This window comes from Enterococcus dongliensis, assembly GCF_031927985.1.
GTDB classification, from domain to species: domain Bacteria; phylum Bacillota; class Bacilli; order Lactobacillales; family Enterococcaceae; genus Enterococcus_A; species Enterococcus_A dongliensis.
In genome coordinates, this window is sequence record NZ_JARPZC010000001.1 from 230,685 (window position 1) to 288,355 (window position 57,671).

Annotated in this window: 54 protein-coding genes and 1 other RNA gene (2 of these 55 cut by a window edge); 13 read left to right on the plus strand and 42 right to left on the minus strand. The window is 38.7% G+C overall.

Annotated elements, in window-relative coordinates; translation table 11 throughout:
* Positions 1–781 carry the 5' portion of a carbohydrate ABC transporter permease gene (locus P7D84_RS01120; RefSeq protein ID WP_311804743.1) on the minus strand. Its footprint begins 101 nt before the window's first position, so 781 of the gene's 882 nt are visible here — the first part of the coding sequence; it begins with the start codon at positions 779–781; its stop codon lies beyond the left edge, outside the window.
* 253 nt (positions 782–1,034) lie between these two features.
* On the opposite strand from P7D84_RS01120, the gene P7D84_RS01125 reads away from it, so the two are divergent.
* Both P7D84_RS01125 and P7D84_RS01130 read left to right on the plus strand, forming a co-directional pair.
* On the plus strand, positions 1,035–1,910 hold the full coding sequence (locus tag P7D84_RS01125) for a helix-turn-helix domain-containing protein (protein WP_311804744.1): 876 nt from the start codon (positions 1,035–1,037) through the stop codon (positions 1,908–1,910).
* Positions 1,911–2,020: 110 nt separating this feature from the next.
* A complete protein-coding gene (locus tag P7D84_RS01130; protein ID WP_137603928.1) occupies positions 2,021–3,136 on the plus strand; it encodes an oligosaccharide ABC transporter ATP-binding protein MsmX in 1,116 nt (371 codons plus the stop codon).
* Between the two features lie 415 nt (positions 3,137–3,551).
* On the opposite strand, the gene P7D84_RS01135 is transcribed toward P7D84_RS01130, so the two are convergent.
* The 8 genes from P7D84_RS01135 to P7D84_RS01170 all read right to left on the minus strand — a co-directional run bounded on the left by P7D84_RS01135 (position 3,552) and on the right by P7D84_RS01170 (position 11,153).
* Positions 3,552–4,694, minus strand: coding sequence for a glycoside hydrolase family 3 protein (locus P7D84_RS01135; protein ID WP_376716905.1), 1,143 nt, complete (start codon positions 4,692–4,694; stop codon positions 3,552–3,554).
* 197 nt (positions 4,695–4,891) lie between these two features.
* Positions 4,892–5,602, minus strand: a complete 711-nt coding sequence (locus tag P7D84_RS01140; RefSeq protein WP_311804746.1) for a helix-turn-helix domain-containing protein — start codon at positions 5,600–5,602, stop codon at positions 4,892–4,894.
* Positions 5,603–5,770: 168 nt separating this feature from the next.
* Positions 5,771–6,379 carry a hypothetical protein gene (locus P7D84_RS01145; RefSeq protein ID WP_311804747.1) on the minus strand — a complete coding sequence of 203 codons (609 nt, stop codon included), beginning with the start codon at positions 6,377–6,379 and terminating at the stop codon, positions 5,771–5,773.
* A gap of 97 nt (positions 6,380–6,476) precedes the next feature.
* Positions 6,477–7,418 carry an oxygen-dependent tRNA uridine(34) hydroxylase TrhO gene (gene trhO, locus P7D84_RS01150; RefSeq protein WP_311804791.1) on the minus strand — a complete coding sequence of 314 codons (942 nt, stop codon included), beginning with the start codon at positions 7,416–7,418 and terminating at the stop codon, positions 6,477–6,479.
* 252 nt (positions 7,419–7,670) lie between these two features.
* Entirely contained in the window at positions 7,671–8,783 is a 1,113-nt protein-coding gene (locus P7D84_RS01155) for a DUF3089 domain-containing protein (protein WP_137603932.1), read from the minus strand.
* Positions 8,784–8,948: 165 nt separating this feature from the next.
* A complete protein-coding gene (gene rsmA, locus P7D84_RS01160) occupies positions 8,949–9,824 on the minus strand; it encodes a 16S rRNA (adenine(1518)-N(6)/adenine(1519)-N(6))-dimethyltransferase RsmA (RefSeq protein WP_311804748.1) in 876 nt (291 codons plus the stop codon).
* Entirely contained in the window at positions 9,821–10,384 is a 564-nt protein-coding gene (rnmV, locus tag P7D84_RS01165; protein WP_311804749.1) for a ribonuclease M5, read from the minus strand. The genes rsmA and rnmV overlap by 4 nt, the downstream gene beginning before the upstream one ends.
* Positions 10,377–11,153 carry a TatD family hydrolase gene (locus tag P7D84_RS01170; protein WP_311804750.1) on the minus strand — a complete coding sequence of 259 codons (777 nt, stop codon included), beginning with the start codon at positions 11,151–11,153 and terminating at the stop codon, positions 10,377–10,379. Before P7D84_RS01170 ends, rnmV begins: the two co-directional genes overlap by 8 nt.
* Before the next feature lie 196 nt (positions 11,154–11,349).
* Between P7D84_RS01170 and P7D84_RS01175 the strand changes: the two genes are divergently transcribed.
* Positions 11,350–11,940 (plus strand): hypothetical protein, encoded by a 591-nt coding sequence (locus P7D84_RS01175; RefSeq protein WP_311804751.1) that lies wholly within the window; start codon positions 11,350–11,352, stop codon positions 11,938–11,940.
* A gap of 202 nt (positions 11,941–12,142) precedes the next feature.
* Positions 12,143–12,655: a type 1 glutamine amidotransferase domain-containing protein gene (locus P7D84_RS01180; RefSeq protein WP_311804752.1), complete on the plus strand. Its 513-nt coding sequence runs from the start codon at positions 12,143–12,145 to the stop codon at positions 12,653–12,655.
* Between the two features lie 378 nt (positions 12,656–13,033).
* On the opposite strand, the gene metG is transcribed toward P7D84_RS01180, so the two are convergent.
* The 10 genes from metG to P7D84_RS01230 all read right to left on the minus strand — a co-directional run bounded on the left by metG (position 13,034) and on the right by P7D84_RS01230 (position 23,896).
* On the minus strand, positions 13,034–15,043 hold the full coding sequence (gene metG, locus P7D84_RS01185; RefSeq protein WP_311804753.1) for a methionine--tRNA ligase: 2,010 nt from the start codon (positions 15,041–15,043) through the stop codon (positions 13,034–13,036).
* 208 nt (positions 15,044–15,251) lie between these two features.
* Positions 15,252–15,596 carry a DUF2200 domain-containing protein gene (locus P7D84_RS01190; protein ID WP_376716904.1) on the minus strand — a complete coding sequence of 115 codons (345 nt, stop codon included), beginning with the start codon at positions 15,594–15,596 and terminating at the stop codon, positions 15,252–15,254.
* Positions 15,597–15,654: 58 nt separating this feature from the next.
* On the minus strand, positions 15,655–16,824 hold the full coding sequence (locus P7D84_RS01195; RefSeq protein WP_137603940.1) for an NAD(P)-dependent malic enzyme: 1,170 nt from the start codon (positions 16,822–16,824) through the stop codon (positions 15,655–15,657).
* Position 16,825: 1 nt separating this feature from the next.
* On the minus strand, positions 16,826–18,187 hold the full coding sequence (fumC, locus tag P7D84_RS01200; protein ID WP_137603941.1) for a class II fumarate hydratase: 1,362 nt from the start codon (positions 18,185–18,187) through the stop codon (positions 16,826–16,828).
* A gap of 131 nt (positions 18,188–18,318) precedes the next feature.
* Positions 18,319–18,765: a D-aminoacyl-tRNA deacylase gene (dtd, locus tag P7D84_RS01205; RefSeq protein ID WP_311804754.1), complete on the minus strand. Its 447-nt coding sequence runs from the start codon at positions 18,763–18,765 to the stop codon at positions 18,319–18,321.
* 29 nt (positions 18,766–18,794) lie between these two features.
* Positions 18,795–21,002 carry a RelA/SpoT family protein gene (locus P7D84_RS01210; protein WP_137603943.1) on the minus strand — a complete coding sequence of 736 codons (2,208 nt, stop codon included), beginning with the start codon at positions 21,000–21,002 and terminating at the stop codon, positions 18,795–18,797.
* Between the two features lie 73 nt (positions 21,003–21,075).
* Positions 21,076–21,819 carry a 16S rRNA (uracil(1498)-N(3))-methyltransferase gene (locus P7D84_RS01215; RefSeq protein ID WP_311804755.1) on the minus strand — a complete coding sequence of 248 codons (744 nt, stop codon included), beginning with the start codon at positions 21,817–21,819 and terminating at the stop codon, positions 21,076–21,078.
* A 1-nt stretch (position 21,820) separates the two neighbouring features.
* Positions 21,821–22,768, minus strand: coding sequence for a 50S ribosomal protein L11 methyltransferase (gene prmA / locus P7D84_RS01220; RefSeq protein ID WP_311804756.1), 948 nt, complete (start codon positions 22,766–22,768; stop codon positions 21,821–21,823).
* Between the two features lie 22 nt (positions 22,769–22,790).
* On the minus strand, positions 22,791–23,267 hold the full coding sequence (locus P7D84_RS01225) for a DUF3013 family protein (RefSeq protein ID WP_311804757.1): 477 nt from the start codon (positions 23,265–23,267) through the stop codon (positions 22,791–22,793).
* On the minus strand, positions 23,267–23,896 hold the full coding sequence (locus tag P7D84_RS01230) for a DNA-3-methyladenine glycosylase (protein WP_311804758.1): 630 nt from the start codon (positions 23,894–23,896) through the stop codon (positions 23,267–23,269). Before P7D84_RS01230 ends, P7D84_RS01225 begins: the two co-directional genes overlap by 1 nt.
* A gap of 204 nt (positions 23,897–24,100) precedes the next feature.
* On the opposite strand from P7D84_RS01230, the gene P7D84_RS01235 reads away from it, so the two are divergent.
* On the plus strand, positions 24,101–25,378 hold the full coding sequence (locus P7D84_RS01235) for a replication-associated recombination protein A (RefSeq protein ID WP_311804759.1): 1,278 nt from the start codon (positions 24,101–24,103) through the stop codon (positions 25,376–25,378).
* A gap of 107 nt (positions 25,379–25,485) precedes the next feature.
* Here the strand turns inward: P7D84_RS01235 and P7D84_RS01240 are convergent, their stop codons facing one another.
* Together P7D84_RS01240 and P7D84_RS01245 are read right to left on the minus strand one after the other, a co-directional pair.
* Positions 25,486–27,879, minus strand: a complete 2,394-nt coding sequence (locus P7D84_RS01240; RefSeq protein ID WP_311804760.1) for a hypothetical protein — start codon at positions 27,877–27,879, stop codon at positions 25,486–25,488.
* Positions 27,782–29,020, minus strand: coding sequence for a hypothetical protein (locus tag P7D84_RS01245; protein WP_311804761.1), 1,239 nt, complete (start codon positions 29,018–29,020; stop codon positions 27,782–27,784). Before P7D84_RS01245 ends, P7D84_RS01240 begins: the two co-directional genes overlap by 98 nt.
* Before the next feature lie 111 nt (positions 29,021–29,131).
* Here P7D84_RS01245 and ssrS point away from each other — a divergent pair.
* From ssrS to P7D84_RS01265, 4 genes are all read left to right on the plus strand, one after another.
* Positions 29,132–29,325: non-coding RNA, 6S RNA (gene ssrS, locus P7D84_RS01250), on the plus strand.
* 65 nt (positions 29,326–29,390) lie between these two features.
* Positions 29,391–29,675, plus strand: coding sequence for a hypothetical protein (locus P7D84_RS01255; RefSeq protein ID WP_311804762.1), 285 nt, complete (start codon positions 29,391–29,393; stop codon positions 29,673–29,675).
* Positions 29,676–29,733: 58 nt separating this feature from the next.
* Positions 29,734–30,204, plus strand: a complete 471-nt coding sequence (locus P7D84_RS01260; protein WP_137603990.1) for a universal stress protein — start codon at positions 29,734–29,736, stop codon at positions 30,202–30,204.
* 201 nt (positions 30,205–30,405) lie between these two features.
* Entirely contained in the window at positions 30,406–31,080 is a 675-nt protein-coding gene (locus P7D84_RS01265) for an HAD family hydrolase (RefSeq protein WP_311804763.1), read from the plus strand.
* Between the two features lie 57 nt (positions 31,081–31,137).
* Here the strand turns inward: P7D84_RS01265 and P7D84_RS01270 are convergent, their stop codons facing one another.
* The 4 genes from P7D84_RS01270 to P7D84_RS01285 are packed head-to-tail and all read right to left on the minus strand — an operon-like array spanning position 31,138 to position 33,333.
* Positions 31,138–31,683 carry a cysteine hydrolase family protein gene (locus P7D84_RS01270; protein ID WP_137603952.1) on the minus strand — a complete coding sequence of 182 codons (546 nt, stop codon included), beginning with the start codon at positions 31,681–31,683 and terminating at the stop codon, positions 31,138–31,140.
* A 22-nt stretch (positions 31,684–31,705) separates the two neighbouring features.
* Entirely contained in the window at positions 31,706–32,398 is a 693-nt protein-coding gene (locus P7D84_RS01275; RefSeq protein ID WP_311804764.1) for a 5'-methylthioadenosine/adenosylhomocysteine nucleosidase, read from the minus strand.
* Between the two features lie 55 nt (positions 32,399–32,453).
* On the minus strand, positions 32,454–32,738 hold the full coding sequence (gene macP, locus P7D84_RS01280) for a cell wall synthase accessory phosphoprotein MacP (RefSeq protein ID WP_137603954.1): 285 nt from the start codon (positions 32,736–32,738) through the stop codon (positions 32,454–32,456).
* A 28-nt stretch (positions 32,739–32,766) separates the two neighbouring features.
* The gene (locus tag P7D84_RS01285; protein WP_311804765.1) at positions 32,767–33,333 is read right to left on the minus strand and encodes an NUDIX hydrolase; all 567 of its coding nucleotides are present in this window, start codon (positions 33,331–33,333) and stop codon (positions 32,767–32,769) included.
* Positions 33,334–33,641: 308 nt separating this feature from the next.
* Between P7D84_RS01285 and P7D84_RS01290 the strand changes: the two genes are divergently transcribed.
* Both P7D84_RS01290 and P7D84_RS01295 read left to right on the plus strand, forming a co-directional pair.
* Positions 33,642–34,295 (plus strand): 5-bromo-4-chloroindolyl phosphate hydrolysis family protein, encoded by a 654-nt coding sequence (locus P7D84_RS01290; RefSeq protein ID WP_311804766.1) that lies wholly within the window; start codon positions 33,642–33,644, stop codon positions 34,293–34,295.
* Positions 34,296–34,363: 68 nt separating this feature from the next.
* Entirely contained in the window at positions 34,364–35,554 is a 1,191-nt protein-coding gene (locus P7D84_RS01295) for a toxic anion resistance protein (protein ID WP_137603957.1), read from the plus strand.
* A gap of 54 nt (positions 35,555–35,608) precedes the next feature.
* On the opposite strand, the gene P7D84_RS01300 is transcribed toward P7D84_RS01295, so the two are convergent.
* From P7D84_RS01300 to P7D84_RS01335, 8 genes are all read right to left on the minus strand, one after another.
* On the minus strand, positions 35,609–36,472 hold the full coding sequence (locus P7D84_RS01300) for a GRP family sugar transporter (RefSeq protein ID WP_311804767.1): 864 nt from the start codon (positions 36,470–36,472) through the stop codon (positions 35,609–35,611).
* A gap of 75 nt (positions 36,473–36,547) precedes the next feature.
* Positions 36,548–37,567: a two-component system sensor histidine kinase SapS gene (sapS, locus tag P7D84_RS01305; protein WP_311804768.1), complete on the minus strand. Its 1,020-nt coding sequence runs from the start codon at positions 37,565–37,567 to the stop codon at positions 36,548–36,550.
* A gap of 13 nt (positions 37,568–37,580) precedes the next feature.
* The gene (sapR, locus tag P7D84_RS01310) at positions 37,581–38,252 is read right to left on the minus strand and encodes a two-component system response regulator SapR (RefSeq protein ID WP_137603960.1); all 672 of its coding nucleotides are present in this window, start codon (positions 38,250–38,252) and stop codon (positions 37,581–37,583) included.
* Positions 38,253–38,459: 207 nt separating this feature from the next.
* Positions 38,460–39,953 carry a phosphohexomutase domain-containing protein gene (locus P7D84_RS01315; protein ID WP_311804769.1) on the minus strand — a complete coding sequence of 498 codons (1,494 nt, stop codon included), beginning with the start codon at positions 39,951–39,953 and terminating at the stop codon, positions 38,460–38,462.
* A gap of 97 nt (positions 39,954–40,050) precedes the next feature.
* On the minus strand, positions 40,051–42,471 hold the full coding sequence (locus P7D84_RS01320; RefSeq protein WP_311804770.1) for an HAD-IC family P-type ATPase: 2,421 nt from the start codon (positions 42,469–42,471) through the stop codon (positions 40,051–40,053).
* A gap of 233 nt (positions 42,472–42,704) precedes the next feature.
* Entirely contained in the window at positions 42,705–43,649 is a 945-nt protein-coding gene (locus P7D84_RS01325; RefSeq protein WP_137603991.1) for a 3'-5' exoribonuclease YhaM family protein, read from the minus strand.
* Positions 43,649–46,273: an ATP-binding protein gene (locus tag P7D84_RS01330; protein ID WP_311804771.1), complete on the minus strand. Its 2,625-nt coding sequence runs from the start codon at positions 46,271–46,273 to the stop codon at positions 43,649–43,651. The genes P7D84_RS01325 and P7D84_RS01330 overlap by 1 nt, the downstream gene beginning before the upstream one ends.
* The gene (locus P7D84_RS01335; protein ID WP_311804772.1) at positions 46,263–47,444 is read right to left on the minus strand and encodes a metallophosphoesterase family protein; all 1,182 of its coding nucleotides are present in this window, start codon (positions 47,442–47,444) and stop codon (positions 46,263–46,265) included. Before P7D84_RS01335 ends, P7D84_RS01330 begins: the two co-directional genes overlap by 11 nt.
* A 274-nt stretch (positions 47,445–47,718) precedes the next feature.
* On the opposite strand from P7D84_RS01335, the gene P7D84_RS01340 reads away from it, so the two are divergent.
* The gene (locus tag P7D84_RS01340; RefSeq protein ID WP_137603965.1) at positions 47,719–47,904 is read left to right on the plus strand and encodes a hypothetical protein; all 186 of its coding nucleotides are present in this window, start codon (positions 47,719–47,721) and stop codon (positions 47,902–47,904) included.
* Between the two features lie 134 nt (positions 47,905–48,038).
* On the opposite strand, the gene P7D84_RS01345 is transcribed toward P7D84_RS01340, so the two are convergent.
* Together P7D84_RS01345 and P7D84_RS01350 are read right to left on the minus strand one after the other, a co-directional pair.
* Positions 48,039–48,380: a YlbF/YmcA family competence regulator gene (locus P7D84_RS01345; protein WP_137603966.1), complete on the minus strand. Its 342-nt coding sequence runs from the start codon at positions 48,378–48,380 to the stop codon at positions 48,039–48,041.
* Between the two features lie 66 nt (positions 48,381–48,446).
* On the minus strand, positions 48,447–50,648 hold the full coding sequence (locus P7D84_RS01350) for a PBP1A family penicillin-binding protein (protein WP_311804773.1): 2,202 nt from the start codon (positions 50,646–50,648) through the stop codon (positions 48,447–48,449).
* Positions 50,649–50,865: 217 nt separating this feature from the next.
* On the opposite strand from P7D84_RS01350, the gene P7D84_RS01355 reads away from it, so the two are divergent.
* Complete coding sequence (locus P7D84_RS01355) at positions 50,866–51,720, plus strand: RluA family pseudouridine synthase (protein ID WP_311804774.1); 855 nt, start codon at positions 50,866–50,868, stop codon at positions 51,718–51,720.
* 92 nt (positions 51,721–51,812) lie between these two features.
* On the opposite strand, the gene P7D84_RS01360 is transcribed toward P7D84_RS01355, so the two are convergent.
* From P7D84_RS01360 to apf, 7 genes are all read right to left on the minus strand, one after another.
* Positions 51,813–52,583 (minus strand): SDR family NAD(P)-dependent oxidoreductase, encoded by a 771-nt coding sequence (locus P7D84_RS01360; protein WP_311804775.1) that lies wholly within the window; start codon positions 52,581–52,583, stop codon positions 51,813–51,815.
* An 8-nt stretch (positions 52,584–52,591) separates the two neighbouring features.
* Positions 52,592–53,065: an S-ribosylhomocysteine lyase gene (locus tag P7D84_RS01365; protein WP_137603970.1), complete on the minus strand. Its 474-nt coding sequence runs from the start codon at positions 53,063–53,065 to the stop codon at positions 52,592–52,594.
* A 16-nt stretch (positions 53,066–53,081) separates the two neighbouring features.
* Entirely contained in the window at positions 53,082–53,936 is an 855-nt protein-coding gene (locus P7D84_RS01370) for a MetQ/NlpA family ABC transporter substrate-binding protein (RefSeq protein ID WP_311804776.1), read from the minus strand.
* A gap of 25 nt (positions 53,937–53,961) precedes the next feature.
* Positions 53,962–54,633 (minus strand): methionine ABC transporter permease, encoded by a 672-nt coding sequence (locus tag P7D84_RS01375; protein WP_311804777.1) that lies wholly within the window; start codon positions 54,631–54,633, stop codon positions 53,962–53,964.
* The gene (locus P7D84_RS01380) at positions 54,626–55,669 is read right to left on the minus strand and encodes a methionine ABC transporter ATP-binding protein (protein ID WP_311801360.1); all 1,044 of its coding nucleotides are present in this window, start codon (positions 55,667–55,669) and stop codon (positions 54,626–54,628) included. Before P7D84_RS01380 ends, P7D84_RS01375 begins: the two co-directional genes overlap by 8 nt.
* 8 nt (positions 55,670–55,677) lie before the next feature.
* Complete coding sequence (locus P7D84_RS01385) at positions 55,678–56,814, minus strand: 5-methyltetrahydropteroyltriglutamate--homocysteine S-methyltransferase (protein WP_311804778.1); 1,137 nt, start codon at positions 56,812–56,814, stop codon at positions 55,678–55,680.
* A gap of 461 nt (positions 56,815–57,275) precedes the next feature.
* Positions 57,276–57,671, minus strand: the 3' portion of a protein-coding gene (gene apf, locus P7D84_RS01390) for an aggregation-promoting factor (RefSeq protein WP_311804779.1). 201 nt of this gene lie beyond the right edge of the window; the window shows 396 of its 597 coding nt (coding positions 202–597); the start codon falls outside the window, past its right edge; the stop codon is at positions 57,276–57,278.

Here is a 57,671-nt window from a genome sequence, read left to right on the forward strand (position 1 = left end):
AAATAAAAGCATTTTGATACAAATAGTACATCATTGTAACAGAAGCATTATTTGGACCTCCACCTGTCAATAATTGAATGACCACGAATATTTTTAGAACAGCAATAATATTAATAACGACTAAATAGGCAGTTGTTGGTTTCATTAATGGAATTAAAATATATCGAATCCTCTGCCATCTCGTTGCACCATCTAATTGTGCTGCTTCAAAATAATCTTCAGGTAATCCAATCATCGTAGCTAAATAGAGAATAATTGCTTGTCCAACATTTCCCACAAAGGTGACAAAAATGATGACTGGCATAACTGTTTTGGTATTTCCTAAAAGATTAACTCCTTCAATTCCTATATTATCTAGAGCATAACTAATCAAACCATTTGATGGATTCAATAAGAAATTCCAAATAATACTCATAACTACCATTGAAACCATAACGGGTAAATAATAGCTTCCACGAATAAATGAAACGTATCTTGAATTTTTATCATAAACAGCTGTTGCTACGAATAAAGCAAAAATAATCGTTAAAATGACTATCGCTGCAACAAATAAAACCGTATTAAAAATAGATCGAATAAAAATAGGATCATTGAATAAGTTAGTAAAGTTAGCTAAACCAATAAAATATGAATCCATTCCATAGAATTCATAAAAGCTCATTTTGAATCCTTTAACAACTGGATAGATAATAAATACAATCATCAATAAAACTTGAGGGGCAATAAATAAATAGCCTGAATAAGGATTTTCAATGCCTAAGACCTTCTTCTTTTTGTTCACGTCAATAACTCCTCCTTAATTTTCTTAATTTGATTCCACATATTTTATTTAACTTCCTCCCCACTCTAAAGAAAACGCTTTCTGTATTCGTTTGCAAAATGAGTATACTACATATCTCAAAAAAAGGAAATATCTTTTTTTATTTTACAAATTAAGGAAATATCTTCTTTTTTATCGCGTAATCACCTATAATAGTATAAGAAACCCCTTACAAAACGACTTATTAAAGATTATTATTAAAATGAGAGGAAAGATGGCAATCATGAAAATAAACTACCAAGATATTAAAGCTTTGTATCCTTCTGCATCTATGCAAAGAATGAATACTGGCAATCAAAATAATATTTATCTTCCAACAAATGAAGGAATTATCACCTTACCTAAAAATAGTTTAACTGAGCGCGAAGAAAAGTTATTTTCACTTTTTATCAAACAACATTCTCTCAATCTTGATATAGAAAAGCATCCTTGGTATTCCTATTTGTTTGAGGGGAGAAAAATAGATAAGTCAGGAAATTTTAGAATTCTTCAAGTGAAGCTTAACTATACACAATTTCCTTTAAAACAACTCTGGCAAGACGAAATACAAACAATTTTTTTACATATGGTAGATTTCTTCTTTCTAAATGAAAATTTTGTAATTATTGTAGAAAAAGAATCTGATATTTATTTAGACAAAACGGAACTTGAAGGTGTATTTTTGGCACTTGATACAGATTTTGATGTTACTACTCAACTTTTTGTAGGTTCCTTTCAGATTGCCAACGAAGAGTTCAAAAATTTTTTTCTAGAAGAACAAAAAATTTTCTCAAGCTGCTCTTTGAATCAAAAATGTCAGGATATTACGACTGCTATTATAGATGTTTATTCAGATATCCCGATTAAAAAAAGTCGTTTACTTTCAAATCTATTCCACAAATGGATTAAGGAAAGTGAGCTACGTAAGATTATTCCTATTTTGTGGAGAAATTTAGGAAATATTAGTTTAACTTCTAAGGACTTATTTATGCATAGAAACACACTTCTGTATAAAATTGAAAAATTCTATACAGAAACAGGGATTAATTTAAAAGAAGCAGATAGTTTATTTCTTTGTCATTTACTTATCAGAAATTTTGACAACACTTAGCAAGATTCGGCATTTTATACAAAAATCGCCCATTTTCTTGTATAAGATTATGTTGAGCAAAAATAAACAAATCATGTATAGTTTGTTTGTAAACTTAAGGAGGAGAAACAATGGTTGAAATCGCTTTAAAAAATATCTATAAAAAATACGAGAATAATGAAAACTATTCTGTTACTGATTTTAATTTGAATATCAAAGATCACGAATTTATTGTTTTTGTGGGACCGTCTGGTTGTGGAAAATCAACAACCCTAAGAATGATTGCCGGTTTAGAGGACATATCAGAAGGAGAATTTTCGATTAATGGAAAGTTAATGAATGATGTTGCTCCTAAAGATCGAGATATCGCAATGGTATTCCAAAATTATGCACTTTATCCTCACATGACAGTCTTTGATAATATGGCTTTTGGACTTAAACTACGAAAATTTGATAAAAATGAAATTAAATCGAGAGTTGAAAACGCTGCTGATATACTAGGACTTACCGAATATTTGGGTAGAAAACCAGCAGCTCTATCTGGTGGTCAGAGACAGCGAGTTGCTTTGGGAAGAGCAATTGTTAGAGATGCTCAAGTATTCTTAATGGATGAACCCCTTTCAAATCTTGATGCAAAATTAAGAGTTGCAATGCGAGCCGAGATTGCAAAACTTCATCAACAGCTAAATACTACAACGATATATGTAACGCACGATCAAACAGAAGCTATGACAATGGCTGATCGGATTGTCATCATGAAAGATGGCTTCATACAGCAAATTGGTTCTCCACAAGAAGTCTACAATTCACCAGAAAATGTGTTTGTTGCAGGATTTATCGGCTCTCCAGCCATGAACTTTTTTAAAGTAACATTGTCTAATGGTACTATCACAAACGATCATGGTTTAAACTTAACCATTCCTGAGGGAAAAAATAAGGTTTTAGTGGAACGAGGATACGAAGGAAAAGAAGTCATTTTTGGTATCCGTCCTGAAGATATCCATACAGAGCAAATTGCGATAGATACCGCCCCTGAGTCTACTGTCAAAGCCGAAATCATTGTTTCTGAGCTACTCGGTGCGGAAACAATGCTCTATTCAAAAATAGGAAATACTGAGTTTATTTCTCGAGTAGATGCTAGAGACTTCCATAATCCGGGGGAAATCATTGAATTAGCTTTTGATATTAGTAATAGTCATTTCTTTGATTTAGAATCAGAAGAAGTCATTTCTTTAGCAAATAACTAGTAAAAGTAAATTTAAAAATGATAAAAGAAAGCTCTTTTTATTTATAATAGGTTAGAACAAATTTGATTAGTTACTGTGTTACCTGACAAAGTTAATCACAGTAACTTTTTTATTTGCAAATTTCAGTGAATTTATTAAGTATTAAAAAATTTGTCAGTAAAAAAAGCTGATTCACTTGTAAACGTGAGCACAATTGACTGTTTCAAAATTTTCAATTAATTGAAAATTAGATATATCTCAATAATAATTGTTGTTGATTGTTTTAGTATTGAGAAAGAATAATAGCATAAAATAATCGACTGGATTAATCCAGTCGATTATTTTAATATTTTCCATTAGAACAAGAAATAGATGAAATTTTCAATATTTTATTCTCACAATTCCTTAAATGAATAAGGCTACTGTTCGCTCCTGTTTATATCAAACCTAGTTTAGCTTTCCAAGTTAATAACCGTTTGACTGATTGATCCAATTGTTTTTCACTGTATTCTCCATTTTTGATTGCCATTAAAATATAAGGAATCTGTGTGCTGTAACTTGATGACAAGATCATATCATTTCCAGCTTGCAGAGCTTGCAACCCTGCTTCGTCTTGTGAAATAAAATCTGCTAATCCTGCCATATCCATATCATCTGTCATAATCACACCTGTAAAGCCTAGTTCATTACGAATCACGTCATGAATTGGTTTTGAAATTGAAGCCGGATAATTGCTATCAATCGCTGAGACAATATTGTGAGAGACCATGATACTGTCAGCGCCTGCTTTAATCCCTGCTTCAAAAGGCAAGAAATCATTTTTTCGTAATTCATCAAGCGAGCGATTATCTGTTACTATTTCCACATGAGAATCGCGATTATTGCCATACCCTGGGAAATGTTTCAATGTAGAGCCAAGTTTTTGCTTCTTCATTTCTTCAACACTAAGTTTAACGTATTGACTAGTTCCTGCTGCATCCATCCCAATTGTTCGATCATAGATAAAGGATTGTGGATCTGTTGATACATCTGCATCAGGGAACATTCCTAGTTGAATTCCCAATTCACCAAAAACTTGAGCCTTGCGCTCGATTTCTTGTAAGATACTATCCCAGCCATTTTCTTGATACAAGGCTTGAGGACTTTTGAATGCTGGGGAGACGATTTGATTCCGGCTCAATCGACTAACCGTTCCGCCTTCTTCATCAGATCCAATAAACATAGGTGTTTTACTAGCTGCTTGATAACTGGCAATCGCTTGTTTTACTTCTGCTTGACCTTTTCCTTCCATGTCACGATCAAAAAGTAAATAGCCGCCTAAATGATACTTTTGAATGTCTGCTATTTGGTTTTGTTCTGGGACACGGGCCATAAACAGTTGCCCGACTTTTTCTTCCAATGTCATTTTTTCCAATGTTTTATTGACCTTTTCTGTCACCGTTATATCTTTTTTTGGAGGTTTTGAAACTTTTTTTATTGAATCAGCTGATTGGCTTGATTCACTAGTCTCCCTTGTTTTTGAACCTGAATTTCCACAAGCAGCTAAAAATGTTACTGCAGATAAGATTATCAGACTCATCAAAATATTTTTTTTCACTTTTCTTGCTCCTTAAAAAATTGATTTTTCAACTTTTTATCCTTCCTTTACTAATGAATCCACCGATAAAACGACAGAATTGAGTAGGATACGATTTATTTTAGCATAGCTTATGGAGAGAAAGTATGGTTTTGCGTTTTTCAATAAAAAAGCGTTGAGAAAATTAATCTTTCTCAACACTAAGCATATTTATTAGAAATAGCGACATCTTTCCGAACACGATACCCTTTGCCCCAAATTGTTTGGATTGCCTCTTGATCGACTTCAAGAATCTCTAATTTAAGTTTGATATTTTTTATCAAAGAAGAAAGCTGAGCTAAACGAGATTGGGAGACATTCCCCCATAGGAGCAGACACAATTCATCACGAGAAACAATTTCTCCACATTGACTACGCAATTTTTCTAAAACTTGCAATTCAAGTGATGATAGATTGATCAATGTCAACGCTGAAAGACCTTGTTTCTCCACAATTTCAGAATTTTTTTCTGATATAACCGGCGTGAATTTTCTGCCTTGATATTGTGCAGATACTTCAGCCAATTGTTCGCGCAATGACTCTACCGAATCGCTATTTTGAATAGCCCCGCATAGTCCTTGTTCTTTTAGCATTGTCTGTTCATTTTCACTAAGAGAATGATCGACTTCTCGTAAAATACTTTGACCACGATTTCTTAGCTTTGGCAACATCCATTCCATTTCATAACTTGAGATCGTTTCACCAATGATAATAATTGGAAAGTAATCGACCATATCTGATATTCGGCCATCCATCTGTATCTCATTTAAAATACTCGTGGAACAAAAAACTTCATAATTCAAATATTGTAATTTATTAGTTATAATTTCTTCCGCTAAAATATTTTTTGTTAAAATTAAAATTCTAATCATCTATCCACCCTCATTTTCTATTTAATAATGATTATGAATAGAATATAACTTATTTTTCGGTAAATAAAAGGTCTTTTTTTAAATGATGTTAAATAAAATTATGAACATTCCAAACTTTTTCGTTTTTCTTAATTTAAAATAAAGAAAAACCGTGATTATTATCACGGTCTAGATGATTACTTTTTTTAATTTTTTTTGCTTCATCGCTTTATTAAAAATCGGCAAATGGAACTGCTTGTACAGAGCTCCTGCTACAAAATAAGCGATATTGAAATCAATCAAACTGTGGATCAATCCGCCAATTCCCATCAAGAGAAAAATCGTGTATAGATAACCTTGTGAATAGAAGGTCTCTGGCATATTTCCCATAAAATAAAAAGCTGAGACTACTAACATTTCAATCGCGGCATGAATGATTCCAATCACAAAATTGAAAACTTGGAACCGTCCATTTGCTAGAGTAAATTTCCCATTTTTTAAAACCAGTTCCGGATGTTTCTCTAAATATCTTGCCCCGATTACTGCAAAAATCAAATGTGAAAAAGCGCGTAAAGCAATAATCGGCGTCGTTGAGATAAAAAAGCCAAACGTTGTTCCTAAAACGACCGCGATTGCTACTAGCGGTGAGAAGAACATAGCAATGAATACAGGTACATGACTTGCTAAAGTAAATGAAGCTGGACCAATCACGATTTTTGGCATAACCATTGGAATCAAGATTCCCAAACCGATTAACAATGCCGAGATCGTCAAATTTCTAACAGAAGTGTTTTTCATGTTATCCTCCTTTATATGTCAAGACACTTAACTCGTTCCTTAGTTTAGTTTAAAAATCGTTATGTGTCAAGACAGATAAAAAGAAGTTTTTGAACATTTACTTAGTTAAAGAATCTAATTGCCGTTTCCATTCGTTTGCAGTCAATTGCTGTTTCTTTACGTAACGATTGTTTGGATGTTTTGCACAAACAAGTGAACACGCACCTAAATATTTTTTCTCATTTTCTACAGAAACAAGGATTTGTCGATTGCATTCTGGATTGCTGCAATTGATGTATCGTTCGCAAGGCGTGCCATCAAACCACTCTTTTCCGACTATGTGCTTATCTACTTGATTGATCTCTACGCCGATACGTTCATCAAAAACATACATTTTTCCATCCCAAAACTCGCCACGTGTTTTCTCATCTTTGCCGTATGCTGCGATGCCGCCATGCAGTTGTGCGACATCTTCAAATCCTTCACGTAACAACCAACCAGAGAATTTTTCACAACGAATCCCGCCAGTACAATAGGTTACAATCTTTTTATCCATAAACTGTTCCTTATTTTTACGAATCCAATCAGGCAATTCTCGAAAATTATGAATCTCAGGACGAACCGCCCCGCGAAAATGGCCCAGATCATATTCATAATCATTTCGAGCATCAATGACAATCGTATCTTCTGCTAATAAAGCTTCGCGAAATGCCTGTGGTTCCAAATATTTCCCGGTTATTTGTTGTGGATCAATATCTTCTGCTAAATGCAGCGCAACTAATTCTGCGCGTGGACGGACAAATAATTTTTTAAACGCATGACCGTCACTGTAGTCTATTTTAAAGTAAGTATCTTTGAAACGTTCGTCAGACAGCATCTGCTCCATATAACGATCCGTTGCTGCCTTTGTCCCTGAAAGAGTCCCATTGATGCCTTCTGAAGCAACCAATATACGTCCTTTGATTCCTAGATTGTGACAAAAAGTCCAGTGTTCTTTAGCAAATGCTTCTGGATCTTCCACTTGAGTATAGTTATAGTAAAGCAATACACGATAATCCATCATCTTTCTCCTCCAACTTCTATCGTTCTTATCTACTATAGGAGATGGGAACCTTTTTTTCGAACTTGATGCTTGTGGATTTTTTTACAAGAAAATCGTGAGATAAATATTTTTACTGCCTTTTTGTTCAATGAATAGATTCCCGTTGAATTAAGAGAAACTGTTCTTCGTTCTATTTTGGATAAGAGTTTAGATTAAAAATTCAAAGAAGCACAAAAAAGCTCAGACCAGTTGATTAGGTCTGAGCTTTTTTTATTGAACAGATTGATTTGTTGTTTGTTGTGGATGAGTCGCAAAATATTGCGCTTCTCGGTTTTCTGCATTTTGTTGTAGATTGTAATAATAGAAGCTAATGTCATTATTTAAGTATGAACCAGCTGGATAAAGTTTTCGAGTACTTTCAGGCATTTCATACTTGGCTTGATCCACTGTTGATGCGACGACTAGTCCTCTTGTACCATCAACTGTCGCATCAGCTAGATTCATGACTTTTGTGTAGTCGCCGGCTTCACTTCGGACATAAGAACCTAAGTTTTCTTCAGCTGTTGCTGGTGTACCATCAGTTTTCCAATTGATCGGATTAATAGCCAACGCTCCTTCATCCCAAGTTGGCAATTCTCCGGTAAAATCAGGCGCCACTGTGTTATAGGATACTACGACTCCGGTATCATCTGGTCCAGTTGCAAATGTCACTTGCGGATTATCGTTCATTTCTTGTTGTGTAACTGATTGACCTAGCACATAGGCTGCGATCATTCGATCACTGACACCAGGATTATTTTTGAAATAATCATACATGATTGCCTTGATCATGCGAGCACCTTGCGAGTGACCAACTAAGATGAAAGGTCGGTTGTTGTTTTCATGTTTGATATAATAATCAAAAGCCGCATAGACATCTGCCTTTGGTACCCCATCAACATATTCATTTTGTTCAGCCTTTGATTTGGAATACAACCAGTTTGCATCTAATTGTCGGTAATACGGGGCAAAGATATTGCCGCTTGTTTCAAAAGCAGAACCTTGACTAGCTAAAAATACTTGTGCGCCAGCACGCATTGAAGCATCATCGATCTTAGCAACAGGTGATGACTGTTTGTTCTTTTGTGCGTAAGCCGTAGGATACAACATAAAGACATCCGCTTGACTTGTTAGCTCAGTTGGCTTTGCGAGCCAATTGTCGCTATCACTGTAATCGCTCGCCTTGATAGCTTCACCGGCTTTTTCTGGTTCTTTTGCTTGTTTAATCGTCGTTTTACGCGTTTCTTGTTTCGGCGTCTCTTCTTTAGTCATCGTTGTGTAAGCGTAATAACCACCAACACCCAGTACGATCACTAGCAATAATCCAATGATAAATTTTTTCATTGTGTCCTCCAAAAAACAAATTTATGTACTCTATTATAGGTGAGTTATGTTTCTTTTGACAACTTTCGTGTGGATTTAATGAAAAAATAAAAAGAGCTGTTGCTCTTTTTATTCTAGCTATTTTTATAAATGATGCACCAATAAATACATACTTTTTGCTCTTGTTTACTGTTTATTGACTTCTAATGCATTTGACAAGCGAGCGAATTCTTCCAATGAGAGAGTCTCTCCGCGACGTTTAGGATCGATCTCAGCTTGTTGTAAACTGTTCTCTAACCAAAGTTTTGTCGCTTCATCTTTGCCATAACTATTTAACAGATTATTCCACAGTGTCTTGCGTCGTAAAATAAACGCCGCTTTCGTCAATTTGAAAAATTCTGTTTCATTTGTTACTTCAACTGCAGGGATTTTGCGCCGAACCAAACGTAAGATTGCAGAGTCCACATTGGGCTGCGGGATAAATACTGTTTTAGGTACGATAAAAGCCGTCGTTGCTTCCATATAATATTGGACAGCAATCGATAGTGAGCCGTAAGCCTTTGTCCCTGGTTTGGCGGAGATTCGATCTGCCACTTCTCGTTGCATCATAACCACCAGTTCATCGACAATCAAATCTGATGCTAAAATATGCATCATGATTGGTGTCGTAATGTAATAAGGCAAATTAGCGACGACTTTGATTGGACCGGACTGATCAAAATACTCGGTTTCTTTTTTCAAGTCAACCTGTAAAATATCTTTATGCACGACTTTAATATTGTCATACGGACTCAATGTGTCGGCTAAAACAGGGATCAACCGATCATCAATTTCAAAAGCCAAAACTTGATGAGCCGCACGAGCCAGGTGTTCTGTCAATGCACCGATCCCTGGTCCGACTTCAATCACATTCGTTTGTTCATCGATTTCAGCAGTAGCGACAATTTTTTTTAAAATATTGGGTTCTGTCAAAAAATTCTGACCCAGACTCTTTTTAAAGGAGAAGCCATGTTTTTGTAAAATCTCACGAGTTCTCGAAGGTGTTGCTATGTCTTTGTTCACAAGGTTTCCTCTACTTTCCTCATTGCCTCATGCAATTGTGTTTCAGTGATGCGAAACATCGCTAATCGTTTTTCTAACTGTTTAGCATTAGTATAACCAATCTTCAATTCTTCCCCTAAGCGTTCGCGGCGCTCACGGGCTTGAGCTCCCGCTATTAAACCATAATCCAACAATGTTTGTCTAGCTATTCTTGTGTCACTGCTAACAGCTGGCGTCACGACTTTGTGTAATGCATCTATGATGGCTTCATCACTAGCATGTTCCACGCCAAGACTTGCACCGCGTTTTTGCGGTGCTGCCATTCTTCTAGCTAAAAAGGCATGTTGCGCGTCAGGAATAGCTTCCATAATTGTTTTTCGGATTTTTTCTCCAGAAAAATCGGGATCTGTAAAGACGATCACTCCACGCGTTTCTTGTGCATGCTCGATTTGTTCTAAAATATTTTCATTGATCGCTGAACCACGAGTTTCGATCGTATCGACATCAAAGACTTCTTTTAACCGTTTCGTATCGTCTTTGCCTTCAACGACAATGATTTCTTCGATCTTTTCTTTAGGCATGAGCAGCAATCCTAAACAAACAGTGGGCATTTTTAGTTGTCTGTTCTGCGACCTCTTCTAGTGATAACCCTCGCAATTCCGCAATTTTTTCAACAACATAACGCGTATATCCTGGCTCGTTTCGTTTGCCACGATAAGGTGTCGGCGCTAAATACGGTGCATCAGTCTCGACTAATAATTTGTCTAGTGGAACAAGCGTTGCGGCTTCTTGAACATCTAGTGCTTTTTTAAACGTTACTACTCCAGAAAAAGAGACATGCATACCTAAGTCCAAAAAGCGTTTTGCCCATTCACCACTGCCGCTGAAACTGTGCATAATCCCGCCAATATCACGGATATCTTCTTCTCGCAAAATTTGATACGTATCCTCCAATGCCTCGCGTGTATGGATACTGATCGGCAGATTCAGTTCTTTAGCGATTGCAATCTGGCGTCTAAAAACATTAGCCTGAACTTCTTTAGGATCTTCCATCCAATGATAATCTAGACCAATCTCGCCTAATGCCACCACTTTAGGCAAGGTCAACTTCTTGATCAATCCTTTTTCAATTTCTTTTGTGTAATTTCCTGCTTCAGTTGGATGCCAACCAATGATTGAATAAATTCCTTCATATTGTTGATTTAACTCCAGGCTTTTTTCGATCGTCGGGGTATCAAACCCGACAACTGCCATCTCTGTTACGCCTAATTCACGGGCTCGTTCGACAGTTTCTGGTATCTCATTTTCAAACTGCTCCACGTTTAAATGCGTATGTGAATCAAAAATCATTTAAAAGCCTCCTAATTTTTTCTATCTCATTTTCGTCTAAAGGACTTTTCTCCAAAATCAATTTATTTTAACACAATCTGATAAAACTAACGAAACATCTAGTCATTTTCAATTGAAATCTTACAGGAACATCCGCCTCAAGACGGATGTTTCTACTAGTTGTTCTCTTTATACTAATTATCAAAGGAGGGATCCTATGCTTAATTTCCAACAAGGATTTCCAAACACCGCTCGTTACTTAAAACAGAAATATCCCCGTAAAGAACCAGTCAAGAGCTGCTGGCATTGGGGGACGCTAGGATTATTTAGTCTATTGTGTATCGCAACGATCAAACAGCAATTACTACTGATAGGGATCTTAATTCTAGTTGCAGCCTTAATCAAAGGGCCGGGAGTATTATTTTTTGGCGCCCTCTATTCATTTTTAATCAGTCTATTTCCGCCGATTGGGATTGTCCTTTCAGCACTTTTTTTCTTATTAAATATCCGCTTGTTGACTAAAAGTTGGCGCGTGAATCTAGTTGCTTCACTGTTTTACCTCTACCCGCTAGGAATGAGTGTCTTGCGCTACTTGACCCAGTGGGATGCTCCTTGGCAAATCGGGCTTGAATTACTGCCCGGATTATTCCTCTTGCATTTTGTATTGATTCAAGTATATTATTTCCATCCAAATGCTCGTCAAGTCGCTTGGACTGTTTTTGCAACCCCGTTTGAGCTATTAGCACTTATTTTACCAAAACGCTTCAAAAAATTCTTTCGAGCTATGCCGCAAACAACGAAACATTAAAAACGTCTCAAGCTTAACAGTCAGCACTTCTTTTACTGAGCCATACACACTCAGTAAAAGAAGTGCTTTTTTGAAATTTTTACTAGAATTAGCAAAACAAGCAAAATTATTCATTTTTTTGAACGATTATAAATCAAATTAATTGAATTACCGCTGAAAATCCCTTAGGCTAAAATTAACAACTAGGAAAGGAAGACATTCAATGACTAAAAAAATTGCTGTTCTTGCAACAAACCTTGTGGAGGATATCGAACTGACTTCTCCAAAAGAAACGCTTGAAAAAGATGGAAACGAAGTCATCTTGATTAGTTTTGAAGCCCAGCAAGAATTCACTGGGAAAAAAGGCACCAAATTTATCAGTGATAAAGGCATCGATGAGGTACAACCAGAAGAATTTGACGCTTTATTGATCCCTGGCGGATTTTCGCCTGATCAGTTGCGTAGTGATCCCCGTTTGGTTTCATTTGTGGCCTATTTCTTAAAAAATGAGCAACCACTTTTCGCGATTTGTCATGGACCACAATTATTTATCCAGACAGGTTTGACTAAAGGACGGACAATGACTGCTTATACAACCGTTCGACCGGATATCGGCTACGCAGGTGCGATAGTCAAAGATGAGCCGGTCGTAGTCGATAAAAAATTAGTGACTAGTCGGACACCTGATGATCTTCCCGACTTCAATAAAACAATACTAGACATTTTGCACGCCTGATTTTTTTTGCTTCGTGAACTTTCGTCCAAAATGAACGATAGCCCACTCATCTTTGAGTGGGCTATCTGACTAATCAATATTTATTATTTTAAAGTTGAGGGTGTTGACTATTACTAAAATTAACTATTTCTCGTTTAAACGATGTATTCCCAATTCCTTCTAATACATCCTTGTAACCCTATAGTTACGCCAGTTTGATTAAATTTCATCAAAATGAGTTAAAATATCGCATAACAATTATCTTTCGTGTACCTACAGTATAACATATTTCATAGCCTCTAAAACTTTTTAGGTCCGATATTATCAATTCTTTAATTCTATTTGTCCATGTATTGTTTTACAGACAAAAAAGCTGCGACACAATGTCGCAGCTTTTTCTTAACCTACGATTGCCCCATTTGGCATCTCTTTAGGTGCTTCTACTACTTTTAACGTTCCGTCTGGTGCTTCTGCTGATAAGATCATCCCTTGACTGATCTCGCCTCGCATCTTCCGCGGTTTCAAGTTCGCCACGATTACCAATTTTTTCCCAACCAATGCTTCTGGATCTGGATAGAATTGCGCAATCCCTGAAAGAATCTGACGATCTTGATCATCTCCTGCATCTAAGCGAAATTGCAATAATTTATCTGCTCCTTCAACTGGTTTGCATTCCATGACTTCTGCAACTTTTAATTCGACTTTGTCAAAAACATCGAATTTGATTTGTTTGTCTTTTACTGAGACTAATTCAGTCTCTTCTGGGTCCCATTTGATTTTTTCGTCTTCTGGTTGGCTGCCTTCAGTCATTTTATCTTTGATGTGGGCTACTTCTTCATCCATATCTAAACGAGGGAAAATCGGTTGTCCTTTTGGTGTCACTTTTGTATTTTCCGGAAATTCCCCAAAATGGATTGTTGCAAGGTTCATCATTTCTGGATTCAGACCTAATTGATCAAAAATCCGTTTTGGTGCTTGTGTCATAACAGGTTGTAAGAGAATCGCCACAATCCGCAAACTTTCTGCTAAGTGAACCATCACACTATCCAATTCAGCTTTACGCGCTTCATCTTTAGCCAAAACCCACGGCTCTGTCTCATCAATATATTTATTTGCCCGAGAAACCAATACCCAGATTTCTGCCAAGGCATTGTTGAATTCCATTTTGTCCATCGCTTCACGGTAACGACTAACTACATTTGCTGCAGTAGTTGATAATTCACTGTCAAAATCAGTCACTAATGATTTATATGCTGGAACGGTTCCTTCGCAATATTTATTGATCATCGCAATTGTACGATTCAATAAATTCCCTAAATCATTGGCTAGATCGTAATTGACACGAGAAACAAAATCTTCCGGCGTAAAGACACCGTCTGAACCAAATGGTACCGCACGCAATAAATAATAACGTAACGCATCAAGACCATAACGTTCGACTAACATTTCAGGATACACTACATTGCCTTTTGATTTAGACATTTTGCCGTCTTTCATCATCAACCAGCCATGTCCATAGATTTTTTTCGGTAATGGCAAATCTAGTGCCATCAACATGATTGGCCAATAAATCGTATGGAAACGAACGATTTCTTTTCCTACCATGTGGACATCAGCAGGCCAATATTTTTGGAACAAGCTGTCATCATCTGAACCATAACCTAAAGCTGTAATATAATTTGACAACGCATCGATCCAAACATAGACTACGTGTTCTGGGTTGGCATTGACAGGGATACCCCATTTAAAAGTCGTCCGTGAAACAGCCAAATCTTCTAGGCCCGGTTTGATAAAGTTATTGATCATTTCATTTTTACGAGATTCCGGCTGGATAAATTCAGGATGTTCATCGTAATATTCTAATAAACGATCAGCATATTTACTCATACGGAAAAAGTATGATTCTTCACGAACCAATTCAACTTCGTGACCGCTTGGTGCTTTTCCGCCGATTACGTTGCCTTCTTCATCGCGGTACACTTCAGCTAGCTGTGTTTCTGTAAAATATTCTTCATCAGATACAGAGTACCAGCCCTCGTATTCCCCAAGATAGATATCTCCTTGTTCCAATAATTGATCAAAAATCTGTTTGACGGCAGCTTGATGATAATCATCAGTCGTCCGAATAAACTTATCATAGCTGATGTCTAACGTCTTCCATAATTTCTTGATGTCGGCTGCCATCTTATCTACATATTCTTGCGGTTCTACGCCAAGTTCATCGGCTTTCTTCTCAATCTTTTGTCCATGTTCATCGACGCCAGTCAAATAAAATACGTCAAAGCCCATCATGCGTTTATAGCGAGCAATCGCGTCACAGGCAATCGTTGTATAAGAATTCCCAATGTGCAGTTTGCCACTTGGATAATAAATTGGCGTTGTGATATAAAACGTTTCTTTCTCTGCCATAAGGCTCCTCCTTTAAAAATAGATTCTTACGTAGTATACCACAAAACAACCCGTGATTTTAGGAAAAATACCTGTCATTTGGAATCTATTCATCACTTTTCACAGCCAGCTGCCCAACCGTAAAAGATTGTGATTTGAAATCTAAGATACTACCGCTGTCTGTCACTGACGACAAAAACAGCGAACCGAATAAGGCTCGCTGTTTTTATTATTCCCGGAGAATCTTCTCCATCTTTTTTCCTTTAGCTAATTCATCGACTAACTTGTCTAAGTAGCGAATCTTTTGCATCAAAGGATTCTCGATTTCTTCAACTCGATATCCGCAGATCATCCCTTTGATCAATGATACCTTCTCATTCATCTGAGGAGCATTTGCAAAGAATGTCTCCATGTCCGCCTCTTGTTCAATCTGATCTTGCAAAGAAGAATCATCATAGCCAGTCAACCAAAAAATAATTTGATCTACCTCCGCTTTGGTTCGCCCTTTGCGTTCGGCTTTTTGAAGATACATTTGATAAATACTGCTAAAACTCATTTTAAAAACTTTACTCATTTTAATGTCTCCTTTTTTAAATAAAAAATGAACTCTTATCATCTCAATTTTCTATTAATCAACGAGTTACGCCATCTTTTCGAGCTGCTTCAGCGACTTTTAGTGTGATCAAATCAACCACATTTTCATCGAAAGCTGAAGGAATAACGTAACCAGAATTTAGCTCAGAATAAGGGATAGTATCAGCGATAGCATGTGCGCAAGCTAACTGCATCCCAGGAGTAATCTTCTTAGCTTCCGCCGCAAAAGCACCACGAAAAAGACCAGGAAAGGCTAGAACATTGTTGATCTGGTTAGGATAATCAGAACGGCCTGTCCCAACAACTGCCGCCCCGCCAGCCAATGCTTCATGATACGTAATTTCCGGTTCTGGATTGGCCATTGGAAAAACGATACTGCCTTCATTCATAGTAGCGACCATTTCTTTAGTCACTAGATTAGGTGCCGAGACCCCTATAAAAACATCTGCTCCAACAAAAGCCTCTGCCATCGTTCCAGTAAAATCTTTGGGCGTGATCACTTCTAAGATCTCTTTTTCTACAAAAGTCGCATTTTCCATCGTTTGATGCAACGCACCCTCTTTATTGAACGCAATAATCTTTTTAACACCTAGATCGATTAACATTTTGATGATCGCACTGCCAGCAGCCCCTGTTCCAGAAACAACGACCTTCAAATTTTGGGGGATTTTTTTTACCAATTTTAATGCATTGATCAAAGCTGCTGTCACAACAACTGCTGTACCATGCTGGTCATCGTGGAAAACAGGGATGTCTAACGCTTCGATCAATGCTCGCTCAATCTCAACACAGCGTGGAGCACTAATATCTTCCAAGTTGATTCCACCAAATGTCGGTGCCAACGCTTTAACAATTTGAATAATCTCTTGGGGATCTGTCGTATCCAAACAAATCGGGACAGCGTCGATTCCCGCAAATTCTTTGAACAATAATGCTTTTCCTTCCATTACCGGCAAAGCAGCTGCTGGACCGATATCTCCTAGACCTAATACAGCGGTGCCATCCGTTACAACTGCGACACTGTTGCCTTTCCAAGTATAATCATAAGCCAGTTCATTATTTTCGGCGATTTTTCGGCAAGGTTCTGCCACCCCTGGTGTATATGCCAATGACAAATCCTCTTTACTAAGAACATTTATTTTACTCATCACTTCAATTTTCCCACGCCAATTTCTATGTGCCGTCAACGCTTCTTCATAAATTGTCATTTCATCTCTCCCCGATCATTTTTTCTGGTCTGACCCACGCTTCATATTCTGCTTCAGTAACATATCCTAATGCCAGTGCCGCTTCTTTTAAGGTCGTTCCTTCATCATAGGCTTTTTTAGCAATCTCAGCGCCTTTATCATAACCGATTTGTGTATTGAGTGCTGTCACTAACATCAACGATTGTTCCAATAATTCTTCCATACGTTTTTTATTAACGGTGAGACCCTTCAAACAATTTTCATTAAAAGAATGCAGTCCATCTGTCAATAAACGAATACTTTGCAATAAGTCATACGCCAGTAATGGCAGATAGACGTTTAATTCAAAATTCCCTTGTGAAGCTGCGATTCCAATCGCCGTATCATTTCCCATTACTTGAACAGCCACCATTGCCAATGCCTCACACTGAGTTGGATTAACTTTCCCCGGCATAATCGAACTACCTGGTTCGTTAGCTGGAATAGTAATCTCTCCTAATCCGCTGCGCGGACCACTAGCCAACCAGCGAATATCATTGGCCATTTTTAAACAATTAGCTGCCAATGCTTTTAACGCACCACTAACAAACACAATCGCATCACGATTGGCCAGCGCATGAAATTTATTGGCCTCACTACTGAAAGAAATACCTGTTTCCTCGTTTAATGCAGCAATAAAAGCTTCTTCATATGCTTTGGAGGCATTTAGTCCTGTTCCGACAGCCGTTCCGCCAATCGCTAGTTGTCGCAATTCAGCTAAACTATCCAGTAACATCTTCTCGTTGTGTTCCAATGCTGAACGCCAGCCGCTGACTTCTTGTGCAAAAGTCACCGGCGTGGCATCTTGCAAATGAGTCCGGCCAATCTTGAAAATCTCGCGATTGGCTTCTTCCAACCCTTTCAGCGTATAAATCATTTCACGAAGTACCGGCAACAGATTTTTTTCTAATGATAATGTTCCAGCAATATGGAGCGCTGTAGGAAAGACATCATTGGAGCTCTGACTTTTATTCACATCATCATTAGGATGTACCTGTTCTTTACTTGCTAGATGGGCGATCACTTCATTTGTATTCATATTGCTTTGTGTGCCGCTACCAGTCTGCCAAACTACTAATGGAAATTCTTGCCAATTTTTGCCGGCCAATAACAAATCTGCTGCTGCTTGGATCGCTAACGCTTTTTCCATTTTCAGCTTTCCAGTTTGTTGGTTTGCGATTGCGGCCATCTTTTTGACTAAAACTAATGCGTGTAATAACTCTGTGGGCATTTTTTCGCCACCGATTTTAAAGTTCTGACGACTTCGCTCAGTCTGTGCACCCCACCACGCTTCTTTCGGAACTTCGATGTTCCCCATGGAATCGTGCTCAGTTCGTGTCTCCATAATTTCTCCTCTCACTTAACAATTTTATCTAATTATCTCTTATTTTTTATTAAAAAGGTAGCGCTATCTTATACTAAGTAATTTTCCTAAAAAAAAATAAAGGCTGTGACACAATCATGCCACAGCCTTTATTATTTATCTCGAGTATCAAAAAGAATCGTGACCGGACCGTCATTAATCAACGCGACATCCATATCGCCACCAAATTTTCCAGTTTCTACGGTCAAACCAGTTTGACGCAACCCTTCGTTAAAATATTCATATAAAGGAATCGCGGTTTCCGGACGAGCCGCTTTCACAAAACTTGGACGGTTGCCTTTTTTTGTGTCTGCATACAAAGTAAATTGAGAAACACTCAAAATACTCCCATTGACATCTTGAAGCGATTGATTCATTTTCCCTTCTGCATCTTCAAACACACGCAATAAAGGAATCTTACGAATCAAATAATCCGCATCGGCCTTGGTATCTTCTTCATGAATTCCTAATAAGATCATAAAGCCGCGGTCAATTTTTCCGATGATTTCCTCATCGATGGTCACGCTCGCCTGACTTACTCGTTGTATGACTGCTCGCATAGCTCTTCCTCCAACTATTGTATTAACTATTATCCATTTGTCCGTTTTACACTATAAACATCTGGGATCGTCTTGATTTTATCAACGATTGAATAGAGATGATTCAAGTTTTGAATCTTGAAAGTTAAATTGATGACTGCTAAACGATCTTTTGTTGGTTTCGCTTCCACACTGACTAATTTTTTAGTCATTCCGCTAACGATGTTCAGCACATCGTTTAACAAACCATCACGATTAAACCCATAGATCTCTAAATCGGCATTGTAATCTTGAACCGAATTGGCGGTATCTTCCCATTCCACTTCGATTAAGCGTTCTTGGATGTCTTTTTGTTTAGTGATGTTGGGACAGTCAGCACGATGAATCGAGATTCCACGACCTTTTGTAATGTAGCCGACGATGTCATCGCCAGGAACAGGGTTGCAACAATGACTGATTCGAATCAACAGATTATCGATTCCTTGGATGACGATACCGCCTTCATGCCGTACTTTGATTTTTTCAGGTTCTTTGGGATTGCTGACCATCTCGTCAACTGCTTCCCGCTGTTTTTGTTTCATCTGCTCGCGGCGTTCTTTTTCCGTCAACCGATTAGCAAATGTCAATGCACTAATCTCACCAAATCCGATAGCCGCATAGAGATCTTCTTCACTATGGAAATTAAACTTGTCCAATACTTCTGAGATCTTGTCTTTTGTCAACATTTCTTTGGGAACAAATCCTAAGTCATTGATACACTTGATTACAGCATCATGACCTTTTGTAACATTTTCATCGCGGTCTTGAGTCTTGAAGAAACGTTTGATTTTATTTTTTGCCTTGCTTGTTTTTACTAGATTCAACCAATCGCGGCTTGGTCCAAAAGAATTAGCTGAAGTCATGATTTCGATAATGTCACCATTTTTTAGTTTATAATCCAACTGGACCATCTTTCCATTGACCTTTGCGCCAGTGGTTTTGTTTCCGATATCTGTATGGATACTGTAAGCAAAATCTAATGGTCCGGAGCCTTTTGGCAACTCGGTTACATCACCTTTTGGTGTAAATACATAAACTTTATCACTGAAAATATCGCCTTTTACACTCTCCATAAATTCAGAAGCATCGTAGCTTTCGTCTTGCAATTCAATAATCTCTCGGAACCAATCCAATTGCTTATTGTCTTGTGTCGCATCTTGTTTTTCTGTCTTGCCTTCTTTATATGCCCAGTGAGCTGCGACCCCGAATTCGGCAATTTGATGCATCTCGTGAGTTCGAATTTGGACTTCCACCGGATTACCGCTCGGTCCAATGATTGTTGTGTGCAACGACTGATACATATTCGTTTTAGGCATTGCAATATAATCTTTGAAGCGGCCAGGCATCGGTTTCCATTTTGTATGGATTGCACCTAAGACTGCGTAACAATCTTTGATGGAGTCTACGATTACGCGAATAGCCAATAAATCATAGATTTCATCAAATTGTTTTTTTTGATCTCGCATTTTACGATAAATAGAATAAATATGTTTTGGTCGACCATAAATATCGCCTTCGATACCTAATTCTTTCGTTGCGGATTTGATTTCATTGACTGCTTCTTCGATAAAACCTTCACGTTCATCTCGTTTGCTACGCATTAAATGAACGATGCGATAATATTGTTTTGGATTCAAATAGCGTAAGGCAGTATCTTCCAATTCCCATTTGATACGGCTCATCCCTAACCGATCCGCTAAAGGTGCATAGATTTCCAATGTCTCACGAGCGATACGGCGTTGTTTATCATCACGTAAATATTTTAATGTCCGCATATTGTGCAAGCGGTCAGCTAACTTGACCATAATTACTCGCAAATCTTGCGCCATCGCCAATAACATTTTCCGATGATTTTCTGCTAATTGTTCTTCATGGGACTTATATTTGATCTTCCCTAATTTGGTCACGCCATCGACTAATGAAGCGACATCTTCACCAAATTCAACTTTTAAGTCTGCTAATGTTACCGGCGTATCTTCTACAACATCATGTAAAAAACCAGTCGCAACCGTATGTGGATCCATATGTAAATCAGCTAAGATCCCAGCAACTTGGATTGGATGGATGATATAAGGTTCTCCGGATTTACGAATCTGCGGCTTATGCGCTTCATACGCAAAGTCATAGGCTTTTTGTACAAACGCCACGTGCTCTTTTCCCATGTAAGTACTAACCATCCTGATGACGTCTGGTCCGGTTAATTCGACTTCTTTTGCCATGTGACGTTCCCCCTTTATTTTCTGAAAATGATTGTTCTTATTATACAAACTCTAGTAGGCTTTTTCAATCAAATCAGTGTTGTAGTTCATAATAGAAACTTGCAGCACTCAACAGATAGAAAGGGGCCGTCTCTGTTCGTAAGATCCGCGGACCTAATCCGCAGAGTTTTCCGCCTGCCAATTGGAATTTTTCGATCTCATTTGGCGTCAAACCGCCTTCTGGTCCAAAAACAACTAATAATTTTTGGCTGGTAGTCAATTGTTGCAACGTTTGAACCAGCTGTGCCTGCTCACCTTGTTTAGCTGATTCTTCATAAGCAATCAAGACAGCATCATATTCTGTAAATGATGCAATCAGTTCTTTTTCCGAAATAAAACGAACTTTCGGCAACACTTGACGATGCGATTGTTCAGCTGCTTCTTGTGCGATTTTATTTAAACGTTGTTGTTTTTTCAGTTGTTTTTTCGCATCCCACTTTGCTACTGAGCTTTCGCCAGGAAAGGCAAGAAAATGACAAGCTCCTAACTCTGTTCCCTTTTGGATGATCAATTCTAATTTTTCTCCCTTAGGAAAACCACTGGCAATTGTGATAGAGATTGGAAGCTCTCGTTGTAGTTGCTCTTTTTCAACCTCTTCCAAGGTTACTTTATCATTATCTATCCCACGGATGATCGCTTTGATCGCCACTTGATCATTAAAAACCAGAAAAACTTGATCTCCTGCAGTCATACGCATAACTCGAGACATATGATGATGCGGCTCCCCGCTGACTTCTACAGTTGGTTGATAGGCCTGATCTAAAAAATAGCGTTGCATTCTAGTCTTCCTCTGGTTTCTTCAAAATAATCGCGAACCAATCTTTTTGTTGGAAAATGCGATCTACTTCAAAACCTTGCGTGTACATTTCTTCCAACACCATATCTTTTTTATCTTCAATGATGCCGGAGACGATCAATGTCCCATCTGGTTTTAATAAACGCCAAGCATCTTCAATCATCAAGACAATAATATCAGCTAAAATATTCGCCACAATCACATCGGCTTCCTGCTCTACACCAACCAATAGATTATTCGCTGATACATGGATATTTTCCGTATTGGCATTTAAATCAACATTTTCTTGCGCTGAACGAACTGCGACTTCATCCAAATCGTAAGCATAGATTTCTTTTGCTCCATAAAGTGAACTAGCGATACTTAATACACCTGAACCAGTCCCGACATCCAAAACTGTTTCACCACCGCGCAAGACTGTCTCCAATGCTTGCAAAGTTAAATTTGTCGTCGGATGTGTGCCGGTACCAAAAGCCATCCCGGGATCTAAAGTAATGATTTTTTCATCTGCAAATTGTGCGTCATATTTTTCCCAACTAGGTGTGATTGTTAAATAGCGGGTCACACGAACAGGATGGTAATATTTTTTCCAAGCAGTTGCCCAATCGCTTTCCTCTACTTCACTGACTTCCACGCTATTTTCACCGATATTCAAACCAAATTCGGGTAATTTCCCAATATTATCTTCAATAAAAGGCAAAATCTCCGGTAAAAAGATCGTTTCAGGAAAATAGGCTTTTACAATGGCTCCTTCAGTTAAACTAGAAAAAGTCTCTCGGTCTAACAGTTCTCCATACTGATCTTCTTGGTAATTTATAAAATCTAACGCATCTTCAATCGCAACACCAGATGCGCCAGCCTCCATTAAAATATTTGAGACTGCTTCAACCGCTTCACTTTCTGTTGTAACTTTTACTTCATTCCACTTCATCTTTTTACGCTCCTTTACCTATTTAATAGCTTGGATATGGTAAATAGCTGTCATCGCTTGGCTTGATTAATGCCTTGTATGCTGCTTCATCCCACTTCATTTCAAAAACTGCGTCTTCACTATCATCTGCTAAGAAATCCAACAAATCACTTTGCCCTTCTTCGATTACATCTTTCAGGTAATCTACGACAGCAGTCAATTCATTTTTCTTCATTCCTTTTTTTCCTTCATACAAAATCACTGCTAAAAAATCAGCCGCATCATACGCTGTTTTTTCAGGGTCTGCTAATAAGATTGCATCTTCAAATTCAATGATTTCTTCTTCAGAAGCTACACCATTCACATCATCAATCTCGACCTGTCCTTTGTTCTCACCATAGATCCGAAAAGCAATCTCAAAACTATGATTGCGAGTATCCCAGTCTAATGCTAGTTCATACTCAGGGATTTTCTTGTTCAAATAATTATCCAAATAAGTGACCATTGTCTCTTTCGCCATCATTCTTTCCTCCAACCATTGTCTTTTTTTATTAAAGCTTTACGTTGTTTTGTTATGTAGGGATTGCCATGAACGACGTAGCGTAAAGGCTGCTGTGTCCAGATCCCTTTATCGGGAATACCGATACGGGGAAGCGCATCGATTTTTTGAGGTATCCGTCTTTTTTCTGGAACTAGATGTAGTGAACTTGAAAAAATTGATGCCCCGTATAATTCGCGAGAAATCCCTAATGCTTCCACCAACTTCCCTGGCCCATCTGAAATTGCAGCATCCGTTTTCCCATGACGATTACGAATCATTTGATCGATTCCTTCAACCGGTTCAAAACCGCGAATCATCACTCCTTGCGGCACCCCTTCCGGCTGTGTAATCATATTCAATATAAGATGTGTATGCATCGTATACAAATAGATCGTACCAGGTTTTTCATACATTGCACGGACACGTGGAGTATGGCGCATCCCATAACTATGTGCCGCCTGATCATCTGGACCTAGATAGGCTTCACAATCAACGATATAGCCGCCTAATTTCCCTTCTGGTGTCTCGTGTTCTAAATACATTCCTAATAAATATCTCGCAATGTTCTCCGTTGTTTCTGTATTAAAATATTCTATTACTTGTTCCATTTTTATCACCTTCTCCATGATACACAATAATCTTGCTGCATGCCACGCCTAGTGATCAAAACTCAGCAAGCATAAGAGAAAAATGCTATAATAAGAACATATATTTGCCATTTTTTTACAATTCACTGATTTAAAAAAAATCATATCGTTTTACCATCATATGTGTAGCAAAATTTTATTTCAGCGTTATTAGGAGGGTTATTTATGCAGCAGCCATTAGCTTATCGCATGCGTCCTCGCAATTTGGATGAAGTAGTAGGACAGCAATCTCTGGTCGGCCCAGGAAAAATCATTCGCCGCATGGTTGATGCTAGAATGCTTTCTTCAATGATTTTATATGGACCACCTGGAACAGGAAAAACTAGTATCGCCAGTGCCATCGCTGGATCAACCAATTATGCTTTTCGGACATTGAATGCCGCAACTGATACCAAAAAAGATCTCCAGATTGTCGCTGAAGAAGCGAAAATGAGTGGGACTGTCATCTTGTTATTGGATGAAGTCCATCGCTTAGATAAAACCAAACAGGATTTTTTATTGCCGCATTTAGAAAGCGGTCGAATCATCATGATTGGTGCGACAACGGAAAATCCTTATATCACAATCAATCCTGCGATTCGCAGCCGAACACAAATTTTTGAGGTGAAGCCTCTAGATGAAGAGGATATTATTACAGCAGTCAAATCGGCATTGGAAGATAAAGAGCGAGGATTAGGAGAATATCCAGTTGTACTAGATGAAGAAGCCTTGAATCATTTAGCTCGTGCAACAAACGGAGATTTAAGAAGTGCATTGAATGGCTTAGAACTAGCTGTAAAATCTACTCCTAAAAATCAGGACGAACAAATTCATTTGACCCTTGCAACTATTGAAGAGTGCGTTCAACGTAAAGCTTTGACACACGATAAAGATGGAGATGCACATTATGATGTGATTTCTGCGTTGCAAAAATCTATCCGCGGCAGCGATGTTGATGCTGCCCTGCATTATCTTGGACGCTTGATCGAAGCAGGTGATCTGCCAATTATTTGTCGTCGTTTGATGGTCATTGGTTATGAAGACATCGGTCTAGCCAATCCTGCGGCAGCTGCTCGTACAGTACAGGCGGTTCAAGCAGCAGAAAAATTAGGACTGCCTGAAGCACGGATCCCACTGGCAGACACGGTGGTCGATCTCTGTCTTTCACCTAAATCAAATTCAGCCTACTTAGCTTTAGATGCGGCGATTGCAGATATTCGCGCAGGAAATGCTGGGGAAGTCCCTGATCATTTGCGAGATAGTCATTATCAAGGGGCTAAATCATTGAATCGTGGCATCGGTTATCAATACCCGCATAATTTCGAAAATGCCTGGGTCGACCAGCAATATTTACCTGACAAAATTAAACAAGCCCATTATTATGAACCAAAATCTACTGGCAAATATGAACAAGCCCTTGCCCAGCAATACCAACGAATCAAAAAATGGAAAAAAACAACATGATGGTATCGTAATTCAAAACTACATAAAATAGCCGAACTACTAATGGAAAGCTGCTGTTTATCACAGCGGCGATACATTATCGTTCGGCTATTTTTTATCATGAAAAATCATTCAACTTCTGTAGTCAGAGTCCAATAAAAGGTCAACGAGTAGGTGCCGGCTTTTTGTTGTTCAATTGGGACAGTCAAAACGAGCTCTTTAGACCAATTATCAAAATCTGTTATAAACGAACCCTTTTGAGTAAAAAGCGGAACCGCCTCTTCTAGCGAGACGAATCGCCCTGCAGTTTGTAAATACACGCTCCCAATCTCCGGTGTCTCAGCTTGCAAAGTTACTTGCCACGGTTCAGAATCCGTTCGCGTATCCTGTACTTCTAATTGTCCTGAGATCTTTGGATAAAACATTGTTTGTGTGCCTATGGCTCGTTGACCAAAATCAATCCAATCTGGAACGGTCAATAATCTCAATAATTCTGTTTTTTGTTGGAACTTCGCATAGATTTCATAATAGTAATGTTTAGGGGCACTCCAAGTTGATTTTGTATAAATTAGTTTTTCCCCATTACTGATTATTTCAGCTTGCAAAAAGGAAAATCGATCGGTTTCAAGAAAGCTCAACTTAGGGGTAATTTCATTTTCACTTGGAATAATTAGTTCACCTTGTCTACTGTCAGCTGTTCCCCAACACGCTAAAGGTAATGGAGTATTACTAGGCTCTAAAGTAAGATTATGCGCAATTTCACCTAACGAGCTGGTTACTTGATAGTTTATTATCGTAGCAGCCACTGCGAGTCCGCTCTGTCCATCCATATCCCCTGTATACGCACGGCCCTCTTCATCAAAACCAATAAAATTTTCTGGCGATAGCGAACCATCATTTCCTGCAAAAGTCATTATTGGATAGCCTTTTTGCTGGGCAAAGTAATTTCCTACAATACTTTCAGTTCGTTTTGGTTCCAGTAAGCGCCAAATCAGTTTTTTCTCAGGGATCAATCGTCTTAAAAAAATCGTGTGTGCACCAGCTGGTGAATGGATCTCTGCCCTTTCATTCGCTAGCAAGCTTCCTACTTTTAGTTCCTTTACTGCCAAGCTCGCTCCTTCTGCCAAAATAAGCTCACCGAACCGATGATAACGTTGATCAAAATTTTCATTGTTTGCCTCGCTGCCATTTAAAATAGTCCTTGCAGTCAACTGTTGATCGATAGTTAGTTGGGTAAAATTATGGATTGTTTCGACAAAATTTTCTTTGGAAAGTGCCCCAAAGTTTATCACGACCTTTGCGGTGCTATTTTCAATCAAAGGATTCGTAAAAGACGTTTGATCACTGCCAATGAGTGTCTTAATCGTTTGAACAGATTGAATATCGAGCATGATCTCATGTGTCAATCGCCCCGCATAACTATTTTTAATCATGCCTTGAATCAATGAGAAATTTCCCCTTGGTGTATCGATAATCATTTGAATTTTCGGCGCAATCAATGAACGCGCATCTGTTCCACCATCTCCTATTAGCTCAAGCTCAGAGCAAGTTTTATTTGTAGCAAATTTAAATTGAACTGGCTTATCGACCGTACCCAAAAGATTAGTCCTACCAGCATTTTTAGGCCGAGCAGCGGCAATACTTATGCCTGGCATCAATTCAATCGAATCAGTCAGTGTCAAAGAAACAGCTCCGCTAATCATACCTTCTTTAGCTATCCCTCCCATAATTTGTGTTGCGCTGCCTTTTTTCTGAAAGACGCCTCCTACAACGATTGTTTCAATATTTCCATCAATCATATGATTTGATCGTACACCATAAGAACCTGCTAATAATCCGAAAAATTCGCCAGCCAAGATTTTTGTATAGCCGTTGCCGATCATTCGTCGATCTGAATCACTTCCTGCTGTAATAACATTTTCTATTTGTCCTCCAGTCATTTCAAGATAACTATCGCCATAAAGTCGATAACACCCGCCCCCTGATCCAAACAAACGATTAACTTGACCACCTTGCATTCGAACATGCCGATTTCCTTCGATTGTTCCGCTAAAACTTCCTCCGTAACCATAATTTAACAAGGCCTGTTCAATGATCAATTCAGTCGTCCCATTAATAAACAGTGTATTTTCCCATACATTTCGATTGTCACCGCCGCCTGCTGCTGCATTAAAACCGTAATTAGAGGCTAGATTTGTAGTAGTTGGTAAATAATTTGGATCAATCCCTGTTTGTTGTGCGTGATTGCCCCAAAGTTTACTATAAACCAGCCGCTCTTTCCCTAATATCAAACGAACTTTTCCATTGATTACACCAGCAAATCCAGCACCCCGTATATTTTGACTAACACCAAGTCCGCCACTGACACAACCGCCTAACAAATGTGTGGTCACATTTCCTTCAACTAAAAAAGCCGTACGATTTTTAGCAAATGATTTTCGGTCTTCTGCAGATAACTGATCGTACCACAGTTCCTCTGATGTTCGTTTTTTGTGGATCGGTTTGATTGATTTCTGGTACAAAACTTTCAGTATTTGATAAACTCTTTTTCTGCAGATCCATACCTCCCGCACCATCAATTCGGATAAATGAACCTTTGTTTACTCTTCTTGCATTGATTTGATTTTCAATATCGCCGATGATCTTGCCGTTATATTGATTACCACCGACAAAACTTCGTTCGCCTTTTTGAAAATGACGCGTATCGATAGTCGTTGAAATCGCACGGTCGCCTCCATTAATCTCCCCTGATTGAGAACCGCCGATCAAGATTCCTTCAGCCGAAAAACTGCCACTACCTGTAATCAAATTTGTAATTGCTCCTGTTTTGCCATAAGCTGCACCCCCAACAAATTCGCCTAATAGAAACTCTTCAGAACAAGAAGTTAAAGTATTTGTTGTCTCACCCGTCACTTCAACGGGTGTTTCTTCAGTACCAATTCCGCTCCCGTAATAGCGTGCAAGTGTGCCATTAAGTTCTTTGATTTCTGTAGCGACATTTCCACGGATTGTTCCAGTTAACGAGCCGCCACAAAGCTGAGTGATTTCACCAGTCAGCGTTAAAATTTGTGTGATTGGATTTCCTCTCAATGTTCCTGCTTCATTTCCGCCATAGATTTCCCAAGTGCCACCCGTGACTTGCTGAAAAATAATTTCAGGATTACCCACCAGATCGCGATCACTGCCGCCAAACAATTGCGTGTGCTGACTATGCTGGATATTTTTGAAGAGCAGTTTTTGACCATTGCCGTAGATTTTTTTTGCTTGCAGTGTCACTTTTTCTAACTGTGTCTCTTGACCGAAAAAACACGTATCTGGCAGGGTCAGTGTTGCTTCAGCCGATGTCCCTATGAATTTTATTTTTTTGAAGATACTAACAAAATTGATTGTCTCAAGTGTCGGATCAGAATAGACGACATTTTCACCAATAGCTGTTTGACTTAAATCAAGAGGTGCAGAGATGCGGATCTCATATTGATCGGCTCCACCAAATCGATAGAGGTCCAATAATAATTGTTGGCATCCTTTGACGCTTGAGGGATACTCCGTCTGCTGATTGATTGGAGGAAAAACATTTATTGTTTCGGCTTCTGCCTGCAGAACAAACGGACCAAATAATAAGATAAAAATATACAATAGAAAATAAGCGATTTTTTTTGACATATTCGTCTCCTTTTTTATACAATATACGTATAGAAGACAGGGTTGCTTTTAAGTTTATAAATGTAAGCCACTTCATTGCGTCTCTATAAACACTGTGCTATGATTGAGATGGAAATTCTGTGATGTACGCGTTGCCTATTTCAGTGTTGACCGAACATTTTTATTGATATCTTGGGATCCGTCTTGTGTCAAAGTTGGTAACACGCCTTTTCATTTGGTAGTTCAATACTTAGACCATGGAACCCACCTGCTAGATTTTGCGGGATCAATACTATCGGGTGAATAACGGCATCGACGGAATTTTCCATTTTTATGGAATGAAAGCAATTTGCGTACTGCAAATTGCTTTTTCTTGTATTGGAGGAAGAAAATGGTTCGTATTTTATTATTTTTACTAGCACTTATTTTATTGATTTGCAGCTATTACTTAATTAAAAAACCTCAAGGACTTTTAGTCCTCTTCAGCAAAGAATCACAAAATGAATCGCGAAGTTTTTTGCGACAATTTGGTTATCTTTATGCTCTACTTGGAATCGTTGGTATCATTATGGGAATCATTAACCAACGAACTTACTCCATGATATATCTGATCGTGCTCTTGGTCGCAGCCGCTATCTTTGCGTTAGTGATGGGTGCCAAAACCAGAAAAGGTTAACAGTACCATTTTTAAGCATTTTGTTTTAAAATAAAGAGGTGAAAAGGAGTTGGTAATGATGGATCAAGAATATAGTAAAATCATGGTGGCTGTTGATGGTTCAAACGAAGCAGAATTAGCCTTCAAAAAAGCAGTGAATGTTGCAAAACGAAATCAAGCGGAATTATTATTGGCGCATGTCATTGATACGCGCGCGTTCCAAACAGTTTCTTCTTTCGATAATGTTTTAGCAGAACAAGCAACTGATATGGCAAAACAAACATTGTCCGATTATGAAGCAGACGCAAAAGAAGCAGGAGTTGAACACATCAGTACGGTCATCGAATATGGTGCACCAAAAGTAATGATCGCTAATCAAATTCCTGAAAGTAACCAAATCGACTTGATTATGCTTGGAGCGACTGGTTTGAACGCCGTTGAACGTTTATTTATCGGTTCAGTCTCTGAATATGTTATTCGTAATGCAAGCTGTGATGTATTGATTGTTCGGACGGACCTAGATAACAAGGTTCCTGAAGAAGAAAAATAACCCAAAGTAAATGTTTAATCGATCGAAACTTTTTAAGCTACGATCCATTTAAAAGAGAGCCGCAAGATTTTGCGGTTCTCTTTTTTTTTACTCACTCCTAATTAAATCCGACACTTCTTCCTCGATTAGGCATTTGTTTTTCCTCCATTTTTTTTGAAACGTGCTAAACTATGAGTATCTTGGTAAAAAGTGAGGTTATTTATGAAAGGCATTATTTTTGATTTCAATGGGACGATGTTCATGGATTCTGATCTTCATGAAGCTGCTTGGCTATATGTGATCCAGAAATACACAGAGAAAAAAATGACTGAAGAAGATATTTTGAAACATATTCATGGCAAAACAAATGATGTGATTTTACGCCATTTCATTTCATCGGAGTTGACTGATGAGCAAGTTGAACAATTATCTGATGAAAAAGAAGCGTATTATCGAAAACTTGTGTTAGCCAGTCCCAACCATCAAGGATTTACTAAGGGGCTGAAGGAAGTTCTCACTTACTCAAAAGAAAAAAAGATTCCAATGACGATTGCTTCAGCATCACCCAAAGTGAATATCGATTTCTACTTTGACTATTTAAATTTAGGTGATTGGTTTGAGTATGATCAAATTGTGTATCACACTGGAACATTTCCTGGGAAACCTGCGCCAGATATCTTCTTGATTGCCGCTCAAAAAATTGCGGTCGAACCTGAAAATTGTTTGGTGGTGGAAGATTCTTATTCAGGATTGCAAGCTGCTAGAAATGCTCAGATTGGGACGATTGTAGCCATTGATCCAATCGGCAAGAATCGAGAAATCTTTGCAGCAGAAGGTTTAGCACAAGATGGGATCATAGAAGATTTTACACGCTTCATTCCAACTTATTTGCAATAAAAAAGACGCGGACAATTCACTTGTCTGCGTCTAAATATTTTTCAATAACTCTTCTGTCTAACTGATTTTGGCACCTAGTGTATTTTCAAAATGATTCAGTGCCCAAGTATGTCCTATTGCATCAAAACTTGCGACCGCTTTTTCAGGAATGATTAATTGATAGCCCAGATTATACGCATCTACTGCTGTATGTAACACGCAAATATCCGTACATACACCGGTCAAACACAGCTCAGTGATTCCTCGTTCCCGTAATCGAATATCTAAATCTGTTCCGCTAAAAGCTGAATAGTGTCGCTTATCGATCCAAAGAACATTGTCTTTTTTTTGATGCTCTTGATAAAAATCAGCCAGTGAACCATAAAGGTTTCGACCGCTAGTACCGATTACATTGTGTGCGGGAAAAAGATTATTCTCTGGATGATAGTGATCGCTTGGGTCATGCCCATCAATCGCAAAAACGACCAAATCCCCTTGTTGAAAATACTCTTTTGTTACAGCCACTAACGCTTCTTCAATTGCTTGACCTGCTTTGCCTGTTGTTAAATTCCCGTCTGTTGCCACAAAATCATTCGTATAATCGATTGAAAGTAACGCCCGCATGCAAAGATCCCTCCTAGTTTTTTTATTTCAGATGGTTCACAAATTCTATTACCAGTTGTGCAGATAATGTTCCCGTACGCTGTACAAATTCTTCATGTGTTTCTGTCGCTTCATTGTCAGCTGTGTCACTGATTGCCCGCACGATTAAAAATGGGATACCAAATTGTGCGGCAGTATGACCAATTGCAGCACCTTCCATTTCAACAGCCAACGCCTCAGGAAATGCAGCTTTGATTTCATAAATTTTTGAAGGACTGCTGACAAAAGTATCTCCTGAGACAACTAGCCCAACATGTGTCGTTTGATTTAATTTTTTACTAGCTTCTAACACCTCGCCTTTTAGATACGTAGATCCTTCATAATAAAGCGGCATTCCAGGAACTTGTCCTAATTTGTAACCGAATGTTGTTGCATCTACATCAAAATAAGCCACTTTATCAGCGATAACTAGATCTCCGATTGCTAGACCTGTTCCAATCCCGCCGGCAGTCCCTGTATTGATCACCATATTGACTTTATATTGTTGAATCAACACAGACGTAGTGATAGAAGCCAAAACTTTTCCGATTCCAGATTGTACGACGATCACTTCATGATTGCCTAAACTGCCTGAAATAAACAACGCCCCGGATTGTTCCCAAGATAATGGGTGTTCAAGACTTTCTCGTAACGCTTTTACTTCTGGCTCCATTGCACCGATAATACCGATTTTCATAATCATTCTCCTATTTCACATAAATTAAATTATTTTTACTCATTTTTAGATGCAGCTAAATGAAAAAGACCGCGAGCATAACGACAATCAAAAGCAATAAGACTAAGATTATCGCTTTATTTAAAAAACTGCCACGTTCTTTTTGTTTCGCACGTTCGCTGCTGCGAGATTTCGTGACTGGTTTATTTTTCTTTAGTTCTTTCCGATAGACTGAGCTGATTTCTTTTTCTCTTTTTTCATAGGCCCGTTCAGCAGCTTCTCGCTGTTCCTGTGCTAAACGTTCTTGCTCTTCTTTTCGTTTTCTCAATTCGCTGCGCGTCACCAGAGGTGATTGGCTCATGCGTAATCCTCTCCTTGTTCATATGAATTTATTTCTCTTGGCAGCGGGTTAATTCCCAATAATTGACCGCAAAAATAGTCTTGGCATCACAAATCAAACCCGTTTGGATCGCTTGTTTCGCCTCTTCCAGGGTCAATTCATACAGTTCTAAGACTTCATCGTCATCTTGCGGGCGTGGATTTTCGACTTTTACTAAGTCTGCTGCGTGATAAATGTATAATTTTTCATTGGAAAATCCTGGTGATAAATACATTTCGTTTATGTAAGTTAATTTATCCGTACGATAACCGGTCTCTTCTTCTAATTCCCGCAGTGCTGTTTTTTCCGGATGCTGTCCTTCGCCAGGATCGATTTTTCCGGCAGGAATCTCCAAGACTACCTTTTCCAATGGTTTACGAAATTGTTTGACCATGATGAGCTTGTTTTCCTTAGTGATTGGAATGATTCCCACGCCGCCATGATGGAAGACCAACTCTCGTTTTGCCTTTCCTCCCATTGGCAAGGCAACATCGTCTAAATAAACATCAATGATTTTTCCTTTAAATATTTCTTTACGCTCAATCGTCTTTTCTTCAAAATCTTTATACTCTAACATTGTAGTATCTCCTTTTTACCTTAAGGATCGGCTCGTTTCATCCATAGTCTATTTTCCTACTTCTACCTGTAGCTGATTGTCCATCATCTTGGATCATTATGATCAAGACATGGATACTTCCAATAATGAGGATGTGACGGTTCTGCCCTATTGTATCACAGAAATTTCTTATGTTTTTTCTAAATATGAAAAATCCATCTTTAGACTGATACTCTTTCTATAGATTTTCATGCTATGATGAGCGTGTAAAGAAATCAAGAATTTTAACTATTAATGTGAAGGGTTATTACTAGACTAGGAGGATTATTATGCGAAGGAAAATACTCCCTATCATCATCGTAGTGATCGGCATTCTTTCTTTTTTTGAAGGAGACTTCGGTGACTATATCGTCTTCTTGATGTTGGTCGTTGGGTTTTGGTTGATCTATCGTGGAATTAAAGGCCGAAAAGTCCGTCCACAAAAAGAAGAACTACCCTCTTTAAGCAGGGAAAAAGAAACGTATTATAAAACTGTAGGAATGAGCGAACGTGAAATCGACGTGTTTCGTGAAACAATGAATCTTTCGAAACAGCAAATCTTGCGGCTCCAACAAAATATCCAAAAGAATGCTAAATTAAAAGCCATTGATCTGCGCCACGATACTTTAAAGGCTGCTAAAGCGTTGTTTAAAGAGTTAGTAAAAGATCCAAAGCGGCTACCTGAAGCCAGTCAATTTCTTTATACTCACTTACCGAATATCGTTGATCTGACAGACAATTATGTCGAAATCAATGGACATGAAGTTAAGACTAAAGAAGTTTATGGTAAACTAGAAGAAAGCGCACAAATCATTGATCAAATGGCTGATTTGATCGTGAAAGATTATCAACAATTCGTCGCTGATGATTTGGAAGACATGGATGTTGAAATCTCGATTGCCAAAAAAAATCTCAAACATGATCCTGATTTATCTACAAAATAATAACAGACAATGATTGAAACAAAAAAATCTAGCTGAAGCTAGATTTTTTTCGAACAGGAGGAACCACAGTGGAACCAGAAAACAAACAACCAGTCAAACCGGTCGATAATACATTAGATGATTTACTCAGCAACCCTTTTGGTACCGATTCTTTGACCCCGGTTCAGCAACAGGAGATCTCTCAGCTGCATTCGCAAGAACAAGCTGACCGCTTAGTAGACAAACTACCTGAAGAACGACAAGCTCAAGCACGGGAATTGGCTAAAAAAATCGATATAAATGATTCTCAAGCCGTTATTGGTTACGGAGCTACCGCTCAAACCAAATTAAGCGAATTTTCACAGTCTATGCTAAACACTGTTTCAGCACAAGACATCGGACCAATCGGTGATTCATTAAACCAATTGATGTATCGTCTAAACGAGGCCAACCCTGATGAATTACGCGTCGGTGAAGGTAATATTTTCCAAAAAATGTTTGGCAAAGTGAAACAATCAATCTATGAAATCACAACAAAATATCAAAAAATCGGTGCACAAATCGATAAAATCGCAACAAAGTTAAATGTTGAAAAAGATGGTCTATTACGCGACAATCAAATGTTAGAAACGCTTTACAACAAAAACAAAGATTACTTCGATGCATTAAATATCTATATTGCAGCTGCTGAATTAAAAATTGAAGAATTAAAACTCACTACAATCCCTGAAGCAACCGAAAAAGCACAAGCTTCTGGTGATCAAATGGACGTTCAGATTGTCAACGACTACACTCAATTTTTAGATCGTCTAGACAAACGAACCTATGATTTGAAGCTTGCGCGTCAAATTACGATCCAGCAAGCACCGCAAATTCGCTTGATTCAAAATACAAACCAAGCATTGGCGGAAAAAATCCAAGCTTCAATCAATACTGCGATTCCTTTATGGAAAAATCAAGTAGCGATCGCCTTGACTCTGTTACGCCAAAAAGATGCAGCTACTGCACAACGCCAAGTTTCAGAGACAACGAATGATCTATTGAAGAAAAATTCAGAGATGTTGAAAATCTCAACTATTGAAACAGCAAAAGAAAATGAACGTGGAATCGTTGATCTAGATACCCTGCAACAAACCCAAAATGATTTAGTTGAAACACTAGAAGAAACCTTACGAATCCAAAAAGAAGGCCGTGAACGTCGACAAGCCGCAGAGATCGAGATTGGTCATATGGAAAACGACTTGAAACAAAAACTAATGGAATTAAATTCCGGTCAATAGTTACATCTTCTTTTCAATAAAAAAATAAGCATGCCAACTGGCATGCTTATTTTTTTATGCTTTCATATATCCTAAGACGACTCCGCCGATGATGATCAACAGACAGCCGATAATGACATAGTACATTTCTTTTTTGGTTTTGTGTTCACCTAGCAGGAAGATTCCTCCTATGGTCGAAATAATGATCCCCATTTGTGACAATGAGAACCCAATCGCTAAACCAATGTTTTGGACAGATAATAACATACAGATATTCCCAATGCCCCATAATAGACCTGAGATCATGTTGCGCCAAACATAACGATCAACTTTCGCTTTACGAAAGGCAAAGAAACTAGCACCGGCTAACATCCCGACACTTTGCGGTAAAATGATCGCTAATGGATCAAGTCCTGCCCACGTGATGATGATGGTATACACACCATAACCAAGGGTCGAAAAAATCAGTGCACGAAATCCTTTTCCGAAGTTCAACATGCCATTATCTGTTTCAACACCGCTTTCGTCATCTTTACGTGCAGTCAAGTATGCACCTAAGACAAGCAAGGCTAATGCGATAAAGCCAAAGACAAAATCTTTTGTCTTTGTCCATTCATGGAAGAACACTGCGCCGGCGACGGTATTCAAAATTAATTGAAAGCCGGTTGAAATCGGCAAACCAACCGATACCCCCATGAATTTCATCCCGTGAAACTGACCATTTTGACCAATCGACCAAAAAAACCCTGACAAGAAACCAATCAATGCAATCCAACTACTCATTGCTGGCTGAACGATGAAAAATGTCGCTAATGCAAAAACAAAAGCCCCCATCGTCATTCCTAAGGTTTGCTGGTTGGCGTCTCCGCCTAATTTCCCACTTACCAAACCAATGCTTCCCCATGCTACCATCGGTATTAGGGCAATCAAAATACTCATAAACTTACTCCCTTCAATTCACAACTGAAATAGTTTAGCGAAAAAAAGGAAATTTGGCAACAAAAAAATCTAAATTTATCGTTCTTCATGATAATAATCTAATCGTGGGAAAAACAAAGTCATCGTTGTCCCTTTATTCATCGTTGATTTTGCATACAATTCGACACCCAATTTCCCAGCTAATGTCTTGGCTAAATATAAACCAAGTCCGGTAGAATGCTGTTGTGCTGTCCGGCCATTTTCACCAGTGAATCCTTTGTCAAAGATTCTTCCTATATCTTCTGGCGGGATTCCGATGCCATTATCTTGCAAACTCAGCTCGACACCGCCGGCTTTAGTAGTGATATGAATCTTAATCTGTCCATGATCTGGCGTATATTTGATTGCATTGCTTAATAATTGACGGAAGATAAATTCAATCCATTTGGCATCTGTTAACACCTTGGCATCTTCTTCGCCTAGTGTCAGCTGCAGATTTTTTTGAATAAAGTAGTTTGCTTGACTGCGAATGATTGGCTGAATAACTTTTTTTAGGGAGTATTCTTGGATCAAATAATCATTTACGAATTCATCTGAGCGGGAATAATACAAAATCTGTTCAACATACTCATCAATTTGCTGAAGTTCATTTTGCAGCAAAAAAAACTTATCATCTGGGATATCAAATTCAATCGAATTTAAAATCAAATCTACTGCGGCAAGTGGGACCTTAATCTCATGAATCCATGAATCTAAATAATCCTTCTGGTCTTTTTGGCTGCTTAGTAATTGTTCAATCATTAGATGATGCTGCCGCACTTGTTGATTCACGTATTCTTGGACTAAGTATTCTTCATTTGCAGCTGCTGATTCTACAAAGTGTTGGAGCGGCGAATCATCTGGATCAAATGATTGGTACCAGTTTTTTCGACGATGATAATCGATTGTAAAAAAAAGAAAAATCAAAAATAACTGTAGAATCAATAAATAACTAAGATTGTCCCAAAAATTATGCACATCAGGTGTTAACCAGATCATCCCAATCAATAATACGCTCAAAACAGCCCAAGCCAATAAGATCCACAGACGGTCTTTTAAGTATTTGCTAAATGTCATACAGACTCCTCACTTACGGGACGATGTATCCTTGTCCAACTTTTGTTTGAATGTACTCTTCAATTCCTGCTTGTTCGATCTTGCGTCGCAGACGATTGATATTCACTGTCAAAGTATTGTCGTCTACAAAGCGCTCATCATCCCATAAAGCTCTCAATAATTTGTCTCTGCTTAAGATCTTGCCGTGTTGTTTCATTAAAATGAACAATAAGCGGTATTCATTCTTGCTAAGATCAACGACTTCTTGATTGATCGTCATACTGCTGTTATCGATATTCAATGTGATTCCATTATGTTCTAGTGCTTCGCCGCTTTCTGCATAATTGTATGATCGTCGCAACAATGCGTTGATCTTTGCGACTAAAATATCTACTTGGAATGGTTTGGTGATATAATCGTCTGCTCCCATGTTCATCGCCATAATTTGATCCATATTGGTATTTCGAGAAGAAATAAAAATAATCGGAACTTTGGAGACCTCACGGATTTTTTGACACCAGTAATACCCATCGTAAACTGGCAGGTTAATATCTAATAAAACAAGTTGTGGTGCGATCTGTTCAAATTCTTCGAAAACTTGGTTGAAGTCGGTGGCTTGATAGACATCAAAGCGCCATTTTGTCAGCTCTTCACCAATCAATTGGCGAATTACCGCCTCATCTTCAACAATCATGATTTTTGCCATTTGATCACCTTCTCTAAACTAGTTTTATAAATCGATTTTATTTAATTGGCGCTCTTATCATATCAAAGAACTAGAAAAATTTGAAAGATGATCCTTTACAATTTAATTTTTAGTAAAATTGATGTTCTTTGCATTCGCGTTGTTCTGCCGCTATGTAAAATAGCCTCCTTATCTGATAGGATAAAGAGGCTATTTTTTCAAATCATTTTACTTAGCCAATTGTTGGTCAAGTTTCTTTAAATCAATGTGAGATTCTTGCGCTAAGAGCTCTCGGAAAATCGGTAATTGTTTTTGAATCTGTCCGGCCTGATCGTTTTCCACTTGCATGACTAACAACGGTTCATGCAAACTTAAACGCAGCAACATCCAACCTTTTCCGTAAGGATCTTTTACTGAAAAACGTACACCTTCTTGATTTTCTGGATTCTCCACAAAACCTGCTTGTTTTGGCAGTTCTCCTCGAAATTTTTCAATCATTTGCTGACCAATTTCTTTGTAGTTCTCGCCTTTGATCGTGTAACGAATCTCTAATGTCTCAACTGGTTGTTCCAATTCAGCCATCAGATCAGTCAGGTCACGATTTTCTTTTTGTAATTTCGGCAACAACATCAAAACCTTTGCGATCACATATGCACCATCATCTAAAAAGTAATTTTCTTTAAAGGCTGCATGTGAGCTCGTCTCAATCGCTAATTGACAATCGATTCCTTCATGATTGAGTTCAATCGCTTTGTTGATGACATTGCGGTAACCAGAAATATAGCGATATTGTTTGCCGCCTTTTTCTTCAATAAAACGTTTCAGATGATCTGACGTTGGTGAATTAGTGACGATTGTACTGCCTGGATGCTCTTGTAAAACAATCGCTGACAATACTGCGATCAAGTTGTTTCGATTAATCATTTGTCCGTCTGTTGAAACGATTGCCGAACGATCGACATCAGTATCGAAAATTACGCCCAAATCAGCTTGATTATCCAACACAGCTTGTTTGATACTATTCATCGCTTCTTTATTGTCTGGATTTGGGATATGATTAGGAAAATTCCCATCAGGTTCTAAAAACTGTGAACCCGTCGTATCTGCTCCTAAAACAGCCAAAACTTTATCAGCAAAATAACCTCCTGCACCATTTCCCGCATCTACAACGATTTTTAATCCTTTCAACGGCTGTTGACTGCCGCTGCCTCGTTGAATTTTTTCAACTAAATCTGCAGCATAGCGTGACAATAAATCCGCTTGTTGTACTGTTCCTTCTGCAGATTCACTCGCTTCAGTATGAGTTAAAATGTAGGCGATATCATTTTTTTCTGCACCGCTGACTTGACTGAAGATCTTGATACCATTGAAATAAAATGGCAGATGGCTCGCCGTCAACATGATTCCCGCATCACAAGCAAATTCTTCAAACTGTGTTGCCATAAACAAAGCCGGTGTCGTTGCTAAACCAAAATCTAAGACTTTACAACCTGCAGCTTTGAACACTTCAATCATTGCTGTTTTCAATTCTGGACCGGTTAATCGACTATCATGTCCGATTCCGATTTTAAACGGCCGTTCCACGCCTTTATTTGCTAACCAATTGAGAATCCCTTGTGCAATCAGACGGGCTTCCTCAGCTCCTAAATTTTTTACATTATCTTCTGTATTGATAGCGATTCCACGAATATCTGAACCATTTTGTAATTTCGTTAACTCCATTGATGAACCTCCTTTGATTCTATTTATAGTTTATTATACCAAAAATCCCGAAAAAGAAAGCCTTTTCCGGGATTTTTTATTGTTTCATCTTTAATTATTAAAGAACTCGTGACTGAGGATTCTTTTTAGCCTGACGTCTCTTTTGCCAACGAATACGCCAAGAAACCAGTCGTTCCATGACAAACGTCAATCCTTTGAACAGCCAATAGCTGCCAAACGTTAATGGAATGACAAAAAATAAATTGCGGTTCCAAAGTTTGTCAAAATCAAAAAATTCTCTAAAGAATAGATAACAGCTCACGTAAGCAACACTCAAAATAGTGATCAAAGCAATCTTTTTCTTATCTAATGGAAAAGATACTTTATATAAAACGAGCAGCCCTACACAGCCTGTTAAAAAAACGGACATCGTTGACGTTGCCTGATAATCCAGTCTAAATAAGCTGCTTGCTAGCTGAACGAGCATCACAGCACTGATTACTGTCAAAGCTCCTGGCAATGATACTCGCAAGATATTATTTAAAAAATCGCCTTTGATGCGTTCATAACTTGGTTTCAATGCCAAGAAAAAGGAAGGAATTCCTACTGTTAACGCATTGATGGGGGTTAATTGAACAGGTTCAAAAGGATAAGGATTGGTGATGAACATAAAAATCACCGCTAATAACAACGAATAGATTGTTTTGACCAAATACATCGAGGCCACTCGTTCGATGTTATTGATGACCCGCCGACCTTCATTTAAAACATTTTGCATACGAGCAAAATCAGAATCCAATAAGATAACATCAGATGCTGCACGAGCTGCACCACTTCCGTTGGCCATCGCCACACCGATGTCCGCTTCCCGTAAAGCTAAAACATCATTGACCCCGTCACCAGTCATACAAACTGTATGATTTACTTTTAACGCTCGAATCAAAAATTGTTTTTGTTTAGGAGTGACTCGGCCAAAAACTGTTGTTTGTGCCACTAACGCATCATAATCGATTGGTTCACTCAAAGTAGACATATCGATAAACATTTCTGCATTTTCAATCCCAGCATTTTGAGCAATTTTTGAAACCGTCAATGGATGATCCCCTGAAATAACTTTTAATTGCACGTCTTGTTTAGCAAAGTAGCCAAATGTTTCCCGGGCATTTTCTCTTAAATTATCTGAGATAATTAGTGTTGCTAGCAATTGCGGCTCATATACAAACTCCTCTGTTAATGTTTCAGGAGATTCGACTAAAACTAATACTCGTTGACCGTCTTCTAGATAAGGTTGGATTTTGTCCCGCATTTTTGATGGTAAAGTTTTGAAGATAAACTCTGGTGCACCAATTACAAAACTGCCCTGTTCTTTAAACGTCACACCGCTCCATTTTCGTGCAGAAGAAAATGGCACGACTTTTTCTGCTTGCCAATCACCACTAGCTGGAAATGCTTTTCTCAGTGCTTGTGCCGTTGCATTTTGATCATTTGAATGCTGCATCAATGCACCCATAATCACATCGAAACGACTATCCGAAATATTTTCCAACAGTGCTGTTTCAAACTTCAATGTGCCGTCAGTGATCGTTCCAGTCTTATCTAAACAAATCACATCCACACGAGCCAACGTTTCGATTGAAGGCAACGCTTGAACTAGGACTTTTTTTCGGGCCAAATTTGCTGCTCCGACTGCAAACGCAACGCTAGTCAATAGCATCAATCCTTCTGGAATCATGCTGACTAATGCCGCAACTGTTCCTAATACTGCTTGACGCATAGAATCAGACGCTTGATATTGACTATAAAACAATCCCAATCCCACTGGAATGATGACAACTGTTAAAACTGCAATCATACGACTCAATACTTTTGTTAGTTCTGAACTGCCGGTTTTTTTCTTTTTTGCCTCACTAGTTAATTGTTCCGCAAAATTATCTTTGCCTACAGCAGTTCCTTGATAAAAACATTCTCCAGCTGTTATGAAACTGCCGCTAAATAATTTATCTTTTACTTTTTTTTGTACACGATCGGCTTCACCAGTCAGCAGTGATTCATCTGCTTCTATCCCTGTACCAGCTACTAGCTGACCATCTACTGGTACTTGATCGCCGCTACGCAGATACACGATATCGCCTAAAACAATCGCCGCTTGATCGATCTGTTGTAGCCGATTTTCTCTTAATACAGTCGCTTTAGCCTTTGCTAGAACAGATAACTGATCAATTGTATGTTTGGCGCGTAATTCTTGGATAATCCCGATTAACGTATTGATGATCACCACACCAAAAAATAAAGTGTTCTTCGGTGAGCCTACTAACAATACTAATAATGCCAGAACAAGATTGAGCAGATTAAAGATGTTGATCGTATTTTCTTTGATAATCTCTTTATCTGTTTTCAATAAATTATCTTCCACTTGATTGGTCTGACCTTGTTCTATTTTTTTCTGAACCTCAGCAGCTGTTAAGCCTTTTAAATCTGCTGGAATCTCTACATTATCAAAAGTTTCTTCTACCGTTTGAACTTCTTTCTTTTTCTTCATCCGGTTTCACCTCATCTCATTTGTACCTAATACTGTATTCTCACAACAAAAATTTGCTCAATTCCCTATGTTCATCTTACCACGACTCACATTTTAAGTCGGATTTGAGCACTGTCTGATTTTGATTTCTTGACTTTTGAAAGCTTTGTTGGAATTTATTGTAAGAAAAAAGCCGCAGCAAGCTGCGACTTTGTAGAAATATATTCCGTTCTTTACTTATTAGTAAAAGATGATTAATTATCTTTTGGAACATAAAAACTACGATTATCCATTCCAAAAATCCGCTCCGTATACGTTCCTGGCTCAGCATTTTTTACCGCACTGGAAATCATTTGCATCGAAGCATCGATATTATCAATCTGATGTAAAATTTCTGCTTCCATAATTCGTGGGCGAACGGGCGATCCGTATTCCAACAGGCCATGATGAGATAAAACCATATGACGTAAAATCACAATATCTTCATCCGCATCGTTGATTTTTAGTTCAGTACAAGCTTTTGTAATTTCTTCATCCACTAAAACCAGATGACCAACTAGATTCCCAACTACCGTATATTCAGTGGAAGAAGGGCCTGTCAATTCAATCACTTTGCCTAGATCGTGAATAATGATCCCTGCATAGAGCAAAGAGCTATTCAGCTGCGGATACTCTTTCGCAATCGCCTTACCTAAGCGCAACATCGTTAATGTGTGAAATGCTAAGCCGCCTGCAAACGCGTGGTGATTGCGTTTAGCGGCTGGAAATTCAAAAAATTCTTTTTGATATTTATTTAGTAAAAATCGGACGACACGATTCCAATGGGCATTGGTAATCTCAAATAAAGTTTGATTGATTTCTTCTTCCATTTCTTCCCGTTTGATCGGTGCTCGTTCCATATACAGTGCAGGATCATTTGGTTCTTCCGGTTTTGTCGTACGCAAATGCATGATTTTGACTTGTGGGTTGCCTTGATACATCTCCCGCTTTCCCGTCAATAAAACAACTTGACCGGCTTTATAACGTTTGATTTCCTCTTCTGAGGCATCCCAGAATTTGCCATCTACTGTTCCTGAAGTATCTTGGAAAGTAAAAGCAATAAATTTTTTCCCATTCTTAGCCAAACGGACATCGGCATTTTTGATCAATACATACATCTCAAATTGCTCATCGACCGTTAATTCTTTGATTTTTTTCATCATTGGACTCCCTTCAATTCCCAGACAGGCTGGTGAAGCTCTTGATAATAGCTTACCATTTCTTGATCAGATGACAAACAAATGATTTGATAATTTTGACTAAAACGTTGCAATAATTTAGCAAATTGCTGTTTCCGCTGATGATCATAATGGAGCCAACCATCATCAATGATTACTGGGCAGAGTGGATGATTTTGCTGCAACGTAAGATACGCAAAGCGAAACGCCATCATAACCTGATCTTTGGTCCCTGTTGAAAGATTGTATAGACTTAATTGATCAATCATCAACAAACCATCAATGAAATCCAAGCGACTATGAGCGTTGTTGGTCAACAATTGGCAATACTCCGTCGCTTGTTTTAATAATTCTGGTAACTGCTGTTCGGATAATTCAGTTGCGATGTCTTGCAATAACTGATTTTCCAACTTTGCCACGGCGTAATCTGTCGTTAATTTTTCAATCAACGCTCGCTGTTGGCTCGCTTGCTGGTACAAGCTATCTAACGTCCCATCGGCTTGCATCTGTTGAATCTGCAAACGAGATCGTTGTTCATGTTCTTGTGATTGCAACAGTTGCGTCTCGCTAGTTTGGATTTCTCGTGTTAAATTACGCAAAGACTCTTCAATTTCTGCTAGTGTTGTCTCATAAGGAAATAGCGGCGCAACACGTTCTGTTAATTCTTGTAGACGCGTTTGTTTTTGGAGAATCTTGGTTTCTTGTTGTAAAAAGGTTGGAATTTCTGACGGATACCCCAGTCCGATTTTTTCTAGCAACGGCTGATACTGATCCAATAGTTGTTGCTGCTGCTTTTGTATTTCATGGATACGTTGTTGCAGCACCGTGTTTTCTTGATACGTTTGGGCAAAGCGGATCTGCTCCATTTCTTTCGCAAATTGTTCCAAGGTGGAAAGTTTTTCTAGCAGTGTTTTGTCATGCAAAGGCAGCCATTCAGTCAAAAAGACAAAGCGCTGTTCTTGTTGCAACAACTTTTGATGCAACATAGTCTGACGTTGCTGCAGTTCAGTATTTGCTTGTTGTTGTGCTAAATAATGCTGCGCTTGCTGATTTTCTTGAATCACAGCAAATTCGTTTTCAGCCTCGGATAAATTTCTTTGCTGAAGTTCATGTTGAATCTGTTGGAACAGCTGTTGCATGTTTAATTGATTTTTTTTGATTTTTTCTGTCATTTCTGCCAGTTGACCTTCATAAACATCTAACTGGCCCAATTTTTCTTGCCAAGTATCTTTATCGATTGGCCGGTTATGTTTCGCCATGCCGCCTATCCCGCAAGCAATTGCTGCAATCAACAGCAGGTAACGAAAAGGCGTCGGCACAAAGAAGGCAGCGATCACACCTATAATTGCTGCAACCAACAACCATGGTGGATTTTTCTTGTTATTAAAAAGTTCCGGATGTTTTTGTTCATACAGATTCAAACTGGTCTCTGCTTGATCTCGTTGTTCTTTGACTAAATGCAGGCGCAGCTGTTGTTCTTCCAATACTTTTTGTTGTGCTTGAAGCGGTGTAAACAGCGCTTGGATTGCTCGTTCATCGGCAAAAGGACGCGGCGGATGTTGCTGCCAGCGGCCTTGCCCATTCGTCTCAGCCAACTTAACGGCAATGCGCTGTTCTTCATCCAGCATTCGAGTAATAGAGACTTTCTCATCCAATAATTGCTGGATTCGCTGTTCATTTTCTAAATAAAAATAATACCGTGCCGATTCTTGATTCCCGCTATGTTTTTGTAAGACTGCATGGAGTTTTTCTTGTTCCTTCATCAACTGTTGGTAGTCTTGATAAAACGTTTGAAGTTCTCCACGTTCTTTTTCGCTGCTGGATAAATCCAGCGTCATTTTTTTTAAATCTAAAAATTCTGCATAGCCAGACCAATTCATTCGCTGCTGTTCCAAAGTCAATTGTTGTTCTTGAAGTTTTCGTTTTCGAGCAGCTTGCTGGGATACTTGCAGTTTTTCTTCCTCTGCTTGGCGAACCAATTGCTGAAAGCTTGCTTCTTGCTGTTCTTTTTCATTAATCTTTTGTTGTAAACGTTGATAGTTTTGCAACGCTTGGTTCAATGGTTGTTTGCGTCCTCGTGGCCGATAAATACTTTCATATTTATTCTTCAATTGGATTCGCTGTTCAAACAATTCACTGCTGCCAGATAATCCCAATGAGATCAGTGCCTCATGTAGATTTTCTTCCGTCAATGTTTCTAACTGCTGCAATTGTTCTTGTTGGAAGGTAAAGACTTGGCGAAAAAGCGGCAAATTTAATGGGTAAAGAATTTTTTCCAGTAATTCTTCGTCTCCTTGCTGACCATCTTCTAACCAAACTTTGGCCTTTCCTTTATTTTTTGCCTTATACCGTTCAATCGTCACCGTTCCATAAGTCTCATGTATAATCAACAGGCGTCCGCCAAAACCACTGCCGTCATTAGGTGTGTAATCTTGTCCTTTTTTTCGTTTGGTGGGAAAACCAAATAACATTGCTTGGATAAATTGATACAAGGTAGATTTTCCTGCTTCATTTAATCCATAGACCAATTGATTTTTTGCTTCAAATAAAAATGTCTGCTGACGCCACTTGCCAAAACTTGTGACCTCTGCTTTTTTAATCCACATCAGCATCCCTCCTAAAACGATAACTTTGCGCCATTTTTTCTTTTACTAAGCTCACAATATCTGTCCTGAATTCTTGATCCAATAAATAATGCAGTTGTGGATTCTGATTTAGTTCACTCAATAAATCACTAAAAACAGCAGGTGTTTGATATGTAGTCACTAACTGATCCACTAATTCTTTGTTTACTGCAAGGTATGGTCGTGAAACAGGCGATTGAGCTAACGAAAGTTTCCACAAAAAAATAGTTGCTGGAATCTCTGCTTGTAAAGCCTCCAACAATTCTCCTGAAGCTATTTGATAGACAAGTTCCTCGCCTAATTGTTCTGTATCGCTAAATTCAATTTGTAATAACGTCGGCAAATCGACTGTTAACTTCCGCAGCATTGGAAAAAGCTCTCGCGGCTGTTTTACTTCTTTTAAAGAAATCGTACGTTTTTCCCAACGAACTGCCTCAACAGGAATCGTTTTAGCGATCAATTGATTGCCTTGACTTTCCACCAATTTGACACCTGCTAAATCGGTCTCTTTTTGTGTGTGACCTTGCGGCGTTCCCGGATAAACGACTAACGGTTGCTGAGCTAAAATTTGCGGCACATGGATATGTCCCAATGCCCAATAATCATATCCTTTTGTCAATAATTCTGACAATAAGAACGGTGCATACGGCAATTGACCGCCATGATACATCCCTAAATGAAAATCAGCAGTACTTTTATGGGGGAAATTTAGCGCCATTTGTGTTTCAATAGTCGGATGTTGGTAACTAAAACTTGTGATAGCAACTGTTTCACCAGCTTTTGTCACAAAATTTTTCGTCTCGACTCGTTCATCGGTAAACAGTTGGATATTCTCTGAAAAGGCAAACCAATATCGCTCCGCTTGATAAAAATCATGATTACCAAAATTCATGAAAACAGAAATATCCGCTGCTGCTAATCGTGCCATTTCTTGGAAAAAATACCGTTGTGTTCGTAAGGTAGGACGATTCTGGTGAAAGGTATCTCCAGCCAACAAAATGAAATCTACCGATTGAGTAAGCGCTGTGTCGACGATGTTTTCCAACATTTTTTGGTTGGCCGTCAGCAATTGTTCTTGAAACTGTTCCGGCACACGAGTCAGTCCTTCAAATGAGCGATCCAAATGGAGATCCGCTGCATGTAAAAATTTCATTTTTCTCCTCCTATCATCATATGGAAAAGATCCTTCTCTTAATCAGCGTTTTTTAACGACAATGATTGAGAAAAATCGTGTGTTGTTCTACTCTATAATCTTGTATATTTTACCACAAAAAAGCGAAAACTTGTTCGTATTTTATAAAACCAGTCTCTTCATTAAAAAACACTATGAACTAAAATCTTGGATTTAACCATCGCTGTTTTCAAGCATAAATGTTCAGCAAACTCACGGTTATGTTATAAGCTAGTATAAAAGGAGGCGTATGTAGATGAATCGCGAGGAACTGATCAAAAAAGCCAAAGAATTATTGAATGACGGTCAGCTTGAAAAAGCTAAAATCTTTATTGAGGAGCACAAAGATGAGCTAGGTGATTACTATGATAAAGCCAAAACATTCCTAAATGCTGATAAGATCGATGAATTGAAAGATCAATTCAAAAAATTCTTCAAATAAAAACGTTGGAGACCCTACTCATTTGAGTCGGAGTTTCCAACGTTTTTTATTTTTTGATCGCCTAATTTTTCCAATAACCTAGACTTTATAAAAAAAGTTGCGATGCTGTTTTGCATCGCAACTTCCTTCTCTAATTAACCTTCGTATAATTCACGAATTGGTGTCATGATGATTCGGTTCAAGTCGTTGATGATCACGCTGAAAGCTTGTTCTTTCACCATTAGTTCATTGATCAATTCTTCTTGTTGAACTTTTTCAGCTAAAGCTTGTGCTTGTGCAGCATCATCGTCGCTGAAATCTTCTCCACGCATTTGTTTTTCTTGCAAGCTTTGTTGGAATGCTTGGAAGTCTTTGAACGCCGCATAGGCTGTTTCATTTTTCTTTAATTCCGCAAAAGCCGCTTCTAAAGATTTAAATTCTGGTAGTTCGCGGATTTCACGTTCTAATCCATTTGCTGAATCATAGATGTTTGCCATTTTTTTCCCTCATTTTCTATAAAAGTTACTTTTCTATTGTAACATGAATGGAAACGGGTTCACACCCTAATTTCCTTGCTGATATTGCTGCCATAATTCTTGCCCTTTTTCCATCAATTTATCAGCGCCTGCTTTTGCTTTTTCAAAGAAGCTTGCGGCGCCTTCACTGGCTTTGCCGCCTATTTCTTTCAGCTCTTCTCGCCACTGACCGTTGCTTGCATTTTGACCTTCCTGATTTACTTGATCCGCTGCAACGACTTGACCGCCAGTAACATATGCATCAGCAACATCAAAAGAATATTGGCCGGCATATGGCAAGATTGATTCTGCTTCTGCTCTAAAAACTTGACCAACTTCTGAACCGCTCGTACCACTTAAATAATGAGTTGCACTTACTTTTTCAAATCCCAACCACGTAGAGATTACGATATTGGGCGTGTAACCGATGATCCATTGATCATTGACCTTATTTGCATCAAAGTTGGTCTCAGTCGTCCCCGTTTTACCAGCAACAGTAAATCCAGCTGGTGCAGCTTGAGCGGCTGTTCCATTTGAAAAAGTTCCTAATAACATACTAGTCATTTCATTTGCTACTTCTTTTGAGATTACTTGCTCGTATTTAGGTGAACTATTGTCTTCGATCACTGCACCAGTTGAATCAATGATCTTTGTAACTAGATGTGGTTCATAAACTTTACCTTCATTAGCAAAAGCACCGTAAGCTGCGGCCATTTGCATCGGTGAAGTTCCTTTTTCTAACCCGCCTAAGGCCAGTCCGTAATATTTATCTGATTTACTTAATGGGATACCAAATTCTTCAACTTTGTTATAGCCTTTGTTTAAGCCTAATTCATGCAATAACCAAACTGCAGGCAAGTTCAAACTTTGAGCGACCGCTTGATACATCGGCACTTCTCCTTGATTGGTCCCATCATAATTTTTTGCAGTGTAATACGATTGCGGCTCATCTTTCAAGATGCTGTCTGGTTTATACCCAGCTTCTAAAGCAGGAGAATACACACTCAGCGGTTTGATTGTCGAACCCGGCGAACGCCGCATTTGCGTCGCAAAGTTATAACTCCGGAAAATGTGTTCTCCGCGCCGACCAACTAATGCTTGAACGCCGCCGGTTTTCGGATCCAACGCTACAGAAGCCGACTGCGGCATCGCACCATCTTCGGCATCGGCTGGAAAATTGGCGTTGTTAGCATAAACAGCTTCCATTTGTTTTTGATAATCCTGATCCAAAGAAGTATAAATTTTATATCCTTTGTTCAACAAATCTTTTTCAGACATCCCATAACGTTCTACTGCTTCATCAATGACCGCATCAAAGTAAGAAGGATAACGATACCCAGCATCAGCAGATGAATATGTGTCATTTAATTCTGCGCCAAGATCCACAGCTTTTTCTTGTGATTCTTGTTCTTTAGATATCTTTCCTGTTTCTGCCATAACCGAAAGTACAGTGTCTCGCCGATTTACTGCATTTTCTAAATTATCGATTGGATTATAAATATTCGGGCCTTTTAACATACCGATGATTGTTGCCGCTTCTCCAAGAGTCAATTGATTGGCATCTACCCCAAAATATTTTCTTGAGGCATCTTGAACACCCCAAACACCGTTACCAAAATAGGCATTATTCAAGTACATCGTCAAGATTTGTTCTTTGTCGTATTTCTTTTCAATCTCAATCGCCATAAAAACTTCTTTGGCTTTTCGCTCCAACGTTTGATCCAAACTCAAATAGGCATTTTTAGCCAGCTGCTGGGTCAATGTACTCCCACCGCCTACGATATGACCAGAAGTGACCAAACCGACTGCTGCTCGGGCAATCCCTTTGATGTCAAAACCATGATGTTTATAAAAATTGCGATCTTCTGTTGAAACCACCGCATCTTTTAAATAAGAAGAAATCTGATCGCTTTCTACATAAGTTCCTTTTTGTCCGTAAAGCGACCCTGCCTGTTCATTTTTTTTATCATAGATGACTGTCGATTGTTTCAAACTAGATTGTAAAGTTTCCACATTGACCGATTTTGCTAAGAAAAATAAATAGACACTCATTACCAAAACACCTACGAGTGTCAATAAGAGCAAGATTTTATTAACATGATATTTTTTCCAGATTCGTTTGCGCCAATGATGAAATTGAATCAAGTACGGCTTGACCCATTGCCAAAAAATCTTCGTTCCACTACGAAATTTCTGCCAAAATACGTTTGCCCCTTGTTTGCATTTACGCCAAATTTCCTGAAAATCCATTTTTTGATCTCCATTCTGTTAAAATTCAGACACAGTGTACCATAAAACACTCCCTTGCCGCTTGGGACTTGAGACTGAGGCACACTTGCAAATATTCTAGCACGGCTTCTCAAGGAAAAACTGTTTTTTTTCTTAAATATCCGTTAAAAGTGATACAATAAGCCAGAAAATAAATTTCAGCTACGTTTAAATGAAGAATAAAACAAGGAGCGATCTGATGAAATTTACGATGACGTTGCCCAAACAATTTAATGTTATGACGGTCAAAGATTTATTAGAAAAAGAATGGCTCGTACCGCGAAAAGTACGTCATTTTATTCGTACACGTAAAGGACTATTGATCAACGGCAAAACTTGCCATTTTCAAGATTTGGTTCATTCAGGTGATCAGGTTACCGTCTTTGTTGAAGCTGAGGATTATCCCAAACGTACGATTTTATTCGGCGATTCTACTTTGATTGATCCTCTTTACGAAGACGAACACTTGATTATCGTTAATAAACCTTATGGGATGAAAACACATCCAAATCAACCCGAAGAACAAGACACATTGTTGAATCATTTAGCAGCCTATCTAGCTCCTGATTGTCAACCACACGTGGTCCACCGTTTGGATAAAGAAACCAGCGGTGCGATTTTATTTGCTAAAAATCCGTTTGTCCTACCAATCTTAGGACGTCTGTTAGAACAAAAAAAAATCTTTCGCCGCTATCAGGCACTTGTTTACGGAAAAATCACTCAAGATCTCACTATTGATAAAAAAATCGGTCGCGATCGGCATGACCGCAGAAAACGTCGGATTGATCCTAAAGGCGGCAAAACAGCCGTGACACATGTTCAAGTCGCGCAGATTTTTCCTACTCAGACTGCAATTTTTTGTCAATTGGAAACAGGACGCACACATCAAATCCGTGTTCATTTGGCTAGTATCGGCCATCCACTCGTCGGCGATCCATTATATAGTAAAAAAGCACAAAAACGATTGATGCTCCATGCCTATGAATTGCATCTAACCCATCCTTTTACTAGCCGCTTAATTTCTGTTCAAGCATTGCCTGGTTTGTGGAAATAAACATATTGTGACAAAAAAATATCCGAACTAGATAGATCTTGCTACTGTTTCAAACAGTCGCTTACAGTCTATCTAGTTCGGATATCTCTTTTTTAATGCATCGTCATACCGCCCGTAACGTTGAGTGCTTGACCGGTCATATAACTGGCCAATGGACTTGCTAGAAATAATACTACATTGGCAACATCTTGCGGCGTTCCTGTTCGCCCTAACGGCACTTGGCTGATATCTTCTTGACGAATTTCTTCAGCGCTTAGTCCGCGTAATGCGCCACCTTCTACTCTTTCTCGTTGTTTCATCTCTGTTTCGATGATTCCTGGACAAACAGCATTCACTAAAATTTGATTGGCCGCTGTCTCAATGGCTAATGTTTTTACCAATCCTAACACGGCATGTTTAGAAGCAACATAGGCGGCCATTCCACGGTAACCATTTTTTCCTGCTTGAGAAGCAATCATGATTAAACGTCCTTTTTTTCCATGATCAATCATGGCACTCGTAAAATATTTAGCAGCTAGATACGCACCGCGGGTATTGACCTGATACGTTTTGTCAAAATCACTGGTCTTACTCTCAACAAGAAAATCCATCGTTGAGATTCCTGCGACATCGACGACGATATCTGGAACCGAATTCGTATTAATCAACTGCTGACTCAATGCCAAAACTTCCGCTTCTTGGCTGATGTCTAAATGAGTCTGGAAATATTTTGGGCTAACTGCATGCAGTTCGATAAAATCATAAGCAATATCTGCAGCAATCACTTTTGCTTGGTTATCTAAAAACGTTTTGACAACTGCTTTACCGATCCCCTGACTACTGCCAATCACTAATACGATCTTATCTTTTAATTCTGGAAACATCTTCTTACCTAGACCAAATGACGTTCAAACGGATCGTCACTGATTCCTTCAGCAACTATTTTTTTCGACCATTCTTTTGCGGAAAATAATGAATGATCGCGGTAATTCCCGCAGCTGACGATATCCGTACCTTGAACATCTTCCCACTGTGTTTTTTCTGCGATTTCTTCCAATGATTCTTTTAACGCCACTGCAACTTCATGAGCAGTTGGTTCGCCCCAAACAATCAAATGGAACCCAGTCCGACAGCCAAATGGTGAGCAATCAATCACACCGGTCAACCGATCACGCAATAGGTCAGCTAGCAAATGTTCGATTGTATGCAAACCAGCTGTTGGGATTGCATTTTCATTTGGTTGCACAAATCGTAAATCAAAATTCGTGATTACATCACCTTTTGCCCCATCTTCTTTAGCGATTAAGCGGACATATGGTGCCTTTACCTTTGTATGATCTAATGTAAAACTTTCTACTTCTGCCATAATTAAAACACTCCTTTTATTTTTCTAAATAACTTAATGATTTGACCACTTCAATTTTTGTTCCGTTATACTCTTTTTCAATATAATCTTGAATCGTTTTATTATGATATAACTTCACTAATTTTTTGAAGTTGCCATTTTTTTCATTGCTTTTAGCTGTTGCTAAGATATTGATATTATTTTTAGTGCTTTGATCCACTTTTTCATGGAACAAGGAATCATCTAACACATTCAAGCCACCGTCTAGAGCAACGGTATTAGAGATCAATACTGCATCAACTGATTTCAACACTCGTGGACCAGTCGTATCATCGATTTGTTTGAAAACGAGATGTTTAGGATTTTCCGCAATTTCTTCAACACCGCTTAACGGACCAAAATCGTCACTTAGTTTAATCAAGCCGGCCTCTTGTAAAAGTAACAATCCACGTGCTGTATTGGCTGGATTATTTGCAATAGCGACTGTCGCTTGGTCAGGAAGTTCTTCCAATGATTGAACTTTTTCAGAGTAGATTCCTAATGGTTCTAAATACGTTGTTCCAAGATTGACCAATTGATTTTTCTTGTTCTCTTGATTGAACGCTTTGAAATAAGAATACGATTGAAAAGCATTCACATCAACACTTCCATCTGCGGTCGCTTTATTTAACTGTACCCCATCAGTGATTTCCTTAACTTGAATCTTCAAGCCGGCTTTTTTGGCTTCTGGACTGCTGGCAATGTGTTGCCAAATTTGAAAGTCAGAACCTTGTGAACCGACGATGATTGTTTTAGATTCTTTTTTTTGTGATTGACTGCTTACTTGATGGATTCCAAATCCAGCAGCGATCAAAACCACTACTACGCCCAAAAGAGCGAATAATTTTTTCATACTTTTTCTCTCCTACCTCGAAATGTTAAAACTTAGTAAACCGGCTCGCCAGCCGATCACCGATAAATTGAACCGCAAATACCATTACTAATAAGATAATCATACAAACAAACGTCACATCATTTTGAAAACGGGCGTAACCGATACTGATTGCTACATTGCCCAAGCCACCAGCGCCAACAGCTCCTGCCATCGTCGTCAATCCAATCAAACTGATGATTGTCAAGGTAGAAACACGAATGATGTCTGCCAACCCTTCCCGCAAATATACGCGGAAAATAATTTCCCGATTGCTCAATCCCATCGACTGAGCAGCTTCCACCACTCCTTGACCAACTTCTTGTAACGCATTTTGGATCTGCCGTGCATAAAAAGGAAAGATTCCCATCACTAATGGTACCGAAGCCGCCGTTGCCCCAACGGTTGTTCCAACAAGAAAGCTTGTTAAAGGTGAAATGACTGCTAGCAAAATAATAAACGGGACGCTTCGCAATAAATTGACTACTTTATCCAACACACTATAAAAACTACGATCTTGAACGATTCCGCCAGGCTGTGTCACGACCAGTAATAAACCAGTCAAAAGACCGATCACGCCAGCAATCACCGCGGAGGCAACAGTCATATAAAACGTCTCCAATGTAGCTTGCCAAATTGTTTCTTGCATCGTTATCACGTGGGGAAACAAACTACTCATGGCTGTGCACCTCCTTTTTGATCACTTCAACTTCAACACCTTGTTGTCGCAAATACTCCACACTCGCAGACACTTCAGAGCCGCTCAAATTTAAGATCATAATCCCTACTGTCAAATGATCCACTTGATCCACATTAGCAAAAAGAATATTCGCAGCTACTTGAAATTTTTGGGCCATTTCTGTTACTACGGCTTGATTAGTCGTCTCTCCAATAAATTTCAATAAGTAAAGATCTTGCAGATTGCTTTGCCGGATTCGATTCAATGCCTCTTGGACATTGATAGAAGTATCGATGAATTCTCTAGTCAGCTGTTTTTTCGGGCGCATAAAAACTTCTGCTACTTTTCCTTGTTCAATAATCTGACCAGCTTCCATAACAGCCACGCGATGACAAATCGTCTGAATCACTTGAATCTCATGGGTGATCAAAACGATTGTCAAACCTAATTGTTGATTCAAACGCTGAAGTAATTTCAAGATTGATAATGTTGTCTTAGGATCTAGCGCACTGGTAGCTTCATCACTGACTAAAATATCAGGATTGTTCGCTAAAGCTCGGGCGATTGCTACTCGCTGTTTTTGACCGCCGGATAGTTGATCGGGAAATGCTTCTGCAAGCTCCTCAAGTTCCACTAATTTTAACAAAGCCAACGCTTTTTCCCGCCGTTCTGTTTTACTAAGTTTTTCACCTAATAACGGGAACTCCACGTTGTTTAAAACCGTCCGTGAATTCATTAAATTAAAATGTTGGAAGATCATCCCGATTTTTTTTCGAGCTTTTTGAAACTGCCGCTGATCCAGATCATCTAACGCTTGCCCATTCACAATGACTTTTCCAGAAGTTGGTACTTGTAAATGATTGATTACTCGAATCAATGTACTTTTCCCCGCTCCTGAATAGCCGATGATTCCATAGATTTCACCTGGTTCGATTGCTAGAGAAACATGATCTAAGGCAGTAATCGTTCCTTGATTACGTTTGAAAGTCACCACGGTATCTTGTAATTCAATTACTGGTCGTTTTTTTGCTTCCATTTTTATCCCTACTTTTCTGGCCAAACCTCTTCTGCGATGCTTTTGATTAAGGCTATTTTGTTCCATTGTTGTTCTTCTGTTAAGATATTACCTTCTTCAGTTGAGGCAAATCCACATTGTGGGCTTAATGATAAACGATCTAACGGTACGTATTGAGCTGCTTCACGAATCCGAACGATTACTTGTTGACGATCTTCTAATGTCCCATCTTTTGAAGTAATCAAACCTAAGACGACTTTTTTATCTCCGCTGACTTTCGCTAACGGTTCAAAACCGCCAGAACGTTCAGTGTCATACTCTAAATAATAAGCATGGACATTTTCAGAAGTGAATAATGGATCAGCAACATCGTCATAACCGCCGGCTGCTGCCCAAGTAGAATGATAGTTTCCTCGGCAAACATGTGTGTTTAAAATCAAGTCTGCTGGTTGATCCGCTAAAACTGCATTGTTGATTGATAAATACAATTGTGCCAATTCTTTTCGAACTTCTTTTTCATCCTTGTCTTCTTCTGCGATAAATCCTTCTGGTAACGGTGCGACCAACACGCCCCAAGTACAATCATCTAGTTGGATCGTCCGTGCACCAGCAGCATATAAATCGGCGATCACTTGACGATATGCTTTGACGATGTCTTCGATTAAGCATTCATTCGTTGGATAAATTTCACGAACTTTTTCAACGACATCTGGTCGTAATAATTCTACTAAGATCTGTGCTGGTGCTGGAATCGTTTGTTTTACTTCGATTCCTTCACTCGTATGCGCACGTGTGAATTTAAAATGTTCTACAAAAGGATGATGTTCACCAGAGATTTTTCCAGTCACGATTACTGTGCCTGGCCGTGTTTCTTCTCCATGGAAGAAGTAGCCGTGTTCTGGAATAGTAAATTCTACTCCTTGCAATCCCCAGAAGAAATCTAAATGCCACCAACTGCGACGGAATTCTCCATCTGTTACAGCTTTCAAACCAGCTGCTTCTTGTTTATTAATCAAATCAATGATGGCTTCATCTTCAACTTTCGTCAATTCTGCTTGGGTAATCTCGTCAGCTTCAAAGGCTGTCCGTGCTGCTTTTAATTTATCTGGTCGTAAGAAGCTTCCCACGATGTCATAGCTAAATGGTGATGTTGTACGTTTTGTCATAATAAAATTCCTCCATTTTTTGCTTTTAAGAAAAGATGATGAAACGAAAAAAAACATCCATCCCTTTACCTACTGTTTTTACAATAGATAAAGGGACGAATGTTTTCGCGTTACCACCCTCATTTGCATCCTCCTCACGGACAATGCCTCAACGGTACCTGTTGATACCCGGTGATATATCGGTCACTTCCCGTTTAGTTTGCGTGAACAAACCAAATTGCTCAGAGCTCATCTTCACTGACTTTTACAATCCCCTTTTTCACCGACCGGGTTCTCTGTACTTGTTACTTATCAGCTACTCTTCTCTTCAAAGCTTCATTATTTGTTCACTATAATCACATTTAATATTGGTTTTGTCAATACATTTTTCATTTATTTTTAAAAATAATTGTTGAAATCACGAATTTCACTACAAAAAAAGCTAAGATCACAAAGATCTTAGCTTGGAAATAATCGTAAGTTTAATACCAACCGTTAGCTTGCCAGAAAGCTTGAGCGCCTTCCCATGAACCGTAACGTGAAGTTACATATTGATCAGCAACACGTTCTTGGTTAGCTGCAGAATAGTCACCGTTTAAGTATGATGCAGATAATTGGTAACGTCCGATGTATTGACCGTTTGTTGCAGTGTACGAACCGCTTGATTCACGTTGTGCAATCCATTCTTTAGCTGAATTTGTGCTTGTTGGTGTTGTTGCTTGTGCAGCTGGTTGTTCAGCAACTGGTTGTGCAGGAGCGGCTTGTGTTGTTTCTTGAACTGGTGTTTCCACAACTGCTGCTTGTGTCGTTTCTTGAACTGCTGCTTTTTCAGCTTTAGCTTCGCCGTCAATCGTTAATTTTTGACCTGCAAAAATCAT

What these genes read in the sequence shown, in the direction of transcription:
- P7D84_RS01235 (WP_311804759.1), top strand. Translation starts at nt 24,101, where the DNA reads ATGCAGCAGCCATTAGCTTATCGCATGCGTCCTCGCAATTTGGATGAA.
- fumC (WP_137603941.1), bottom strand. Translation starts at nt 18,187, where the DNA reads ATGGAGACACGAACTGAGCACGATTCCATGGGGAACATCGAAGTTCCG.
- dtd (WP_311804754.1), bottom strand. Translation starts at nt 18,765, where the DNA reads ATGCGAGCAGTCATACAACGAGTAAGTCAGGCGAGCGTGACCATCGAT.
- P7D84_RS01365 (WP_137603970.1), bottom strand. Translation starts at nt 53,065, where the DNA reads ATGGCAGAAGTAGAAAGTTTTACATTAGATCATACAAAGGTAAAGGCA.
- P7D84_RS01170 (WP_311804750.1), bottom strand. Translation starts at nt 11,153, where the DNA reads ATGATTTTTGATTCACATACGCATTTAAACGTGGAGCAGTTTGAAAAT.
- P7D84_RS01135 (WP_376716905.1), bottom strand. Translation starts at nt 4,694, where the DNA reads ATGAGTCTGATAATCTTATCTGCAGTAACATTTTTAGCTGCTTGTGGA.
- P7D84_RS01320 (WP_311804770.1), bottom strand. Translation starts at nt 42,471, where the DNA reads ATGAAGAAAAAGAAAGAAGTTCAAACGGTAGAAGAAACTTTTGATAAT.
- P7D84_RS01285 (WP_311804765.1), bottom strand. Translation starts at nt 33,333, where the DNA reads ATGTTAGAGTATAAAGATTTTGAAGAAAAGACGATTGAGCGTAAAGAA.
- P7D84_RS01265 (WP_311804763.1), top strand. Translation starts at nt 30,406, where the DNA reads ATGAAAGGCATTATTTTTGATTTCAATGGGACGATGTTCATGGATTCT.
- P7D84_RS01230 (WP_311804758.1), bottom strand. Translation starts at nt 23,896, where the DNA reads ATGGAACAAGTAATAGAATATTTTAATACAGAAACAACGGAGAACATT.
- P7D84_RS01345 (WP_137603966.1), bottom strand. Translation starts at nt 48,380, where the DNA reads ATGGCAAACATCTATGATTCAGCAAATGGATTAGAACGTGAAATCCGC.
- P7D84_RS01125 (WP_311804744.1), top strand. Translation starts at nt 1,035, where the DNA reads ATGGCAATCATGAAAATAAACTACCAAGATATTAAAGCTTTGTATCCT.
- P7D84_RS01385 (WP_311804778.1), bottom strand. Translation starts at nt 56,814, where the DNA reads ATGACAAAACGTACAACATCACCATTTAGCTATGACATCGTGGGAAGC.
- P7D84_RS01380 (WP_311801360.1), bottom strand. Translation starts at nt 55,669, where the DNA reads ATGGAAGCAAAAAAACGACCAGTAATTGAATTACAAGATACCGTGGTG.
- P7D84_RS01375 (WP_311804777.1), bottom strand. Translation starts at nt 54,633, where the DNA reads ATGAGTAGTTTGTTTCCCCACGTGATAACGATGCAAGAAACAATTTGG.
- P7D84_RS01260 (WP_137603990.1), top strand. Translation starts at nt 29,734, where the DNA reads ATGGATCAAGAATATAGTAAAATCATGGTGGCTGTTGATGGTTCAAAC.
- P7D84_RS01155 (WP_137603932.1), bottom strand. Translation starts at nt 8,783, where the DNA reads ATGAAAAAATTTATCATTGGATTATTGCTAGTGATCGTACTGGGTGTT.
- sapR (WP_137603960.1), bottom strand. Translation starts at nt 38,252, where the DNA reads ATGGCAAAAATCATGATTGTTGAAGATGAGGCGGTAATTCGCCAATTG.
- P7D84_RS01245 (WP_311804761.1), bottom strand. Translation starts at nt 29,020, where the DNA reads ATGTCAAAAAAAATCGCTTATTTTCTATTGTATATTTTTATCTTATTA.
- P7D84_RS01300 (WP_311804767.1), bottom strand. Translation starts at nt 36,472, where the DNA reads ATGAGTATTTTGATTGCCCTAATACCGATGGTAGCATGGGGAAGCATT.
- P7D84_RS01315 (WP_311804769.1), bottom strand. Translation starts at nt 39,953, where the DNA reads ATGGAGTTAACGAAATTACAAAATGGTTCAGATATTCGTGGAATCGCT.
- P7D84_RS01195 (WP_137603940.1), bottom strand. Translation starts at nt 16,824, where the DNA reads ATGACAATTTATGAAGAAGCGTTGACGGCACATAGAAATTGGCGTGGG.
- P7D84_RS01360 (WP_311804775.1), bottom strand. Translation starts at nt 52,583, where the DNA reads ATGTTTCCAGAATTAAAAGATAAGATCGTATTAGTGATTGGCAGTAGT.
- P7D84_RS01140 (WP_311804746.1), bottom strand. Translation starts at nt 5,602, where the DNA reads ATGATTAGAATTTTAATTTTAACAAAAAATATTTTAGCGGAAGAAATT.
- prmA (WP_311804756.1), bottom strand. Translation starts at nt 22,768, where the DNA reads ATGAAGTGGAATGAAGTAAAAGTTACAACAGAAAGTGAAGCGGTTGAA.
- P7D84_RS01350 (WP_311804773.1), bottom strand. Translation starts at nt 50,648, where the DNA reads ATGGATTTTCAGGAAATTTGGCGTAAATGCAAACAAGGGGCAAACGTA.
- P7D84_RS01330 (WP_311804771.1), bottom strand. Translation starts at nt 46,273, where the DNA reads ATGTGGATTAAAAAAGCAGAGGTCACAAGTTTTGGCAAGTGGCGTCAG.
- macP (WP_137603954.1), bottom strand. Translation starts at nt 32,738, where the DNA reads ATGAGCCAATCACCTCTGGTGACGCGCAGCGAATTGAGAAAACGAAAA.
- trhO (WP_311804791.1), bottom strand. Translation starts at nt 7,418, where the DNA reads ATGGATTATCGTGTATTGCTTTACTATAACTATACTCAAGTGGAAGAT.
- P7D84_RS01130 (WP_137603928.1), top strand. Translation starts at nt 2,021, where the DNA reads ATGGTTGAAATCGCTTTAAAAAATATCTATAAAAAATACGAGAATAAT.
- P7D84_RS01275 (WP_311804764.1), bottom strand. Translation starts at nt 32,398, where the DNA reads ATGAAAATCGGTATTATCGGTGCAATGGAGCCAGAAGTAAAAGCGTTA.
- P7D84_RS01370 (WP_311804776.1), bottom strand. Translation starts at nt 53,936, where the DNA reads ATGAAAAAATTATTCGCTCTTTTGGGCGTAGTAGTGGTTTTGATCGCT.
- P7D84_RS01340 (WP_137603965.1), top strand. Translation starts at nt 47,719, where the DNA reads ATGAATCGCGAGGAACTGATCAAAAAAGCCAAAGAATTATTGAATGAC.
- P7D84_RS01190 (WP_376716904.1), bottom strand. Translation starts at nt 15,596, where the DNA reads ATGAGTAAAGTTTTTAAAATGAGTTTTAGCAGTATTTATCAAATGTAT.
- P7D84_RS01355 (WP_311804774.1), top strand. Translation starts at nt 50,866, where the DNA reads ATGAAATTTACGATGACGTTGCCCAAACAATTTAATGTTATGACGGTC.
- P7D84_RS01325 (WP_137603991.1), bottom strand. Translation starts at nt 43,649, where the DNA reads ATGAAAAAAATCAAAGAATTAACGGTCGATGAGCAATTTGAGATGTAT.
- P7D84_RS01335 (WP_311804772.1), bottom strand. Translation starts at nt 47,444, where the DNA reads ATGAAATTTTTACATGCAGCGGATCTCCATTTGGATCGCTCATTTGAA.
- P7D84_RS01215 (WP_311804755.1), bottom strand. Translation starts at nt 21,819, where the DNA reads ATGCAACGCTATTTTTTAGATCAGGCCTATCAACCAACTGTAGAAGTC.
- sapS (WP_311804768.1), bottom strand. Translation starts at nt 37,567, where the DNA reads ATGACATTTAGCAAATACTTAAAAGACCGTCTGTGGATCTTATTGGCT.
- P7D84_RS01210 (WP_137603943.1), bottom strand. Translation starts at nt 21,002, where the DNA reads ATGGCAAAAGAAGTCGAATTAACCGGACCAGACGTCATCAGGATGGTT.
- rnmV (WP_311804749.1), bottom strand. Translation starts at nt 10,384, where the DNA reads ATGCCTAAAGAAAAGATCGAAGAAATCATTGTCGTTGAAGGCAAAGAC.
- P7D84_RS01290 (WP_311804766.1), top strand. Translation starts at nt 33,642, where the DNA reads ATGCGAAGGAAAATACTCCCTATCATCATCGTAGTGATCGGCATTCTT.
- P7D84_RS01270 (WP_137603952.1), bottom strand. Translation starts at nt 31,683, where the DNA reads ATGCGGGCGTTACTTTCAATCGATTATACGAATGATTTTGTGGCAACA.
- P7D84_RS01225 (WP_311804757.1), bottom strand. Translation starts at nt 23,267, where the DNA reads ATGGCGAAAGAGACAATGGTCACTTATTTGGATAATTATTTGAACAAG.
- P7D84_RS01180 (WP_311804752.1), top strand. Translation starts at nt 12,143, where the DNA reads ATGACTAAAAAAATTGCTGTTCTTGCAACAAACCTTGTGGAGGATATC.
- P7D84_RS01175 (WP_311804751.1), top strand. Translation starts at nt 11,350, where the DNA reads ATGCTTAATTTCCAACAAGGATTTCCAAACACCGCTCGTTACTTAAAA.
- metG (WP_311804753.1), bottom strand. Translation starts at nt 15,043, where the DNA reads ATGGCAGAGAAAGAAACGTTTTATATCACAACGCCAATTTATTATCCA.
- P7D84_RS01145 (WP_311804747.1), bottom strand. Translation starts at nt 6,379, where the DNA reads ATGAAAAACACTTCTGTTAGAAATTTGACGATCTCGGCATTGTTAATC.
- P7D84_RS01255 (WP_311804762.1), top strand. Translation starts at nt 29,391, where the DNA reads ATGGTTCGTATTTTATTATTTTTACTAGCACTTATTTTATTGATTTGC.